The following is a 57,018-nucleotide window of genomic DNA, read 5'->3' on the forward strand; positions in this document are numbered from 1 at the left end:
GGAGCGGGAGACGAGTCTCGAACTCGCGACCTCAACCTTGGCAAGGTTGCGCTCTACCAACTGAGCTACTCCCGCATGACACCGAACACCAAGGATTCACTCACTCAATGTCCAGCGTGAAAACTGGAGCGGGAGACGAGTCTCGAACTCGCGACCTCAACCTTGGCAAGGTTGCGCTCTACCAACTGAGCTACTCCCGCATTGTCATGCGTACTACCAATCCAACCACTTCTTAAAACTTCGCTGCCGGGCTAGTGCCGTAGCAGCGAGAAGGAGATTATGTCCAAACCGCGATTCAGTGTCAAGCACCTGCACCGAAAATTTGTGAAGATTTTTCTCCCACACCGCGCAAATCCCGCATCTTCAGAGACTTGCGCTCACATCTTGACGCCACCACGCTCACGAATCTGCGGCCACGCGCGGCGCAGATAATACAGCATCGACCACAACGTGAGAACCGCCGCCACGTAAATCAACCACGTGCCCCAAAACCGCGTGTCGAAACGCAACCCGCCCCAGGCCAGCACACCGTTGAACAGTAACAACGGAATCGCCACCATCTGCGCCGCCGTCTTGATCTTGCCCAACTGGTGCACCGCCACGCTGCGGGACGCGCCAATCTGCGCCATCCATTCGCGCAACGCCGAAATCGTGATCTCGCGACCAATGATGATCAACGCCACCAACGCATTGATCCGCCCCATCTGCAACAGCATCAGCAGCGCCGCCGCCACCATCAGCTTGTCCGCCACCGGGTCCAGGAACGCCCCGAAGGCCGATGTCTGGTTCCAGCGCCGCGCCAGAAACCCGTCGAACCAATCGGTCAACGCCGCCAGCACGAAGATGGCGCACGCCACCCAGTTCATCTCGACCGACGACAGCCACGTCGTCGGCAAATAGTAGACGCCGACCACCAGCGGGATCAGCACGATCCGAAGCCAGGTCAGGAAGATGGGGACGTTGAAAGGCATGGCAGCATGAGTTCGGCACACAGCAGTCGACACACGGCGCACTCGGCAGCCGTACCAGACCCGCATTGTGCCGTGTATGCCCCGCAGCGACAAGGCCGGAGCGCCCGCGCGCCTGTTGACATGTGCGCCGGTGTGCCCCTATCTTGCTCGCAACCACCCGCCAATAGCGCCGATCTCGTGAAACTGCCCTGGCCCCTGTCCGCCCCGCGACGACTGCTGCTGTCGCCGCACGTCCTCATCGCGGCGCTCGTCGGGATCGACGGCCTGCTGCTCGTCGCCTCCGTGCTGCTGCGCGTGCCCGGCACCCTGCTCATCGACCTCTTCGTACGCGGCGACATGTCGGCGCTAGAGCGCATCGAAGCCACCCGCCTGCCCCGGTTGCTGTTCGGCCTGAACGCCATCGAGCGCATCGACTTCTCGCATCTGCCGCGAGCGCTCGTCGGCCTGGCGCTCATTGCCCTCGCCTGCGGACTCGCCATTCGCGCACGCACCGCCTGGGCCTTCACGCTCGTGATGCTTACGCTCGCCGCCGCGATCAACTTCCACCTGGACATCCGCTTCGATCTCACGTTCGTTCTCTCGATCGCCTGCTTCGCGCTGCTGCTTTGGTACTGGCGCGAATTCGACCGCGCCAGTTTCGCCGCCGCCACGCTCTACACTCTCGTGGCCGTGTTTGCCCTGCTCGTCTACTCGACCTTCGGCACGATGTACCTCGGCCGTGAATTCCAGCCCCCCGTCACCGATCTCGCCACAGCGTTCTACTTCGCCATCGTGACGATGACCACGGTAGGCTACGGCGACATCGTGCCGCATACGACCGACGCGCGATTGTTCACCGCATCCGTCATCCTGTTCGGCATCAGCGTGTTCGCAACCTCGTTGACGGTCGTGATCGGCCCGCTCGTCGGCGGCAATCTCAAGAAAATTCTCGCGGGGAGATTCACTCACGTGATCAGAAAGAACCACTTCATCGTGGCCGGTACGTCGCCGCTCGCCGTCAACGTCCACCACGAACTGACCAAGCGCGGCTGGCCCGTGACAGTCATCGTCGCCAACGGCTCCGACAACCCGTACCCGGAAGACGCCGACGTGATGCATGGCGACGCCAGCGACAACAACGTGCTGACGCATGCCGGCATCGAACACGCGAAAGCCATGCTCGCGCTGCGGGCCGACGACTCCGAAAATGCCTTCATCGTGCTCGCCGCCAAGGAAATCGCACCTTCGGTGCGCACCATCGCGTCGGTCAATGACAGCAAGCATCTGAGCAAGCTCAAGCGCGTGCAGCCGGACATGATCTTCGCGCCGCCCGTAGTCGGCGGCGAACTGCTCGCACGCACGCTCTCCGGCGAAACCGTCGACAACGAGACCGTCATGCGGCTGCTGTTCCATGGCGACACCTGAGACGCCACCGGGCCCCGGACCGGAACCTAACGTCGGTGGCAGTGGGCAGCGGGCGTCGCCGAGGTGAAGCGGCGGTCACACTAAACGGTTCGACTCAGCAGCCGGATTCAAGGCCGGATTCGCGGCCTGATTCACAGCCCGATTCATGCCCCGAATCATGGCCCGCCCCATGGCCCGACTCACCGCCCCGACTCGCCGGCTCGCGCAGCATCAGGCCAGTCAGTGCAACTGACGGTAAATCTGCTCGGCCAACGTTGTCGAGATGCCCTCCACGCTCGCCAGTTCGTCGACGCTCGCCGAAGCCACACCTTGCAGCCCGCCGAATCGCATCAGCAACCGCTGACGGCGCTTCGCGCCGATACCCTCGATCTCTTCGAGCCGCGACGTCTGGCGCGCCTTCGCACGCTTGGCCCGCATGCCGGTGATGGCAAAACGGTGCGCCTCGTCGCGAATCTGCGCGATCAGCATCAGCACGGCGCTCTCGCGCCCAAGCTCCAGCGGGGCGCGCCCGTCGGCGAAAATCAGCGTCTCGAGGCCCACCTTGCGGCCCTCGCCCTTGGCCACCCCCACGAGGCGTCCGATGTCGATGCCCAGCTCGACGAATACCTGTCGCGCCACTTCGACCTGCCCCTTGCCGCCGTCGATCAGCACCAGTTGCGGCAGATTGGCCTCCACGTCCGACGCGTCCGATGCAGCCGGCATTCCCGCCTCGCCATTCAACCGGGTCGCATCGCCCAGCGACGCAGCGGCGCTGTCGGGCATCACCTGCGTGCCGGCCTCGGCACGCGCGACATCGGCCGCCACGGACGACGGGTCCGCCGCGTCGCTCACGGTCGTGGCAGCCGCTTCCATCAAGCGGCCGTACCGGCGAGTGAGCACCTGACGCATCGCCGCGTAATCGTCGCCCGGCGTAATGCCGGTGATGTTGTAGCGACGGTATTCGCTCGTCTGCATCTTGTGATGATGGAACACCACGCACGACGCCTGCGTCGCTTCGCCCTGCGTGTGGCTGATGTCGAAGCATTCCACCCGCAGGAGCGCCGGGTCGTCGATGTCGAGCCCGATCGTCTGCACCAGCTCGCGCGTGCGCGCCTGCTGGCTGCCCTGCTCCGTCAACAACCGTGTCAGCGCCAGTTGCGCCCCCTGCAACGCCATGTCGAGCCACGCCCGGCGCTGACCCTGCGGTTGCCGCACCATCGCGATACGGCGGCCGGCCTGCTCCGACAACGCGGCAAGCAACTCGTCGCCCGGCAGTGCGTGACTCACGATCAGCACGGGCGGCACGGACTGGCCCAGATAGTGCTGCGCGACGAACGCCTCCAGCAACCTCGACTCCAGCGACGCCGACGGCGTATCCGACGGCATGTCGCCCGCGATGTCGCCATCGGTTCCGGCCTCGTGCAACGCATCACCGGTAGCCGGCGACGGAACGGCCGCGTCCTCGTCGAACTCGTCGGCAATGCCGCCCTCGACGCCACGCTCCACATGCGCCGGGAAGTACGCCTTGTCGCCCAGGTGACGCCCGCCCCGGACCATGGCGAGATTCACGCACGCGCGGCCGCCCGCATAGGCGACGGCGAGAATGTCGGCATCGACGTCGCCCGCAGTCTCCACCGACTGCTGCTGAAGCACACCGGAGAGCGCCTGCATCTGATTGCGCACGACCGCCGCCTGCTCGAACTGAAGCGCCTCGGCGTACGCCATCATCTTGCTCTCCAACGCGCCCAGCACTTCGTTCTGGCGCCCGGAGAGAAACGCTGCTGCATTTTTTACATCGCGCGCATAATCCTCGTCCTGAATCGCACCGACGCACGGCGCGCTGCATCGCTCGATCTGATGCAGCAGGCACGGCCGCGTGCGATTCGAAAAGACCGAGTCCTCGCAAGTCCGCAACTGGAAAACCTTCTGGAGGATCTGGATGCTCTCGCGCACGGCCCACGCGCTCGGGAACGGTCCGAAGTACTGCCCGCGACGATCCACCGATCCCCGGTAATACGCCATGCGCGGGTACTTGTGCTGCGTGAGCTTCAGAAACGGATATGACTTGTCGTCGCGGAACAGGATGTTGTATCGCGGATGCAGCGCCTTGATCAGGTTGTTCTCGAGCAGCAGCGCCTCGGTTTCCGATCGCGTGACGGTCGTCTCGAGTTTCGCGATGCGCGCGACCATCAACGCGATGCGCGGCGAGAGCTGCGTCTTGTTGAAGTAGCTCGACACGCGCTTCTTGAGATTGCGCGCCTTGCCGACGTACAGCACGTTGCCCGCCGCATCGTAGTAGCGGTAGACGCCCGGCAGATTGGGCAACTGCGCGAGCACCTTGCGGGCATCGAACTGCGGCGCGTCGTTCGCCGTCTGTGCCGAAGGGGCCGGCGGTTGCGCGGTATCCGTCGCCGTGGCGGCGTTCGCCTTGCGGGACTTGCGCGGAGGGACGACGTCGTTGGCGTCTTCTGTCATGGACTCTGGCGGTCGGGGCTTCACTGCGAGTGCCGCGCTGACGACTTGGCGCCGATGGCGAACGTCACGCGTCACAGGGACTAAAATCAGAAGTTTAGACCAATCCGCGTTGCCGCTTCTCAATGTCCCTGTCCACCCCCTCCCGCGCTGCGAACGCCTTTCCCCTGGTGCCCCGCTGCGATCTGTTCTGCACCGTCGTCGACAATTTCGGCGACATCGGCGTGTGCTGGCGACTCGCCCGGCAACTCGTGCGGGAGCATGGCTGGTCGGTGCGGCTGTGGGTCGACGACCTCGCAAGTTTCCGCCACCTGCGTCCGGACATCGATGCCTCGCGCGCCGCTCAGCGGTGCGACGGCGTTGACGTGAGGCGTTGGGATGCCGACTTCGGCCCGGTCACCGGCGACGATGCGCCAGGCGATATCGTCATCGAGGCGTTCGCCTGCCGAATTCCCGAGACTTACGTCCAGGCAATGCATGCGCGCAAGCTGGCCGGCAATGCGCCGGTCTGGATCAATCTCGACTATCTCAGTGCGGAAGACTGGGTGGAAGGCTGCCATCTGCAGAAATCGGTGCACCCACAACTGGGGCTCCTCAAGACGTTCTTTTTCCCCGGCTTCACCGAGCGAACGGGCGGCCTCGCACGCGAACGCGAACTGCTTTCGCGCCGAGACGCCTTCCTTGCGTCGCGCGAGTTGCAGGACGCGTGGTGGCAACGCCTGCCCGGACTCGCCGAGGCGCCGCGAGAAGCCCTCGTGATTTCGCTCTTCGCCTACGAAAACGCCGCGCTGCCGGCGCTGCTCGACCAATGGGCCAGCAGCACGACGCCGATCGTCTGCCTCGTCCCGCAAGGGCGCATCGCGCCTGCCGTGGGCGCCTGGTTCGGCCGCGACGCCCTTGCCCCACGCGAGTCGGCGTCGCGCGGCGCGCTGACGGTCCTTGGGCTGCCGTTCGTTCCGCAGTCCGAATTCGACACGTTGCTGTGGGCCTGCGACCTGAATTTCGTGCGCGGGGAAGATTCGTTCGTACGGGCGCAATGGGCGGCCAAACCGTTCGTCTGGCACATTTATCCGCAGAGCGAAAACGCCCACCATGAAAAGCTGGACGCCTTCCTCGCCCGCTATCTGAGCGACTGGGCCGTTCGCAAGGCCGGTGCCGACACCAATGCAGCGCCATTGAGCCACGGCGCCTGTGAGGCGCTGCGCACCTTCTGGCATCTCTGGAACGGTTACGCCAGCACGGCGCCGGACTGGCCGGCGCTGGCCGCCGCCCTGCCCGAATTGCAGCGATACGCGCGGGTGTGGGCCGACGCGCAGGCGACGCTCCCCGACCTCGCGCGACAACTGGCAAGCTTTGCGGAAAATCAGGTAAAATAGCTGGTTTTTCAACGCTTTGCTGCTGAACCGCTGTCCCGGATCGTTCCGGGCGGATGCGGGAATCAAGCGGCGAATGAGCGTATGGAAGCGCTCAACAAGCGGCAAATCGCTTATTTCGTCACAGGATCTCGTTTTTATGAAAACCGCTCAAGAACTCCGCGTCGGCAACGTCGTCATGATCGACGGCGAGCCCAATGTCGTGCTCAAGACCGAATACGTCAAGTCGGGCCGTAACTCCAGCGTCGTCAAGATGAAGTACAAGAAGCTGCTGAGCGAAGGCCGCGGCGAATTCGCGTACAAGGCCGACGACAAGTTCGACGTCGTCGTGCTCGACAAGAAGGAAGTGACCTACTCGTACTTCGCCGACCCGATGTACGTGTTCATGGACGCCGACTACAACCAGTACGAAGTCGAAGCCGAGAACATGGACAACGCCATCAAGTACCTGGAAGACGGTATGCCCTGCGAAGTCGTGTTCTACAACGACAAGGCCATCTCGGTCGAGCTCCCGACGTCGCTCGTGCGCACTGTCGAATACACCGAACCGGCCGTCAAGGGCGACACGTCGTCGGGCCGCGTGCTGAAGAATGCCAAGATCAACGATCTGCTGGAAATCCAGGTGCCGCTGTTCGTCAACACCGGCGACAAGATCGAAATCGACACGCGCGACGACTCGTATCGCAGCCGCGTCTAAGCGTTAGCGGACCGCCGCCGCGCCCTCGGGCAACGCGGGCGTCACGTAACGAAAAAAGCGCTCGTCCCTCCGGGATCGAGCGCTTTTTGTTTGCGCGCCGCGGTTGGCGACCAGGGCGTCCGGCGCTCGGCCCTCCGCCCGGTCACCCAATCGGCTTATGCGCCGAACGTCTGCGCGATGAGGCGCTTCGCCGCCTGGTACTCCGGCTGGGTCTGCATCTTCTCCCAGCCGTGCGCCTTGCCGCGACCCTTCAAATGCTTGATGCGACGTTGCGACACCGGATCGGGCGTCGACTTCATCTCGCGCAGCAGGCGATCGGCCTTCTCCGGGCTATTGCAGATGAGCACCATGTCGCAACCGGCCGACATCGCCGCATGCGCGGCGCTCACGACGTCGCCTGCCGCGCTGGCGCCCTGCATCGACAGATCATCGCTGAAGATCACGCCATCGAAGCCGTATCGCCCGCGCAGGATGTCCTTGAGCCACTTCGACGAAAAGCCCGCGGGATTCGGATCGACCTGCGGGTAGATCACATGCGCCGGCATGACCGCCGAGAGCGACATGCCGAGCCAGTCGTACGGCTGCGCGTCGACGGACAGGATTTCGTCGAGCGAGCGCTCGTCGACCGGAATCTCGTGGTGCGAATCGGCCGCGACAAAACCATGCCCCGGGAAGTGCTTGCCGCAGTTCGCCATGCCGGCGAGCAGCAGGCCGTGATTCAGACTCTTGGCCAGCATGGCCACCACGCGCGGGTCGGCGTCGAACGCGCGATCGCCGATGACCGTCGACGTGCCATAGTCCAGGTCCAGCACCGGCGTGAAGCTCAGATCGATGTCGCAGGCACGCAGTTCGGACGCCAGCACGTAGCCCACCGCCGTCGCCGCACGCGTGGCCGTGAACACGTCCTCGTGCCAGAGCTTGCCCAACTTGCCCATCGCGGGCAGATGCGTGAAGCCGTCGGTACGAAAGCGCTGCACGCGTCCGCCCTCGTGGTCCACCGCGATCAGGATGTCGTCGCGCACCTCACGAATCTGCTTCGTGAGCGAACACAATTGCGCGCGGTCATCGAAATTGCGGGCAAACAGGATGACACCCCCGGTCAGCGGGTGATCGATGCGGCGGATGTCGTCCTCACTGAGGGTCAGCCCGACGACGTCCAGCATCACCGGGCCCGGCCTGCGCTTCGTCATTGCGTATTCTCCGATGCAATATTGCCAATGTTGCCTAAGTTACGTGACGCGATCGCGAATGCGACCGCATATTCCTTCTCGTCCGTGATCGAGATTTCGATCGTCAACTGGCGCTCGGCCAGCCACTGCACCAAGGCGCCCGACGCGACCACCACGGGCTTGCCGGACGGCGCATTGAGCGTTTGCACGGCACGCCACGTCATGGGCGAGCGCATGCCGAGCCCGATGGCCTTCGACACGGCTTCCTTCGCCGCGAAACGGGTACACAGATAGGCCAGCCCGCGCGCTTCGGAGCGATTCCGACGCGCGTGATACACCTTGAGTTCCTCCGGACCCAGCACGCGCTCGGCGAAACGCCCACGGGTGCGCTCCATCACGCCGATCACGCGGCTGATCTGAAGAATGTCGGTGCCAACGCCGTAGAGCGTCGTGGCCAGCGGGGCCGCCGGCGTCGATACCGGCGTCGGCGACTGGGGCTGCGACTGAGATGGCGACGGGGTCGGCGCCTGGGACGACGGTGGGGGCACCGGGGACGGCGGAGTGGATTCGCTCATGGGCAGTCGTGGGCCGTGTTACCGCGGTTCAGCCGCGCGCCGCGATACGGCTGGCGACCATGATGGCCTTCATCTCGCGAACGGCGTTTTCCCAGCCGACAAAAATAGCGTGGGCCACGATCGCATGGCCGATGTTCAGCTCGGAAATGCCCTCGATCGCGGCGATCGGCTGCACATTTTCATAGTGCAACCCGTGCCCCGCGTTCACGCGAAGGCCCAGCGACAGACCCAGCGCCACGGCACGCTCAATACGCGCAAACTCCGCCTCGCGCGTGGCTTCGTCGTGGGCTTCGGCATATCGCCCGGTATGCAGCTCGACCACGGGCGCCCCCATGCGGGCGGCGGCGCGAATCGGCGCCTCGTCCGGGTCAATGAACAACGACACGCGACTGCCCGCATCGGCAAGCTGCTGCGTGGCCGCGGCCACCCGATCATAGAGGCCGACGACATCGAGCCCACCCTCGGTCGTCAGTTCCTGGCGACGCTCCGGCACGAGGCAGACGTCATGCGGCTTCACGCGGCACGCGATCGCCAGCATTTCTTCCGTCACGGCGCACTCGAGGTTCATACGCGTCATCAGCTTGTCGCGCAGGTTCGTCACGTCGTCATCGCGAATGTGACGACGGTCTTCACGAAGATGCAGCGTGATGACGTCCGCGCCCGCTTCTTCGGCCAGCAACGCCGCCTTGATCGGATCGGGGTACGAGGTGCCGCGCGCATTACGCACGGTCGCGACGTGATCGATGTTGACCCCCAGATCGATGGGGTTGCCTTGGAAGAAGAGGCTCATAGTTTTTGCAGGTCGAGCAGGATCTGCCGGGTATTGAGCGGCACGCCGCCCAAATGGTGGTTGAGAAGAAAGCGCATGAGCAGCTTGCTTTGCTGCACGGTCTGCGCCCGCGAGTAATCGTCCTGCTCCATGTCGAGCAAGGTCTGCCCGCTGATGACGGGCCAGTCGGACGGCTCATCGCCGCGCGCCGGCCGCACGCCCCAGTCGGGATGGAACACGTAGCGTCGCTCGGGCACGACCTTGCCGCGGGTTTGCGTGCAACGATCGAATGCCACGGCGTAGCCGGTCTCGCGCAACAGCACACGCTCGAACGCCCGCAGGATGATGCCCGCCGGCTCGCCGTGCGCGAGATGATGCAGGGTCGTGAGATAGTGCTGGAACAACTTGTCGTGCGGGTCGTCGCGCGCGCAGAACTTCACCAGCAATTCATTGAGGTAGAAGCCGGAGAGCAAGGCGTCGCCCTCGAGCGGCCGCAGGCCGCCGACCCATTCCGCCCGGGTCAATGTCCTTAGCTCGCCTTTGCCAAGCCAGGCGAGCGAGAGCGGCTGGAATGTCTGGAGCACACCGCGCAGTGCCGAATGCGGACGCTTCGCGCCTTTCGCAACCAGCGCGATCCGGCCATGGTCGCGCGTGAGCACATCGATGATCAGGCTGGTCTCGCGATAGGGATAGCTGTGGAGCACGAAGCCAGGCTGCTCCGTCACCCGGCTTTGCTCGCGTTCGGCCGCCTTCGCGGGCGACGTCACGCGACGTACCCGCTTCGTCTCGCGTTTCGCCGTGTCGGCGTTTGCTTCGGCTTGCTGGAAGGCCTCCGACGCGTCGTCGTCCACCGCACGGGTGCGCGCGCTGCGCGACTGACGCGGCCCTCGCGTGCCCAACGCGGTCGCGCTGCCTGTCGCGGCTTCGCTTCGCGATGCGCGCGGCGCGGCCGCCGCAGCCGGCGTTACCGATTCCGGCGCGGCAATATCGTCACGGGTCGTGTCGAGTTCACTCGTAGCCATACGCCCGCAGGCCGGCCTCGTTGTCGGCCCAGCCGCCCTTGACCTTGATCCAGACCTCCAGATACACCGGCCCGTCGAAGAGCTTCACCATATCGAGGCGGGCGTCGGTCGAAATCTGTTTGAGCTTGGCCCCCTTGTTGCCGATGATCATCGCCTTGTGGCTGTCGCGATCGACCAGGATGGTGGCAAAGATACGGCGCAGATTGCCTTCCTGCTCGAACTTGTCGATGATGACCGTGCTCGTGTACGGCAGTTCGTCGCCCGTCCAGCGGAAGACCTTCTCGCGAAGGATTTCGGCGGCCATGAAGCGCTCGCTGCGATCGGTGAGATCGTCTTCTCCGTAGATCGGATCTCCTTCGAGCAGGTATGGACGCAGCACGCCCAGCAGGCGCTTGATATCGTCCGGACGCTTTGCCGAAAGCGGCACGATCTCACGGAAGTCGCGCGCCTCTCCCACCTTGCGCAGGAAAGGCAGCATTTCCGCCTTGTCTGCAATCCGATCAAGCTTGTTGACGATCAGCAGCACCGGCGTGGTCTCCGGCAGGAGCTTGAGCACCTTTTCGTCGTCCGGGCCGAAATTGCCCGCTTCGATGACGAACAGCACGACATCGACGCTCGACAGCGTGGAGGTCACGGCACGATTGAGAGAACGGTTAAGCGCCGTTGCATGGCGCGTCTGGAAGCCCGGTGTATCGACGAAGATGTACTGCGCGTCGTCCGTGGTGCAAATGCCGGTAATGCGATGTCGCGTCGTCTGCGCCTTGCGCGACGTAATACTGATCTTCTGACCGACGAGGGCGTTGAGCAACGTCGATTTGCCGACGTTCGGACGCCCGACGATCGCCACGGTCCCGCAGCGAAAATCCGTCTTATCGTTCATGGTGGGTAACTCTCTCGAAAGGGGCTGGCGCGGTGCGCTCCCCTTGAATGGGACTCAGGCGGCTGCCGGGGGTTGCTTGGCGGCGTCGATCTTGTCGGACGCCTTTTCCGATGTCTTTTCCTGTGCTTTCTCGGGCGTTCGCTCCGCCGCCTTTTCGGACGTCGTCGTGCGCGAAGCGACGTTGCCGCCCGATGCCGTCATGGCGGGCGCGCTGGACGCGCCGACGGCGCCGTCTTTCGACTCTCTGCTGCCGTCCTTCACGTCCTTTTCCTTCGGTTCGCGAATCTCCGCCGAGGCCACAACGCTCATTTGCCCCGCCTTTTCCGCTTTCTTGGCCTCGGAGGCTGCGGCCTTCGCGGCGCGTTTTTTCGCCGCCTTGGCACTCTTCTCGGCCTTCGGCTTCGCAAGCGCCGGCATCTTCTGCACTTCCTCCAACGCCTTTTTCGCCGCCGCCTGCTCCGCGGCGCGGCGGCTGGCACCGGATCCGCCCACCTTGATGTCCAGCTTCGGCACCGTGCACTCCACCTCGAACTGCTGGTTGTGCGCGGCGCCGTGCGTCGCAATCACCGTGTACTGCGGCAGCGCGATCTTGTGACCTTGCAGATACTCCTGCAACAACGTCTTCGCATCCTTGCCGAGGGTCTTCGGGTCGACGTGCTCCAGTACCGGCGTATAAAGACGCTCGATCACCGCATAAGCCGCTTCGAAACCGCCGTCGAGATACATCGCCCCGAACAGCGCCTCCAGCGTATCGGCCAGAATCGACGGGCGACGGAATCCACCGCTCTTGAGCTCACCTTCGCCCAGACGCAGGAAATCCGACACGCCGAGCGTCTGTGCAATTTCGTACAGGGACTGCTGCTTGACGAGATTGGCGCGCACACGCGAGAGGTCGCCTTCGTCGAGCTTGCCATAGCGACGGAACAGAATGGCCGCGACGGAACAGTTCAGGATGGAATCGCCGAGAAACTCCAACCGCTCATTGTTGGCGGCACTGTGGCTACGATGCGTCAATGCTTGGCAAAGCAATTCCGCATCGTGGAAGCGATACTGGAGACGTTCTTCCAGTTGGTTCAGAGATTGAGGCATGGCGCAAGTATAGCGCGACGCTCCCGCCCCGGCGCGCGTCGTCGCCAAGAAACGACGGGCTTAACCGCCGCCGGACGGGCTTTTCGGACTCACTCGGGCGTGATGGATCGGAGATTTCCGAAGTGCGCGTGACGTCACCTCCCCCGCTGCCACTGCCCGTTGCGTCATTATCGTCAAATTAAAAAACAATAATGCGGAAATTAGCGAATTAACGCCAATTTCCGCATCAATCAAACCTCATCTCGGAAGGATGATTTCCCCAGGGCGCGCGAGCGGCTTACTGGAACCCGCCGAGGCGCTTGAGATTCGAGAAGTTCATCCAGATGAAGAATGCCCGGCCCACGATGTTCTGCTCGGGCACGAAGCCCCAGTAGCGGCTGTCCGCACTGTTGTCGCGGTTGTCGCCCATCATGAAATAGTTGCCCGGCGGCACCTTGCAGATCACGCCCTGGCTGTTGTACTGGCAGTTCTGCTTGTTCGGGAAGTCGTCGGCGCCCATGATGTACGGCGGCACGTTCGGATCGTTCAGGATCCGGTGCTTCACACCCCCCACGGTCTCTTCGAACTGCTTGAAGTAGGCGATATGTTCGTCGTCGAAATAATCCGGCATGGCGCTTTCCGGCACCGGCACGCCGTTGACTGTCAGCTTCTTGTTCTGGTACGCCACCACGTCGCCCGGCACGCCGATCACACGCTTGATGTAGTCCATGGACTCATCCTTCGGGTAGCGGAACACGACCACGTCGCCGCGCTTGGGCTCGCCCACGTCGATGATCTTCTTATTGATCACCGGCAGGCGAATGCCGTAGTCGAACTTGTTCACGAGGATGAAGTCTCCCACGAGCAGCGTCGGGATCATGGACCCCGACGGAATCTTGAACGGCTCCACCACGAACGAACGCAGCACGAAGACCGCCAGAATCACCGGGAAGAAGCTCGCCGAATACTCGAGCCACCACGGCTGGCGCAGCTTCTCGTCGCGAAGCTTCGCGCGGGCGCTGGCCACCGCGCCGCCTTCCTGGATGCCGGAGCCCTGAATGCCGGAACCCTGCAACGAGAGCTGCTGCTGATCGAACTGCGCCACGGCCTCCTGTGCGGCCCGGCGGCGCGCCGGTTGAAACACCAACTTGTCGGCCACCCAGGCCACCCCGGTCACCAGCACCAGGATCAAAAGAATCAGGGCGAAATTCATGCGGGACCTGTCGCTACGTTATTTGTCTTCGACTTGCAAAATGGCAAGGAACGCTTCCTGAGGAATTTCAACGCTCCCCACCTGCTTCATGCGCTTCTTGCCTTCCTTCTGTTTCTCGAGCAGCTTCTTCTTGCGCGTGATGTCGCCACCATAGCACTTCGCCAGCACGTTCTTGCGCAGTGCCTTGATATTTTCACGCGCGATGATATTCGCGCCGATGGCCGCCTGGATCGCAACATCGTACATCTGGCGCGGAATGATCTCGCGCATCTTCGCCGCCACCTGCGCACCACGGCGACGGCTCTCCGAACGGTGCACGATGATCGACAGCGCATCGACCTTGTCACTGTTGATGAGCATGTCAACCTTGACCACGTCCGACGCGCGGTACTCCTTGAATTCGTAATCCATCGAGGCATAGCCGCGCGACACCGACTTCAGACGGTCGAAGAAGTCGAGCACGATTTCGGCCATCGGAATTTCATAGATCAGGCGCACCTGGCGGCCGTGATACTGCATGTCGATCTGCACACCACGCTTTTGCTGGCACAGCGTGACGACCGGGCCGACGTATTCCTGCGGCATGTACAGATTGACCGTGACGATGGGCTCGCGAATTTCTTCGATGCGGCCCGGGTCCGGCATCTTCGACGGGTTTTCGACCGACACCACCGTGCCGTCGCGCTCGGTTACCTCATAGATCACGGTCGGCGCCGTGGTGATGAGGTCCATGTCGAACTCGCGCTCGAGACGTTCCTGCACGATTTCCATGTGCAGCAGGCCGAGGAAGCCGCAGCGGAAGCCGAAGCCCAGCGCCTGCGACACTTCCGGTTCGTATTGCAGCGATGCGTCGTTGAGCTTGAGCTTCTCGAGCGATTCGCGCAGTGCGTCGTACTGGTTCGCCTCGACCGGGTACAGGCCTGCGAACACCTGCGGCTTGACTTCCTTGAAGCCCGGCAGCGGTTCCGGCGCGGGCTTGGTCGTGGTCGTCAACGCGTGCGTGACGGTATCGCCCACCTTCGCGGCGCCCAGTTCCTTGATCCCCGAGATGATGAAGCCCACCTGGCCGGCCGACAGCGACGTGCGTTGCTGCGACTTCGGGGTGAATACGCCGACCTGCTCGACCAGATGGGTCGAACCGGTGGCCATCAGAAGAATCTTATCCTTGGGCTTGAGCGTGCCGTTCACGACACGCACGAGCATCACCACGCCTACGTAGCTGTCGAACCACGAGTCGATGATCAACGCCTGAAGCGGCGCGTTGGCATCGCCCTTGGGCGGCGGCACCTTGGCGATCAGCGCCTCGAGCACGTCTTCCACACCGAAACCGGTCTTTGCCGAGCAGCGCACGGCGTCGGTCGCCTCGATACCGATGACGTCCTCGATCTCCTGGATCGCGTTCTCGGGCTCGGCCGAGGGCAGATCGATCTTGTTGAGCACCGGCACGACTTCCACGCCCAGTTCGATGGCCGTATAGCAGTTCGCCACGGTCTGGGCTTCCACCCCCTGCGATGCGTCGACCACGAGCAGCGCGCCTTCGCATGCGGACAGCGAGCGGCTCACTTCGTACGAGAAGTCGACGTGTCCGGGCGTGTCGATGAGATTCAGGTTGTAGATCTTGCCGTCGCGCGCCTTGTACTGAAGCGCGGCGGTCTGCGCCTTGATGGTGATGCCGCGCTCGCGCTCGAGATCCATCGAGTCGAGCACCCGCGATTCCATTTCACGATCGGACAAACCGCCGCTCAGCTGGATGATGCGATCGGCCAGGGTCGATTTCCCGTGGTCGATGTGGGCGATGATCGAAAAATTGCGAATATGGTCCATGAGGCGGGCTGTAGAAAAGTCGGTGCCATCGGATTCGGCTCGGCAGCGGCTTTCGAGAGAATCGGCAAACACGACATTTTAGCCGAAAGCGCACCGGTTCCGTCCGGAATCGGATGCCTCGCGGCGTTTTACCGGTAATGACGGGAAGGTTTCGTGGAGGTTCGTGGAGTACGCTCGCGGCGTGGCGTGGATCCGCCTCACTCGGCGGGGAAAACCGCGGCAACGGCATCCGCGTCGAATCGGTACCGGCACAACTCGCGATCGCCGAGCGCAAGCACCGGCACGATTTCATCGTACTTCGCTTCGAGCGCCGGGTCGCTGTCGACATCGACGACCGTGACAGAGAAATCGCGCGCCGGACGCCACGCCTCAAGGGCCGCCAGCATGTCATCGCACAGATGACACCACTTGCGACCGTAGAGCGTGAACGCCGGCGCACTCATGCGTCTGCGGCGGCCTTACTTGCCCTGCGCGCGCGGGCGCAACGGCACGAATTGCGTGGCATCGCCGCGCCGCACGAGGATCGGGACGAGACGCTTGGGATCGAGCGCCTTGACCACTTCCTCGAATTGCTTCGCGCTGGTGATGTCCGCATCGCCCACCCGGAGGATGATGTCGCCCTGCTGCAACCCCGCGCGGCCCGCCGGACCTTCGGCCAGCTCGACAGCCACACCGCCGCGCAGCTTCAGATCCTTCTTCTGCGCGTCGGTGAGATCCGAGACGACCAGACCCAGCGCGTTCGGATGCGGCGTATCGGCGCTGCCGCCCTGCGCCTTCGACGCCTTCGGCGCGTCGGCGTCGGCCTCGGCGATCGTGATACGCAGATCCTGGTTCTTGCCCTTGCGCAGCACCTGCAGCGTGGCGGTCGAGCCCGGCTTCGTCTCCCCGACCATGCGTGGCAGATCGGTGGCATGATCCACCGGGCGTCCCTCGAACTTCATGATGATGTCGCCCGGCTGCACGCCCGCCTTCTCGGCCGGACTGCCCGGCTCGATGCTGCGCACCAGTGCGCCTTGCGCACGCGGCAGACCGAGCGAATCAGCCACGTCCTTGCTGACTTCGCTGATCGCCACGCCGATACGGCCGCGCACGACCTTGCCCGTCTTCTTGAGCTGGTCGACCACGCGCATGACCTCGTCGATCGGAATCGCGAACGAAATGCCCATGAAGCCGCCGGTCTGGCTGTAGATCATCGAATTGATGCCCACCACTTCGCCGCGCATATTGATGAGCGGACCGCCGGAGTTACCGGGGTTCACCGCAACGTCGGTCTGGATGAACGGCAGGTAATCGCCCGTATCGCGCCCCTTGGCAGACACGATACCCGCGGTTACCGTATTTTCGAGGCCGAACGGCGAGCCGATGGCCACCACCCACTCGCCGACGCGCAGCTTGTTCGAATCGCCGACCGGCACGGTCGGCAGGTCTTTCGCTTCGACCTTCACCACGGCGACGTCGGTTCGCTTGTCCGCGCCCACGAGCTTCGCCTTGAACTCGCGCTTGTCGGTAAGGGTGACGTAGATGCTGTCCGCGCCGTCCACCACGTGGGCGTTGGTCAGGATATACCCGTCGCTCGACATGATGAAGCCCGACCCCACGCCGCTGTTCTGCTCTTCGTCAGGCTGTGGCTGGCTACGCTTGGGCGTACCGCCCTTGGGCCCCGGCTGCGGCATGGGCACGCCGAAGAAGCGCCGGAACAGTTCGGCCATGTCGTCGTCCATGCCCGGCGGCAAGCCCCGTTGGGAACGACTTACGCGCTCGGTCGTGCGGATGTTCACCACTGCCGGGCCGACGCGGTCGACAAGCTGGGTGAAATCGGGAAGATTGGTGACGAGCGGGGGGTTCGACGCCGTCGATCCGCTGCCCGGCGCCGAAGCCGGAGCGGCGAATGCGGCGGGAACTCCCGCCAACTGTGCGGCGATGGCGCCGCCAAGGATGACACGAAGCAGGAGAGTCTTCTTCATTGGAAGATCGTAGTGCGCGAAAGTCTCGGAATTCCTGAGAGCAGCCCGGCGCCTGACACGGCATTGCGTCTCTTGTGCGCCTCGCTGCCCGGGCCGCGTCGTTACCGGCGGCGGCCCACCCGACAACCGGTCACTTCGCCGGCTGTTTGTACTCGATGCTGGAAGCGAACTGCTGCAGCGTGGCCTGCGGCACTTCGCCGAGCAAGGTCAGCCAGAAATCGCCGTGGCGCTTGATGAGAATGTTCGTCGCACCGGCGCTGCCATGACCTTCCTTGCGCTCGCGCGTGGCAGGCTCGATGAATACCGAAAGCCCGGCCATGCCGTCGGAATATACCACCTGCTGCACTTCCAACGGCTTCCCGTCAGCCGTGGAGCGCATCGTGCGGCGCACTTCGCGAACGGCCTTGAAACCCGGCACCTTCTTTTGGGCATCGATGGTCCATCCGGCATCGGACAGACGTATGGGCACGATCTGTGGCTTGACGACATGCCAGCCATGCGTGGCCTGAATCGCGTGAACGATGCGCGTGCGTTCGCTCGGCACGCCGATGGCGATCTGCGAGAACGCCGCCTGCTCGAGCAGGTGCCCGTCAGCATCGATCGTCTGGGCGCGCAGCAACAGGCCGGTGTTGCGATCGGCCCACAAACGATAGCCGAAGCGGTATTCGTCCTTCGGCGTGAGCTCGATCACCATGCAGTCGAAACCTGCCATCCGTTCGTTCGGCAGCAGCTTCGGCGCGTAATAGTCGAGAACGTCGCGGTTGGGCGTTGCAAGCAGCGCCGGGAACGAATCCTTGCTCTCGCGCTTTTCCTGGAAGACGGTCTTCTGCTCCGGAATGAGCGTGTAGACGTCCTCATTCTGACGAAGAATGCGGCGCTGACGACCGTCGAGGGTCTCAAGCTCTTCGTACTCGTTGCCCTTTTCGGCGAAGTGGCTGATCTTCGACGAACGCATGGTCGAACCACGCTGATAGACGAAGGTGCCGATGTAGTTTTGCGTCTGTGCCGCGCGGTGGATCTTGTTGAGCCACGCCGCGACTTCGCGCCGCTCGACCAGCGGGTCGGCGGACGGCGCGGACGCCTGGGCCCATGCCTGCGATTGCAGCGTAGTCGCCAGCAGGAACGCGAACAGTAAGAAAGTGCGCCCGAGGGGCGCACGCGGCAAGGATTCGGTACTCAGGCGCTGCATTTATTCGTCCGCTTGCGCCGAGGCTCGCATGTAAGGGGAAACGCTCTGGCCGATGGGGGCCGGCGCATATTGCTGGTGTGCCGCCAGATACTGATCCAGCCGCGCATCGCGCAGCACGATCACATCGTTGGTGGCCGCGTTGGCCGCCACGGGGGCCTGAGGCTGCTGGGCGAGCGCCACACGCGTAACGTTGGATCCGGCAGACGTCGGCGCCGCGGCCTGGGCCAGCACCTGCGGCTGAGCACCGCTCGCCGGATGATCCTGCAGACGCGGCACCACCACCCACGACAAGGCGGCCACGGCAGCGGCGGCGGCGGCCGTCGGCAGCACGCGGCGCACGCGCAGGAAGGGATTGATGCGCGTCACGCGCGATCCCGCGGCCTTCACCGCCTGGGCGGCACCGGCCTGAGCGTCGGCCAGGGCGGCCGGCGCGAGCAGGTGAGGCTCGGCTTCGAGGCGTGCCGCGAAGGCCGCCATGAAGGCCGACTCCGAACGCGGCAGCGTCAACTCATCGGAACGCAGCGCGTCGCCGATCAGGTGGTAGTCGCCCCAAAGCGGACGGCCAGAGGTGTCGGCCTCATCCAGCAGGGCAGCCAGTTCGTCCGGATCGAATTCCCCGTCCACCAACGCGGAAATCCGCTCGGCTTGCAGCCCCCGCTGCGTTTGCACCGTCGCTGATCCCATGATATCCCCCAACGAAAATAACTTTCCCGGCGGCGCGCTCACCAGCGCTTGCCGTCAGGCGTGTCCAGCAGCGGCCGCAGCCGGCTGGCAATCGCTTCACGCGCCCGGAAAATTCGCGAACGGACCGTTCCGATCGGGCACCCCATGGCTTCGGCGATCTCTTCGTAGCTCAACCCCTCGATTTCCCGCAGGGTGATGGCCGTTCGAAGTTCATCGGGCAAAGCCTCCATCGCCAGATTGACCGTTTGAGCAATCTGCTTGCTCATGAGCATCGACTCAGGCGTGTTGATATCCCTTAGTTGATCGGCCTCGGCAAAAGTTTCCGCTTCTTCAGCGTTCGCTTCAGTCGAGGTCGGGGCACGGCGCCCTTGCGTCGCCAGGTGGTTCTTCGCCGTGTTCACAGCAATACGATACAACCAGGTATAGAACGCCGACTCGCCGCGAAACTGCGGCAAGGCACGGTAGGCTTTGATAAAAGCCTCCTGCGTCACATCCTCGACCTCGGCGGCGTCGCGCACGAGCCGCGATACGAGGCGGATGATCTTGCGGTGATATTTCGCGACCAACAGCTCGAAGGCGGCTTTGTCGCCCTTTTGCACGCGCTCGACGAGCGCCTGGTCGATTTCTCGTTCACTCACCTGATATGGATCCGTATTGTCTCTGGCTGCCGGACCCGGTCGGGCCCGATGGCGCCACGCCGGCGCCTGGCCGCCGTGGCTGGAAGTGTCTTGAACGCCGCACGCCCGGGCACACTCACCGGAGCGTGGGTCAGCGGGACGGGACGCCTGCAAGGCGCCCCTCGAACATCAGACGCGCTGGAAGACCAGCGTGCCGTTAGTCCCGCCAAATCCGAAAGAGTTCTTCAATGCGACGTCAATTTTCATGTCGCGGGCCACATTTGCGCAGTAGTCCAGGTCGCAAGCGGGGTCCTGATTGAAGATGTTGATCGTCGGCGGCGACTTCTGATGATGCACGGCCAGCACGGTAAACACCGACTCCAGGCCGCCCGCGCCCCCCAACAGGTGGCCCGTCATCGACTTGGTCGAGTTCACCACGACCTGCTTCGCGGCGTCGCCCATCAGGCGCTTGATCGCAACCGTCTCGGCGATGTCGCCCAGCGGGGTCGAGGTACCGTGGGCATTCACGTAATTCACGGTGTCGGCGTTCAGACCGGCGTCGCGCAGGGCGTTCTTCATCGAGCGCAGCGCGCCATCGCCGTCTTCGCACGGTGCCGTCATGTGATACGCGTCGGCACTCATGCCGAAACCGGTGAGTTCAGCGTAGATCTTCGCGCCGCGCGCCTTGGCGTGTTCGTACTCTTCTACCATCATCACGCCGGCGCCTTCGCCCAGCACGAAACCGTCGCGATCCTTGTCCCACGGACGGCTGGCCGTTGCCGGGTCGTCATTGCGGGTCGACAGCGCCGTCATGGCGGCGAAACCGCCGATGCCGAGCGGCGAAACCGTCGATTCCGCGCCGCCGGCGAGCACCGCATCGGCGTCGCCGTACTGGATCATGCGCGCGGCCTGACCGATACAGTGCAGGCCGGTCGTGCAGGCCGTGACGATCGCCAGGTTCGGGCCCTTCAATCCATACTTGATCGACAGGTGGCCCGAAATCATGTTGATGATCGAGCCCGGCACGAAGAAGGGGGAGATCTTGCGCGGACCGCCATTGAGCAGGTCGGTCTGCGTGTCTTCGATCATCGGCAGGCCGCCAATGCCCGAGCCGACCAGCACGCCAATGCGCTCCGCGTTCTCTGCGGTGACCTGCAGGCCGCTATCCTCAAACGCCTGAATACCGGCTGCGAGACCGAAATGGATAAACGTATCCATACGGCGCGCTTCCTTGGGCGACAGGTACTTGTCGGTATCGAAGTTTTTGACTTCGCCTGCGAAGCGCACCTTGTGCGCGCTCGCATCGAACTTCGTGATGTTGGCGATGCCCGAACGGCCCGCGACCAGATTTTCCCAACCCTCGGCAACGGTGTTGCCGACCGGCGAGATCAGGCCCAGACCGGTAATGACGACGCGACGACGACTCACGATACTCCCCTTCTTCTGCTGGGTCATACAAAACAAAAGCCACAGAGGCAGCAGGGTTCGACCCCGCGCTCCCTGCGGCTCACAGGCATGCCTGGCGCCAGGAACCGGTCGGCACCCCGGCCAGCCAGGCGAACCATGATGATTACTTGGCCGAGTTAGCCGTCACGTAATCGATAGCCTGTTGCACGGTGGTGATCTTCTCGGCTTCTTCGTCCGGAATTTCCGTTTCGAATTCTTCTTCGAGGGCCATCACCAGCTCAACCGTGTCGAGCGAATCGGCGCCAAGATCGGTCACAAAGTTCGAATCGTTCTTGACGTCGGCTTCCGCCACGCCAAGTTGTTCCGCGACGATCTTCTTGACGCGTTCTTCAAAGTTAGCCATGCAAACCCTCCGGGGTAGTTAGTTCAGACAAGTGCGCGCATTTTAACAGGTTTGCCAAGCAAAGTTAGCCTGCGCCAAATAATGTTCAACGTCGCGCAAATTAATCGATTTCTCTAATAAATTGCGCGATTTTCATTCAACTCATGAACATGCCGCCGTTCACGTGGAGCGTCGTGCCGGTGATGTAGCCGGCTTGCGGCGACGCGAGAAACGCGACGGCGTTGGCAATGTCCTCGGGTGCACCGAGGCGCCCCAGCGGAATACGCGCCTTGAGCGCCTCCTGCTGGGCTTCGGGCAACGCCTTCGTCATGTCGGTATCGATGAATCCCGGCGCGACGCAGTTGACAGTGATGTTCCGGCTGCCAATCTCGGCGGCCAGAGAGCGCGACATGCCGGCCACGCCAGCCTTGGCCGCGGCGTAGTTCGCCTGCCCGGGGTTGCCGGCCGAACCCACCACCGACGTCACATTGATGATGCGGCCATTACGCGCCTTCATCATCGGCTTGATCACCGCCCGCGACAGACGGAAGATCGCCTTGAGATTGGTGTCGATGACGTCGTCCCACTCGTCATCCTTCATTCGCATGGCGAGGTTATCTCGCGTGATGCCTGCGTTATTGACGAGGATGTCGAGTTTGCCGTACTGCTTCAGAATGTCGTCGAGCGCGGCGGAAACGCCGTTGGCGTCGGTTACATTCAGGACAATGCCCTTGCCGCCGGCCAGACCGGCTTCGGCGAAGTAGGCGTCGATGCCTTGCGCACCGGCTTCGCTAGTGGCGGTGCCGATGACCGTCGCGCCCTGACGGGCCAGTTCCAGGGCGATCGCGCGACCGATGCCGCGCGAGGCGCCGGTCACCAGTGCCACATGGTTGTCGAGTTGCTTGCTCATAAGAGAATTTCCCTGGCTGTTGCTTACGAGAGTTGGGCGCGCACGTCGGCGAGCGACGTCGGATCCGTGATCGCCAACCCCGTGAGATTGCCGTCGATACGCTTGGTCAGACCGGTCAGCACCTTGCCCGGGCCGCACTCGATCACTTGCGTCACGCCTTGCGATGCGAGCCATTTCACCGACTCGACCCACCGCACGGGGGCTGCGGCCTGGCGCACCAAGGCGTCCTTGATGCGGGCCACGTCCGTCTCGACCGCAACGTCGACATTGTTGACCAGCGGGATTTGCGGCGCATTGAACGTCACGTTTGCCAGATATTCGCGCAGGCGGTCCGACGCCGGCTTGAGCAGCGACGAATGGAACGGTGCGGAGACCGGCAGCACCAGCGCGCGCTTGGCGCCGGCGGCCTTGGCCAGCTCGCAAGCCTTCTCCACGCCCGCCTTGGCGCCCGCGATCACGACTTGCGCCGGTGCGTTGAAGTTGACGGCTTCGACCACGCCAGCGGCCGACGCCTCGGCGCAGACCTGACGCACCGTGTCATCGTCGAGGCCAAGAATGGCGGCCATGCCACCCTGGCCGACCGGCACGGCTTCCTGCATGGCTTGCGCGCGGAAGCGAACGAGCGGCACGGCGTCCTTGAACGCGATCACGCCCGCGGCGACCAGTGCCGAATACTCACCCAGGCTATGGCCGGCCACGAACGCCGGCGTGGCGCCGCCCTCGGCCAGCCATGCGCGGTACATCGCGTAAGCGGCCGTGAGCATGACCGGCTGGGTGTTGGTGGTGAGGTTGAGTTCCTCGGCGGGACCGGCGGCGATCAGTTTGGCCATATCCAGTCCGAGGGCATCCGAGGCTTCGGCAACGGTCTCGCGCACGACCGCGTTATCCGCGAATGCATCGAGCATGCCCACCGATTGGGACCCTTGTCCCGGGAAAACGAAAGCGAATGTCATAGCGCCTGGTTTTGCAGTCAGATTCAGAAATAAGGCAGCGTCCTGTCGCGTGCCAAAATGAAGACGACGAGACAGGAAGCGGCACGATCGCACTTGGCGCGCACTTCCGTGCGCCCGCGTCGGTCACCGTGCCGCAGCGCCGGGGCAATTACATGCGGAACAGTACCGCGCCCCACGTGAAGCCACCGCCAACGCCTTCGATCATGACGTTCTGGCCCGGCTTGATGCGCCCATCGCGCACGGCCACGTCGAGGGCCAACGGAATCGAAGCGGCAGATGTGTTGCCATGCTGGTCGACGGTCACGACCATCTTCTCGTCCGGCAGGCCCAGCTTGCGTGCCGTGCTCGACATGATGCGCAGGTTGGCCTGGTGCGGAATCAGCCAGTCGAGCGCCGACGGCGCCATCCCGGCCTTTTCGAGGGCCTCGTGGGCCACTTTGTCCAGTACCTTGACGGCAAGCTTGAACACCGCCTGGCCGTCCATGTGAAGGAACGCCGCGCCCTGTACGGCACCGGCGTTCACGTTGCCCGGCACGCACAGGATGTTCGAATGGCTGCCGTCCGCATGCAGCGCGCTCGACAGGATGCCCGGCTCGCTCGATGCCTGAAGCACCACGGCACCCGCACCATCGCCGAACAGCACGCACGTCGTGCGGTCATTGAAATCGAGGATTCGGGAAAACGCCTCGGCGCCGATCACCAGCGCGTTGCGATACGTACCGGAACGGATGAAGTTGTCGGCCGTGGCCATCGCGTAAGCGAAACCCGAGCATACCGCCTGGATGTCGAATGCCGCGCAGCCGTTGGTCACGCCAAGCTTGCTCTGTACGAGACATGCCGTGCTCGGGAACACGAAGTCGGGCGTCGACGTAGCCACCATGATCAGGTCGATCTGATCGGGGCTGAGTCCGGCCATGTCGAGTGCGTGCTTTGCCGCCTCCACCGCCATGTCGCTGGTCGTCTGGTCGGGCGCGGCGAAATGGCGGGCCTTGATACCGGTACGCGCGACAATCCACTCGTCGCTCGTCTCGACGCCGCGGGCCGCAAGCTCGTCGGCCAACTGCTGATTGGTCACGCGTCGTGCCGGCAGGTAGCTGCCGGTACCGACGACACGGGAATAAATCGCGGACTGGGTCATCTTATGATCGATTAGCGCGCCGGGGGAGCCGCCGGCTTCAAAGCGCCGGAATGGCGCTCACCGGCTTGTTGTCCTGGAGCTGGGTCTGGTTCTCTTGCATGGCGTGCGACAAACGGTCGAGCACGCCATTGCGAACTGCATCATAGCCGCGTTTGATAGCCCATTCAAACGAGTAGGCATCGGCGGAACCGTGACTCTTGATGACGAGCGCACGCAATCCGAGCAACGCCGCACCGTTGTAACGGCGATGATCGACGCGGTTCTTGAAGCGGGTAAGCACCGGCAGCGCAACGACAGCGATCACCTTGGTCCACCACGTGCGGGTGAATTCCTCGCGGATCATGTCGCCGAACATCTGTGCCAGGCCTTCGGAGGTCTTGAGTGCAACGTTGCCCACGAACCCGTCGCACACCACGATGTCCGTCGTGCCGCGATAGATGTCGTTGCCTTCCACGTTGCCGTAGAAATTCAGCGTGGAGCCGCGCAGCAGCTCGCCGGCCTGCTTGATGACGTCGTTGCCCTTGATGACTTCTTCGCCGATGTTGAGCAAACCGATCGACGGGCGGTCCTTGCCATCGACGGCCGCGACGAGCGCATGGCCCATTTCGGCGAATTGCAGCAAGTGCGTCGGCTCGCAATCCACGTTGGCACCCAGATCGAGCATCGTGGTGTAGCCGCCCTTCTGGTTCGGCAACACCGTGGCGATCGCAGGTCGCTCGATCCCGGGGAATGTCTTGAGCACGTAACGCGAGACGGCCATCAGCGCGCCGGTATTGCCGGCGGACACGCAAGCCTGCGCGCGCGCTTCCTTGACCAGATTGAGCGCCACGCGCATCGAGGAGTCTTTCTTCCTGCGCAGGGCGGTCTCGACGGAGTCGTCCATGGCGACGACTTCGGTCGCATTGACCACGGACAGGCGCGGGTGATCCGTCACACGCAGCTTCGCGAGCTGCGCGTTGATGATCTCCTGCTGTCCGACCAGCACAAGTTCGACATCGTCGGTAGATTGCACGAAGCGAACCGCGGCCGGCACCGTCACCGATGGGCCGTGATCTCCGCCCATACAATCGATCGTCAGGGTGACTGTCATGTCGACGTGATTGGCTTGCGGTACAGGTAACAAAAAAAGCGGCAGGATAAGTGCCGCTTTTGCCACATCAAACGATCAAACAGCGCCATGATGGGCGCGTATCGCCTGGAGGGCCGAGTTAGTCGTTCTTGGTCTTGATGACCTTGCGACCACGGTAGAAACCGTTCGGCGAGATGTGGTGACGCAGGTGCGTCTCACCCGACGTCGGCTCGACGGCGGTCGACGGTGCGGTCAGGAAATCGTGCGAACGGTGCATGCCGCGCTTCGACGGCGACTTCTTGTTCTGTTGAACGGCCATGATAACTCCTCAAAATATCGCGAAATTTTAACACAGTTCGAGCGCCGCCTTACGGTGTCGGCCTGTCGGCCCGACCTGTGCGACTAACGCAAACATGTACTTTGGTGAGCCGGAAACCCGGCCGCACATTACTTTCCGTCCTTGTCCGGCGAGCGCTTGAGCGCTGCCAGCGCCGCGAACGGAGACGGCTTATCCTCTTCCTCAGGCGGGGGCGGCGGCTCCGCCAACCCGTCGTCACCCGTGGCCAGACTCTCGTGCACAGTCGGACAAACCTCATGTTTCGGCACGATCGGCAAAGCCAACAGCAATTCTTCCTCGATCAGCTCGCGCAGATCGAAATGCCGGGAGCCGACCAGCGCCTCGAGTTCATCCTCATCGAGCGGGCGCGCTTCCGCGGCTGCTTCGTCCCGCACGATCTCGAAGGTCGTCTCCGAGTCGAGCGGCTCCTGGTACGGCGTCAGGCAGCGCTGGCATTCGAGCCACATCGGTCCGCTGACAGACAGCGTCAGAAACTGCGCCACCGTGGGCTTGCCGTCCGCCCGCAACACCGGCTTCTCGACGCCTTCGGCGCGCCAGTGGAAAACGCCCTGCGCGCGCCCGGACGCCGAGACTTCGGCAGGCACTTCGGTTACCATGCGCGGCAACGCCGCAAGTTGCACGTCACCTTCCGCCACCCGGCCGGTACGCGCGAATTCGAACAGATCGACGATGTATTCGCTCATCACGCTCATCCTTGCCTTGGCGCATCCGAGCGCGTCTTTCATGCCCCGTGCCAGTCGCAGCGCCTTGATTCGACACCACTTCCGGGCATTCGAACAGGGATCGCGCGGACTGGCGGGACCGAGCGCCAGATTGCAAAAGCCGTGAATTCTAAATAGTTTTTCGTTTCTCGTCAAACACTTAAACCCGATGACCGCACAGCCCCATCCCCCGCTGATCCTGGCCTCCGGATCGCGCTATCGACGCGAACTGCTCGAGCGCCTGCGCCTGCCGTTCTCGGTCGACGTCCCGGACATCGACGAAACGCCCGCCCCGGGCGAAACGCCGCGCGACACATCGCTTCGCCTGGCCCGCCAGAAGGCCGGCGCCGTGGCCGCGCGACGCCCCGGGGCCATCATCATCGGCTCGGATCAGGTCGCCACCTTCGAAGGCCGTCAGATCGGCAAACCCGGCAACTTCGAGAACGCCATGGCGCAACTGCGCGACATGCGCGGCAAGATGGTCGAATTCCACTCCGCTCTTTGCGTCCACGACGCACGCAACGGCGAGACCCAGGCCACGGACGTCGTGACGCGAGTGAAGTTCCGCGACCTGCCTGACACGGTACTGGCCGCGTATCTCCACGCGGAGACCCCCTACGATTGCGCCGGCAGCGCCAAGTCCGAGGGACTCGGCATCATGCTGCTCGAGTCGATCGAGAACGACGACCCGACCGCGCTGATCGGTCTGCCACTCATTGCGCTGACGTCGATGCTCATGCGCGCGGGAATCGCGCTCCCGGGCGCAGCCCCGGCCCCTGCGGAGAACGCGGCATGAGCGGCACGCTGTATCTGATTCCCAACACACTCGGAGCCAGCACGCGCGGTGGCCTGCCGGCGGTACTCCCGGAAGACGTGCGAGCGGTCGCGGCACATCTGAAGTACTTCGTCGGCGAACAGGCCAAGAGCACACGCGCATTCCTGAAGCTGGTGGGGGTGAGCACACCGATCCAGGAAATCGATATCCGCGAGCTGAATGTCAACACGCCGGCCGCTGCCATCGATGCCCTTCTCGCCCCGATTCTCGCCGGCGCGGACGGCGGCCTGGTATCCGAAGCCGGATGCCCGGCCGTCGCCGACCCGGGCGCATTGCTGGTTCGACGCGCCCATGAAAAAGGCGTGCGCGTCGTGCCGTTCGTCGGCCCGAGCTCGATTCTTCTGGCGCTGATGGCCAGCGGCCTGAACGGCCAGAGTTTCGCCTTCCACGGTTACCTGCCGACGGACGCCGGCGAGCGCGCCAGGCGGCTGCGCGAACTCGAGCAACGCTCGCGCAAGGAAAAGCAGACGCAGATCTTCATCGAGACGCCCTACCGCAACAAGGCCATGCTCGATGCCCTGCTACAGCATTGCGACGCGGCCACCCTGCTCTGCGTTGCGGTCGATGTCACGCAAGAGGCCGAGCAGATCGTCACGCACCAGGTCAAGGGCTGGCCTCAGGCGAGCGTCGAGCTCCACAAACGCCCCGCGATTTTCCTGTTCCTCAGCCAGTAACATCCGAAAGATCGAAAATCCCGGCATTCGCGACAGCAACGAAAAACCCCACGGAAATCGGAATCTCCGTGGGGTTTTGTGCTTTTTACGTACGGACGGATTACTTCATCGACAACGCAGAGCCCATCATCATCGTCTTCATCGCCGCCGCGCCAACAGCAGCGCCGAAGCGACGCGCCACCCGCTCCGGCAGATTCTCCTTGACGGTGTAGTCGACGAGATCCGGCGCCTTGAGCACGTCGCGCGCGACCGAATCGACCGTGCCCAGCCCGTCGGCGAGCCCCAGCTCGATCGAGCGCTGCCCCGTCCAGAACAGGCCGCTGAACAGATCCGGATCGTCTTTCAGGCGGTTGCCGCGCCCTTTCTTGACCGCCCCGATGAACTGCTGATGGACTTGCTCGAGCATATCGAGCGCATACGTCTTCTGCTGGTCGGTTTGCGGCGAGAACGGGTCAAGAAATCCCTTGTTGCGGCCCGCGGTCAGCAAACGCCGCTCGATACCGAGCTTGTCCATCAGACCGGTAAAACCGAAGCCGTCCATCAACACACCGATGGAGCCGACGATGCTCGCCTTGTCGACGTAGATCTTGTCGGCCGCCGCCGCGACGTAGTACCCGCCCGAGGCGCAGATTTCCTCGACGACGACATATAGCGGCTTCTTCGGATATTTCGCCCGCAAGCGCGCGATGTCGTCGTAGATCATGCCAGCCTGCACAGGGCTGCCGCCGGGGCTGTTGATGCGCAGGATCACGCCGGCGGCCGAGCTGTCATCGAAGGCGGACTCCAGCGCCGAATTGATCTTTTGCGCACTCGCCTGAGAGTCGGGCGCAATTTCGCCACTGAGCGTGACGAGCGCGGTGTGCTTGCCGGATGTCGCGCCAACGGTCGTCGAACCGCCGTCAAAGTCGGAGATCGACCAGACAATCAATGCGACGATCGCGAGCACCAGCAGCCGGAAGAATATCTTCCACCGGCGAGCAGCGCGCTGCTCGCGGATACCGGCCATCAGCACCTTTTCCAGCATCTCGCGCTCCCACGGCTTCACTTCCTGGGAGTCGCGACCGGTGCCGCCGGCCCCGGCGGGCGGCCGGGCGCCCTGCGCAGTAAAACCGGGTTCGGAGCGGGATGAGTCGGGCGGCAAGGTGTCGGCCATACGTTATCCAGAGAGCTTGGGGGAAATAGACGAAAGTGTCGAGGCGTACACGATTGCCGCGCGATCAGCTCGCCGCCGCATCGGGCGCCTCGATATAGGCATCGGGCCACCAGACGACAGTCGTCCCGGGCGACGCGACGAGACCTGCGGCATTCGGTGCGTCGGACGAGGCCAGTGCGCTGTTCGCGCTGTTCGCGCGGCTCGGTTGATCCGCGTCGACCCGACGCTCCTCAACCCGCACGGGATGCAACGCGCCGCCCTGACACGGGCCACCCACGCAGTGACCGGTGTCGGGCTCGTACACCGCGCCATGCGTCGCGCACATCAAGTATAAGCCGGACGTCTCGAAAAACTGGCCTTCCGACCAGTCCAGCTCCATGGGGACGTGCGCACACTGGTTGAGATAACCATAGACGCGCCCTTCGTAGCGAATCACGAACGCCGGCGTACGGCGGCCGGCGACGCACACTTCGAAACGCACGCCGCGCCCGCCATCCTCGAGCGCGTCTCCTCGACAGATCGGCAATGGCCCGGCGGGCGGCGGCAGATCCGTCACACGCGCTCCAACAGCCAATCGCGCAACTCGGTCACGCTGCCGGCGCAGTACGCCGGCTCGAGCGCCACCAGTTGCTCGCGCGGATGCGCACCCCCATAGGCCACCGCCACGCCCGCCGTGCCGGCGCTGCGCGCCATCTGCAAATCGTGCGTGGTGTCGCCGATCATGACCGTGCGACGCAGGTCCTGACCGAGCTCGCGCGTGAGCTCCTGCAGCATGGCCGGATGCGGCTTCGAAAATGTCTCGTCGGCGCAACGGGTCGCATCGAACATGCGCATCAAACCGGCGGATTCGAGCGCGCGATTGAGCCCCACGCGCGACTTGCCCGTCGCCACCGCCAGAAAGCGTCCCCGCGAACGCAGCTCCTCGAGCAGTTCGCGAACGCCCGTGAACAGCACGGTCTCCTTGTCACCTATCAGATAATGAAAGCGATAGCGCTCGGACAGGCGCGGGTAGTGCGCGGGATCGAGTGACGGCACCGCCATCTGGAGCGCATCGCGCAGGCCGAGGCCGATCACGTGGTTGGCCACCTCGTCGGACGGCACGGGCAACCCCAGGTCGCGGCAGGCGGCCTGGATGCAGCGGGTAATGGTGGGCGTTGAGTCCATCAACGTCCCGTCCCAGTCGAACACGACCAGGTCGAATTCAGGGCTTGGCATCGGCGGAAGCGCCTCGAAGTTGATTCAGGAATTGCTCACATTCTGGCGGTAACGCGGCTTCCAGTGCAATCGGCGTGTCAAGCACCGGATGGGTGAATTTCAATCGCCACGCATGCAGGAACATCCGCTTGATGCCCGGCCGGCTCCCCGGGCGCGCCAGCGTCTTGTTCAGCGTGAAGTCGCCATACTTGTCGTCCCCGACAATGGGCGTGCCGCAATGCGCGAGGTGAACGCGAATCTGATGGGTGCGTCCCGTTTTCAGTTCCGCTTCGAGCAACGTATACGGCGGCAGGGATTCCACCATGCGAAATACCGTGTGCGACGCCTGGCCATCTTCCTGCACCCGGACACGGCGCTCTCCATCCGCCGTCACGTATTTATATAGCGGCGCCTTGACCGCCCGCTGCCGATCGTGCCATTCGCCGGTCACGCAAGCCAGGTAGCGCTTATCCATCCGGTTGTGGCGAATCTGCTCGTGCATGCCGACCAGCGCCGCGCGCTTTTTCGCAAGCAGCAGAATGCCGGATGTCTCTCGATCCAGACGATGCACCAGTTCGAGGAATTTCAGATGCGGGAGGGCGCGACGCAATTGCTCGATCACACCGAACGAGACCCCGCTGCCGCCGTGCACGGCCACGCCGGCGGGCTTGTCGATCGCCAGCAGGTAGTCGTCTTCGAACAATACGGGGAACGTGGCGGCCGGGACGTGGGCGGGCGCGTCGGCAGCCGGCGTCGCGACCCGGACCGGCGGAATCCGCACGATATCGCCTAGGACGAGTCGATAGGCAGCGTCTACCCGCCCTTTGTTGACGCGGACTTCGCCGCTACGCAGGATGCGGTAGACGTGGCTTTTCGGGACTCCTTTGCACTCGCGCAAGAGGAAATTATCGATACGCTGCCCGGCCGAGCCGTCGTCGACTTCGACGAGGCGGACCTGCGGTGCGGACGCCGGCGAAACCATTTTCTGCCGACTTTTGCCTAACTCATTCATTATGAATATAATTTGCCCAACAGGGGTGGTGGTAGCGGGAATCATGCCAAATCCCCACGTCTGTCGGTGCATACCCCAAAACGGTATTTTACTTGCACCCCGGACCGGCTGCTCGTTCGGTGAACCTGGAGCAGCGAGCGCACGCACGTCACGCAGCGTCGGCAGGAAGTGGGCCCATAGGCCGCTTCGGTCGCAGCGCGCGGGACGCGGATAGAGTTGGTGGTTATAGAATTTTTTGGCGATCAGACCGGGCTCCATTGTCAGGGCTGATCGCTTTGTGAATATCGTTCGCGCAATAGTCGATGTGAGGCGCCGTCACAAGAAGAATAAGTGTCGGCAGGCGCCCCGAGAAAACGCTGATGAAGTTTCTCGTCCAGTTTCTCTTGGTATGGACTGCAAGCCCGAAGTGACTCGCGCCGGGCCGGAATTTTCCGGTGCCTGGGCGGATCCGGGTGAGCGCGAAAACGTATTCCTGGCGCCATAGCGTCCGTCGGCCTCATCGCCCGGACCCCCCGGCAATTCTTCCACTCCCGGCTCGAACCTCGCGTGTTGGATAACTCGAGTGATACGTACCCGACGCACTGCACATTGGCATCTGCGGCGGGTGGGAGTCGTTTTCATGAAACGCATGTTGTTCAACGCCACGCAGCAGGAAGAACTGCGCGTGGCAATCGTCGATGGGCAGAAACTCATCGACATCGATATCGAGACGGCCGGGCGCGAACAGCGTAAAGGCAATATCTACAAGGGCATCATCACCCGTATCGAACCCTCCCTGGAAGCCTGCTTCGTCAACTACGGCGAAGGGCGCCACGGCTTCCTTCCGTTCAAGGAAGTGGCTCGCGCATACTTCCGCGAGGGCGCCGATGTGCGCAATGCGCGCATCCAGGACGCCCTCTCCGAAGGTCAGGAACTGATCGTCCAGGTCGAAAAGGAGGAGCGCGGCAACAAGGGCGCGGCCCTCACCACGTTCATCTCGCTGGCCGGCCGCTACCTCGTGCTGATGCCGAACAACCCGCGCGGCGGTGGCGTATCGCGCCGCATCGAGGGCGAAGACCGCCAGGAACTGCGCGAGACGATGGGCCAGCTCGAGTTGCCGGAAGGCATGAGCATCATCGCCCGCACCGCAGGCATCGGTCGCTCGGCCGAAGAACTGCAGTGGGATCTGAACTACCTGCTGCAACTCTGGAACGCCATCGAAGGCGCCGCCAAGAATATCGAACTTCCGCGCGACTCCGCACTGATCTATCTCGAATCGAGCCTGGTCATCCGCGCCATCCGCGACTACTTCCAGCCGGACATCGGTGAAATCCTCATCGATACCGAAGAGATCTCCGAACAGGCACGCAATTTCATGCAGGTGGTCATGCCCGATCACCTCAATCGCGTGAAGCAATACCGCGATGACGTGCCGCTGTTCTCGCGCTTCCAGATCGAACACCAGATCGAGACGGCATACTCGCGTCAGGTGCCGCTGCCCTCGGGCGGCGCCATCGTGATCGACCACACCGAAGCCCTGGTCTCGATCGACGTGAACTCGGCGCGCGCGACGAAGGGCGCCGACATCGAGGAAACGGCCCTGCGCACCAACCTGGAAGCGGCCGACGAAGTCGCACGCCAGTTGCGTCTGCGCGATCTCGGCGGCCTGATCGTGATCGACTTCATCGACATGGAGTCGGCCAAGAGCCAGCGTGAGGTCGAACAACGTGTGAAGGATGCGCTCAAGCATGACCGTGCGCGCGTCCAGATGGGCAAGATCTCGCGTTTCGGCCTGATGGAGCTCTCGCGCCAGCGCCTGCGTCCGTCGCTGTCGGAAGGCACGCACGTGACCTGCCCGCGCTGCAACGGCACCGGCCATATCCGCGACGCCGAATCGTCCGCGCTTCAGGTCCTGCGCATCATCCAGGAAGAGGCAATGAAAGAGCACACGGCGGCCATTCACTGCCAGGTGCCGGTCGAGGTCGCCGCATTCCTGCTCAATGAAAAGCGTCAGGAAATCAACAAGATCGAAGCACGCTTCAAGGTCGGCGTGTTGCTGATCCCGAACAAGCATCTCGAAACGCCGCACTACAAGCTCGAACGCCTGCGCTTCGACGATCCGCGTCTGGACGCCCCGAAGGCCAGCTACTCGCTCGCCGAGGAAGCGGCCCGTTCGCTGGAAGACGATCCGGCCGGCTACAGCAAGAAGAAGGAAGACGTGCGCCCGCGTCAGGAAGCCGCCGTCAAGGGTATTACGCCCGAGCAGCCGGCGCCGACGGCACAACCGCGTCCGGAACCGGTTGCTGCGGCAGCACCCGCTGCCGCCGCCCCGGCCCGCAGCGGTGGTTTCATCGGTTTTGTGAAGCGTCTGCTGGGCCTCGAGCCCGCCGCGGCACCCGCGCCGGCCGCGGCCGAAGCGCCGGCCAAGCCGACAACTCGTGCACCGCGCGAGCGCCACGAGCGCCCGCATCAGCAGAACCGCAACCGCCGCGGCAACGCACGCGACGACAAGGCAGTCAAAGACAACGCCGGTCAGCCCGCACGTGAGGGTCGCGAAAGTCGCGAGGGACGTGAAGGTCGCGAGGGACGTGGCGCCCGTCCGGAGCGTGCCGAGCGTGGCGAGCGCGCCGACCGTAATGAGCGTAACGAGCGTAACGAGCGTGCTGAACGTGGCGAGCGTGGCGAGCGTCAGGAGGGCCGTGACAAGCGTGAGCGCGACGACGCTCAACGTCAGCCGGCCCAGGACGTCCGCGCGGATGAGGCCCGCGAGCCGCGGGAAGGCCGTGAGCGCGGCAGCCGCCGTGACCGCAACGAGCGTCGCGAGCGCCGTCAGACCGAAGGCGCGGAAGACCAGCAGGTCGCACCGCAACGCGCAGTGGCGGCCGCAGCGCCGCTCGTCGCCGATCAGGACGCGCTCGAACAGGATCACCTGACCACACAGGTCGAAGGCGCGCCGGTCAACACCGAGGAAGGCGAGCAAGCGGGTGAGGAACGCCGCCGCAGCCGTCGCCGTGGTCGCCGTGGCGGCCGCCGCGAGCGCGAAGCCGGCGAGCAGCAACTGAGCGCCGAAGGCGAGCACGCAGAGGGCGCAACGTCCGAAGCCGTGGAAAGCGCCGCCGCAAGCACCCCGCTGCCGACGCACGAAGGTGGGGAAAAGGCGGCTGACGAAGCGCTGGAGCGCACCGAACAAGCTCCGGCCGCCCCCGCCGCGGTGGCACCCCGTACCGAACCGACGCCCGCCCCGGCCCACGCCGAGCGCGCTGAAGTCCCGGCAGTCCCGGCAGCCCCGGCAGCCCCGGTTGCAACGCTGACCGAAGCCGCACCGGTGGCGGTGCCTGCGGTGCAGGCACCTGTGATCTCGGAGCCGGTCGCACCGGTGAACGCGACGCCGCTGCCGGTGGAGCAGGCCGCCGCCGTGCCGGTCGTACCGCCGGTCAGCACGCCGCTGCCCCTGGCAACGCCGGCCCCGGCCCAGGCGGAAGTCCCGGCGCAAGCGCTGACGGAAATCGCGGCGACTGCAGCGACCGCCAGCGCTCCGTCGGCCAGTCCCGCCACGGAAGCGACCGGAGTCACCGAAGTCACCCGGAGCGCAACGGAGACCGTGCAGGCCCCGATCGAGATGGAGGCGCCCCGAGCTGCCTACGCAGGCAAGGTGGTCGAAGCCGCCGAGGCGGTTGAGGCTGTGCAAGCCGCGCAAGCCGTGGAAGCGCCCGCCGCAGCGGTTCCGGCGGTGACGGCAGCACCGGAAGCGGCGGCCGCCGCGACGGAAGTCGTCACGCAACGCGCTGCTCCGGTAGCCGCTGCGCCGACGCTCAAGCGTAGCGAGCTGGAATCGACGCTTGCAAACGTGGGTCTCGTCTGGGTGCATACGGATGCCGACAAGCATCGCGCGGCGCAGGAAGCCGCGGCGCAGGTTGTCCCGGCCCCGCGCGTAAAGCGTGAGCGCCGCGCTCCCGCGCCGCTCAACAGTGGCCCGATGGAGCAAGTAGAAACGCGCAGCACGTCGCATCACGCGGCCTGAGGCCGATCGCATGACGCTCGGGCGGCAATGCCGTCCGGACGTCAGGCGACGCGCCCCGCCACCCTGAGCGTGACGCCAGAAAAGGAGGCTTCGGCCTCCTTTTTTGTTGACGGTGGCGCATGCGCTCTCGCCGCGACCCCGCGTTGTCCCGACTTGTGTCCGACTCCGCCTGTCCGTATCGTTTGCCGACACACGGGTTTGACGTCCTGCAACGAATGTCCCGGTACCGATATCCGATGTCCGCGATGCCAATTTCGGGCACTTTAGGGCGTCACCGGCGGCCGTCAGGCCAATTCGTTAGAATGGAGACGCAAGCCTGGACCCCACCATGACCGAAACGATCATCCGACTCACCGATTTGCGAAGCGATGCGCGCTATACGACGCATTCGCCGCAGTTGCCCGCACAAGTGCGTGCCGCGACCGGCCATCTCGAAGATGCGCTGGCCCGACCGCTGCACGACCTGCGGATCTCGGTGACCGATCGTTGCAACTTCCGCTGTGTGTACTGCATGCCGAAGGACGTGTTCGACAAGGACTACGCCTTCCTGCCGCAATCGTCGCTGCTGTCGTTCGAGGAAATCGAGCGCGCCGCACGCCTGTTCATCGAGCACGGCGTGGAAAAGCTCCGGCTCACGGGCGGCGAGCCGCTGCTGCGCAAGCACATCGAACGCCTGATCGAGATGCTGGCCCGGTTGCGCACGCCGTCGGGCAAACCGGTGGACATCACGCTCACCACCAACGGCTCGCTGCTCGCGCGGCGGGCGCAGTCGCTCAAGGACGCCGGCCTCACCCGCGTGACCGTCAGCCTGGACAGTCTCGACGACGCGATCTTCCGCCGGATGAACGACGTCGACTTCCCGGTCGCCAAGGTGCTCGAAGGGATTGCCGAGGCGCAGCACGTCGGTCTGGGCCCGGTGAAGGTCAACATGGTGGTCAAGCGCGGCACGAACGACGCCGATATCGTGCCCATGGCGCGCCATTTCCATGGCAGCGGCGTTGTCCTGCGCTTCATCGAATACATGGACGTCGGCACGTCGAATGGCTGGCGCATGGATGAAGTGCTGCCCTCGGCCGACGTCATCGCGCGAATCAACGACGCGTTGCCTGTCGAGCCGCTCGAGCCCAACTATCCCGGGGAAACGGCGCAGCGCTGGCGTTACCGCGACGGAGGTGGCGAAGTCGGTGTCATTTCCTCTGTCACGCGTGCTTTTTGCGGCACTTGTTCGCGGGCGCGGCTGTCTACGGAAGGCAAGCTGTACCTGTGCCTGTTCGCGAGCGCCGGTCACGATCTGCGCACGCTGCTGCGCAACGGCGCGAGCGACGCACAGATCTCGACCGTCATCGGCGACATCTGGCACGCACGCACCGACCGGTATTCCGCCCTGCGCACGGCGGCCACCGGCCTGCCCGAAGACGCCCCACCGAAAGTGGAGATGTCCTACATCGGCGGATGAGCGCGACGGGCATCGCCCGTCCGTTCGTCGGCGCACTTTCGACTTACCGAATTCTTTTTCTCAACTCATGATCCCTGTTGCCCCGGACGGTAGTGGCGTCCGAGACTCTCTGACCATTACTCGTCGCACCCGCCGTCTCGTTGCCGCCAGTGTGAGCGCACTGGCGTTCTCCTTCGCTGCGCTCTCACCGGTCGCCGCACATGCCGATTGCGACCCCGCCGGGCGCGACGTCGCAAATCGTCTGATGACATACAGCGGTCAGCTCGGCGATCGCAATCCGCTGCGCCTCGTGCTGCGTCCGTCGTCGGGCGGCAAGCTCGAGGGTCGCTACGCCAACGCGTCGTCGCAAAGCGACACGCACCTGACCGGCAGGATCGAGAACAAGACCCGCCTGCAACTGACCGAGTTCGACGCCGGCGGCATGCCGCGCGGCACCTTCGAAGGCGAGTTCGTCGCCAACGCCGATATCGATCGCCAGCGCGGCGCGTCGTCGAGTTGCGAGGTCATCTCCGGACAATGGAAGGATCTGCGCAGCGGCCGCTCGGTCCCGTTCGAGCTGGCGCTCTCCAGCATCCAGACAGGCAAGATCGACCACTTGTACGGTGCGGCCGGCGTGAGCGACGACGAGACCGTCAACCGCGCCGCCACGCAGTTCCGCAAAGGCGTACTCGACGATCGTCGCGATGTGGTCGCCCAATCCATTCGGTATCCGCTGCACGTGTCGCTGCGCGGCAAGACATTGATCCTTCGCAACCCGAAATCACTGCTGGCGCGCTACAACGAGATTTTCACTGACGGTTACGTTCGCACGATCGGTGCCGCGGTGCCGCGCCTCATGTTCGCGCGCGATCAGGGCGTGATGCTCGGCGACGGTGCCGTCTGGTTCGACGCCAACGGCCGCGTCATCGCGCTGAACCGCTCCTGACGCCGTCCGGGAAGCCACCGCTCATGCCCCCCGCCCTCTCCCGTCACGCCATCACCGGCCTGGTGCTCGCGGGCGGGCGTGGTCAGCGCATGGGCGGACGCGACAAGGGGTTGCAGTCCTTTGCCGGACGCCCGCTTGCCGCACACGTCATCGAACGCTTGCGCCCCCAGGTCTCGGCGCTGATCATCAGCGCCAATCGGAATGGCGATGCCTATGCCGCGCTCGGCGCCCCGGTGGTCAGCGATGAGACCCAGGATTTCGCCGGCCCGCTTGCGGGCATGCTGGCGGGCTTGCGTGCCGCACGAACGGACTATGTTCTCACCGTGCCGTGCGACGCCCCCTATCTGCCACAGGACCTGGCCACGCGGCTGGCGGGCGCGCTGATCGACGCCGTCCACACCATCGGGGGCGACGCCACACCGCCTTTGGCCGCCTATGCCGCAACGGCGCACGGCCCGCATCCAGTATTCGCGCTTTTGCACCGATCGCTGGCCGACGACCTTGCTGCGACGCTCGCGGCGGGCGAGCACCGGGTCCGGGCGTGGCTGGCGCGCCACAAGGCCGTACAAGTTCACTTCGGCGACGAGCGTCCGTTTTACAATGTCAACACGCTGGACGACCTCCATACCGATACGCCGCGCGCGCCCTGACGCTCCGGGTTCCGACGCAGCCCGTTCCGTCGCCACCGCTTTTACGGGATTCATGCCGGACTCAAGCCGAAAGCGAGCCGGATGACGACGCCACACCGATGACAACACTAGACGAAGCCCTGGCCGGCTTGCCGGACTACGACCCCAACCACATGACGGTCGAATTGGCGCGCACGATTATCGTGCGCACCGCGTGTCCGGTGTCCGCCATCGAGCAGGTTGCCATTCGCGGCGCATTGGGCCGGGTGCTCGGCCGCGACGTGATTTCGCCGCTCGACGTCCCCGCCTTCGAGAACGCCGCGATGGACGGCTACGCCTTTCACAGTCGTGCCCTTGCCGCAGGCGGCAACGTGCGCCTGCACGTGGCGGGCCGCTCGTTCGCCGGCCATCCGTTCGAGGGCGACGTGGGCGCCGGCGAATGCATACGCATCATGACCGGCGCCTTGCTGCCGGCAGGCTGCGACACGGTCGTCCCGCAAGAGCAGGTGCAGCGCGAAGGCGACACGGAAATCGTCACCTTTGCCGCGAATGCGGTCACCCCCGGCCGCCATGTGCGCCATGTCGGCGAGGATTTGGCGGCCGGTCATCCTGCGCTGCATGCGGGCAAACGCCTGCGTCCGGCCGCGCTCGGGCTGCTCGCCTCGCTCGGCGTGGCCGAGGTGCCGGTGCGCCGACGCATTCGCGTGGCGTTCTTCTCGACCGGCGACGAACTTCGCTCGGTGGGCGAGTCTCTCGCCCCGGGCAATCTGTACGACAGCAACCGTTACACCCTTTTTGGCATGCTGACGCGTCTGGGCGTCGAGGTGCTCGACCTCGGCGTGGTGCGCGACGATCCGCAAGCCATTGAAAACACATTGCGCACCGCGTGCCGCGATGCCGACGCCGTCATCACCTCGGGCGGCGTGTCCGTTGGCGAAGCCGATTTCACGCGCGAGATGATGACGCGCCTGGGCAACGTCGTGTTCTGGAAGATGGCGATGCGCCCGGGCCGGCCGTTTGCGTTCGGTGAACTCGAGAGTGACGGTCACCGCGCCTTGTTGTTCGGACTGCCGGGTAATCCGGCGGCCGTGATGGCTTCGTTCTACCATCTGGTTCGCGACGGCCTGTTCGCGTTGATGGGTGCCGAGCCGCAAATCACGCCGAGCTTGCCGGTGCCGTCGGCCACGGCCATCGCGAAGCGTCCCGGGCGCACCGAATTCCTGCGCGGCATGCTCGCCCCCGACGATCACGGACGCTGGCAGGTCACCGTGGCCGATGCGCAAAGCGCCGGCATTCTGCGCACGATGAGCGAAGCCAACTGCTTCGTCACGTTGGGGACTGCGCGCGGCGACGTCGCGGCCGGCGAGCTGGTCGACGTCGTCGCGTTTGACGGACTGGTGTGACGCGAGCGGCGGACGACCTTCGGATTTTTTTCCAAAAGCGAAGCAACGAAATAACGACAAATCGCCGGCGTCGGCGCTTCGACGATGACGGCAACACAGAAAGCACACGTCAATGACCACGACAACGACAACGACAACGAAAAAGCAGATCACGTACATCAGCCCGGGCCAGACGGCCAAGGCGCTGGTGCTGGTCTATCTCACGTTCAGTATTCCGCTGGTGTTGCTCGCCTTCCTGGCGGCATTCCTGCGCTATGGCGAACTGCCGGGCCTGGCCTTCATTTCCGCGCTGGTGCTCAATGCCATCGTCGGCTTCGTGCTGCTCTGGATCGCCTGCCACGCCTATAACTGGGTTGCGGAGCGCTTCGGCGGCATCGAAATCGCCTTGAGCGACGCACCGGAAGACGAGTACTGACGCCCGCAGCGGCGGCCGACGGCGTTCCGATCGACAACCGGATCGCCAAGGCCGCCTGCCACTTGTGTCCGCGCGCACTTGCGCATTCCTGCACTCCTGCATTTCCTCATTTGCCCCTGCCCCATGTCCCTTACCCTGCGTGCTGCCACGGCCGACGACGTCGGCGCCATTCATGGTCTGATGCGAGAACTGGCTGTCTTTGAAAAGCTGCTGGATATATTCGAAGCGACGCCCGAAAGCGTGCATGAAGCGCTATTCGGCAAAGCGCCCGCGGCGGAGTGCCTGATTGCGCAATGGGACGGCCAGGTGGTCGGCTACGCGCTGTACTTCCACAACTTCTCCACGTTCCTCGGACGACGCGGCCTGTATCTCGAGGACGTCTATGTTCAGCCGTCGATGCGTGGCAAAGGGGTTGGACAGGCCCTGTTGCGCGCGCTGGCCCGAATTGCCGTCGAACGCAACTGTGCCCGCTTCGAATGGACTGTGCTCGACTGGAATCAGCCGGCCATCGACTTCTACGCGTCGCAGGGGGCGAGCGTGCTGCCCGACTGGCGTGTGGTGCGCATGACGGGTGAGGCGCTCGAGCGCTTTGCCAGGGGTGGCAACGCCTGAGGCCCCGCCGGGACCAATCGGAGCCAATCCGAGCCAATCGGACGATCAGGCGTCCTCGTCGGTATCGAGTTCGACGCCGAGCACCTCGACAGCCTGCTCGCCCGGCAACGCCTCCACCGCCTTGAGCTGACGCGCCATCGCGCGCGTGCGAACCTCGGCCTTGTCGATGGAGCGGGTGACGGTCTCGAGTTGCGACTTGGTCTTGGCGAGCACGTCGCCGAACTTGGTGAATTCCGTCTTCACGGCGCCCAGCACCTGCCACACCTCGCTGGAGCGACGCTCGATCGCGAGCGTGCGGAACCCCATCTGCAAGCTGTTGAGCAACGCGGTCAGCGTCGTCGGCCCAGCTACGGTCACGCGATATTCCCGCTGCAGGAGATCCGAGAGCCCTGGTCGCCGCAGCACCTCGGCGTAAAGCCCCTCCGTGGGCAGGAACAACAAGGCGAAGTCGGTGGTGTGCGGTGGTGCGAGATACTTCTCCGCAATGGTTTTCGCTTCGAGACGGATGCGTGTCTCGAGCGCCTTCGACGCCTCTTCGACCGCGACCGGGTCGGCGCGCTCCTGTGCGTCGAGCAAACGCTCGTAGTCCTCGCGCGGGAACTTGGCATCGATGGGCAGCCAGACCGGCGTGCTGCTGTCGCCGTTCTGTCCTGGCAATGCAATGGCGAATTCCACGCGTTCGGCGCTTCCCGGCCGGGTCGCGACGTTCTTCGCGAACTGATCGGGCGTGAGCAACTGTTCGAGCAACGCCTGCAATTGCACTTCGCCCCAAATGCCTCGCGTCTTCACATTGGTCAGCACGCGCTTGAGGTCGCCGACCCCGGCCGCGAGCGTCTGCATTTCGCCAAGCCCGCGATGCACCTGCTCCAGGCGGTCGGAGACGAGCTTGAAAGATTCACCCAGCCGCTGCTCGAGCGTTGCGTGGAGCTTCTCGTCGACAGTGCGGCGCATTTCTTCGAGCTTCGTCGCGTTGTTGACCTCGATGTCCTTGAGCTTCTGTTCGAGCGTGGCACGCACCTCAGCCAGACGCCGCTCGTTGCCCTCCGCCAGTTGCGTCAACTGCTGATGCTGCGCCTCGCCGAACCGGCGTAGTGTGGACGCCTGTTCCTCGCGCATCTGTTGCCCACTGAGCACAAGGCTTTGACGCACCGCCTCGATCTGGGCCGCATTCGACTCGGTGAGCTTCGCCAACTGCTGGGCGAAGCCGTCGATCTGATTGTTCTGCACCGTGGCCACGCTCGTCATCTGGGCGGCGAGCGTCTGCTGGAACTGCGCCATTTGGGCGCTCTGTTCTCCTCGGCCGGCACGGGCCGTTTCCGCGAACTCCTGACGCAAACCGCGCTCGCTGCGATCCGCCGCCCGCAGCAAATCGTCACGCACACTCGCAAGCGAATCGACGAGCGCTGCGCGAAGCGACGCGTCGCCTCCGCGCTGCCAGACCTTCACCGCGATTGCGATCATCACCAACAGATTCAGCGCTGCCAGCGCCACCAACACCATCTCCACCATCGCGTTGCGACTCCCGTTGAACCTTCCTGTCCTGCCCAATAGACGCGTCGGGCGTGCCCGGCGCGATTACGCCTTGCGCGCGGCCGGATTGAGCAGGCACGGCGGCTTGCCTGCGGCCGCACCGAAACCAAGCGCTGCGATCAGATTGTCGGCCGCCAGACTTGCCATGCCGCGGCGTGTCGCCGCGGACGCACTGGCGATATGCGGCGTCAGCACGACGTTGGGCACCTGCAGTAACGCCGGATGCACCTTGGGCTCCCCCTCGAAAACGTCGAGCCCGGCCGCCGCGATTTGGCGCTTCTCGAGCGCGGCGGCGAGTGCCGCGTCGTCGACGATGCCGCCGCGAGCCAGGTTCACCAGCGTTGCGGTCGGCTTCATCATGGCCAGCTCCTCGGCGCCGATCGTATGATGCGTTGCCGCCGAATACGGCAACACCAGAATCACGTGATCGGCAGTGCGCAGCAGCGTGTCCTTGTCCACGTAGCTCGCCTTGCAGGCGGCTTCCGTCGCCGCGTCGAGATGCGATCGGTTGTGATAAACGACGCGCATGTTGAAGCCCATGGCGCGACGGGCGATCGCCTGCCCGATGCGCCCCATGCCGATGATGCCCAGCGTGCTGCCGTGAATGTCCGCGCCGAGGAACATGTCATAGGCCCATTTGTCCCAGTGCCCTTCGCGAAGCCATCGCTCCGACTCCGTCACGCGGCGCGCGGTCGCCATCAGCAGTGCCCAGCCGAAGTCCGCGGTCGTCTCGTTGAGCACGTCTGGCGTGTTCGTCGCCATGACGCCTGCCGCAGTCATCGCATCGATATCGAAGTTGTTGTAGCCCACCGCCATGTTCGCCACCACGCGCAACTGCGGCGCACCGGCCAGCACCGACGCGTCGATGCGCTCGCTCGCCGTGGTGATCGCACCAACCTTGTCGGCCAGTCGCGCACGCAGCTCGTCGCTCGAATACACGGTATCGGCGTCGTTGCGCTCCACATCGAAATACTGCGCCAAACGCGCGATCACGTCGGGAAAAATGGCTCGGGCTACCAGGATCTTCGGTTTCACCAGGAGTCTCGCAAAGAAGGTCGCGGGGTCAGAAGAATATCAGGGTCGTCAGGACGAACAACGGCAGCAGGATCGACCCCGACCACAGCATATAGCCAAAAAAGCTCGGCATGCGAATACCGCGCTGCTCGGCGATGGCTTTGACCATGAAGTTCGGTGCATTGCCGATGTACGTGTTCGCCCCCATGAACACGGCCCCCGCCGAGATCGCGGCGAGCGTGGCGGCTCCGGAGGTCATCAGCGTGGCGGCGTCGCCGCCGGCAGTATTGAAAAACACCAGATAGGTCGGCGCGTTGTCGAGGAACGACGACAATAACCCCGTCGCCCAGAAATACATGTCGTTGTCCGGCGCGCCGTTCGCGCCGGTAACCAGACGCACGACCCAGCCCAGCGCGCCGGCGTCGCCCGCGCGCAGAATCGCGACCACCGGGATGATCGTGAGGAAAATGCCGGCAAACAGTTTCGCGACCTCCTTCATCGGCTCCCAGTTGAATCCGTTGCCTTCGCGAGCGGTACGCGGCGTGATCGCAAGCGAGATGAGCGTCACCGCGATCAACCCGGCGTCACGGACGATGTTCTGAAGCTCCACGGGCGTGCCGAAGACGTCGAACGTCACCCCCGGCTTCCAGAGGCCGCTCATGAGCACCAACCCGACGGCGGCCGCGAGCAACACGAAATTGCGTTTGCCTTCAAGACGCAGCGGCGCGGCGTGCGGCGTCGGATCGAGTTCCTCGATTAGACGCTCGCCCTTCTGGCGGAAGTGATACGCATCGATCAGGAAGAACAGCAGCAGCAGTGTCACGCAGATGAACAGCGTTTCAGGCCAGATGTGGACCGTCGTCCAGAAGAAGTCGACCCCCTGCAGAAAGCCGAGGAACAGCGGCGGATCGCCCAGCGGCGTGAGCGAGCCCCCGGCGTTTGCCACGAGGAAGATGAAGAACACGACCACGTGCACGTTGTGCTTGCGGTTGTCGTTGGCGCGAATCAGCGGGCGAATCAGCAGCATGGCCGCCCCCGTGGTGCCCATGATGCTCGCCAGGATCGTGCCGAGCGTAAGCAATCCGGTATTGAGCCAGGGACCGCCGCGCAGGTTGCCGTGCACACAGATGCCGCCCGCCGTGGTGAACAGTGCCGTGAGCAGCACGACGAATGGAATGTATTCGGCGACCACGGCGTGCACCGCGCCATACCACGCGGCGCCGAGGCCGAACGCCGCGGCGAACGGCACGAAAAACGCCGCGCCCCAGAACGCCGCGATCTTGCCAAAGTGGTGATGCCAGAAGGCGGGCGCGAGCAGCGGCCCGAGTGCGATCGAGAGCAGCAGGCCGGCGAACGGCAGCCCCCACCACGCAACGAGTTGCGCGCCGTCCGGTCCGGCGGCGCGCGCCACCGGGCTCGCCAACATCAGCGCCGTTGCCGCCGACGCACCCCAAATCCCCTTGTGCATTTCTGGTTCCTGTTCATTGAAGGTCGACTCGATACGAGTCGACGTCGGCCCCGGAGTGCCCGAAGTCGCACGAGCTTGGGAAATATCCCAAACTTAGGCGCAACATCGCTGGCTGCGCCGATTCCGACAGCCCCGGAGTGTTCACGTTAGTCGGCTCGCGCGCCCGCGCAGGCCATCGTGCGCCCGTTCGGCTTCGGCTCGTGGCGCCCTCGCGACCGCCCCCGGCCACCGGGACAACGAAGCCGTCGATCCGGCGTCGCGCTTGCGACGCCGCGCGTCAGGCGCCGTCGACGATGATGAGATGAACGCGGTATGGGCCATGGGCGCCCAGCACCAGCGTCTGTTCGATGTCGGCCGTTCGCGACGGGCCGGCGATGAAATTGGTCGCACGCGAGAGCTGTCCGCGCTCGCTTCGCATCAGCGCAAAGCCGTCTTCATGACCGGCCACGATGCGCGAGGCCGGCACGATCGCGATGTGGGTTTCCGGCAGCAGCGTTGCCGACGCGAACGTCTCCGGCCCCGACATCATCATCAGCGCGCCGGTCTCGGCGATGGCACAGAAGCATCCGGTGACGCCGACCAGGTCGTCGCCGTGCGGCTTGCGGAATTCCAACTGGCAGCCTGCGCCGGCCCAGTCGAGATCGCGCAGCGTCGGCCACGCTACCGCCCGAGTCGCGAGGCCATTCGCTTGCAGGTAAGTCGCGGCGGCGGCGGGAACGTCCTGCATGGCAGGCACCCGCGCAATCGTGGTGGAGAGCGCTTCGGCCTTGGCGATGAAGGTGGCGACGAGGTCGGCCGCCATGGTCGGGCGCGGTCCTTGCGGATGCCGCGCGAGATAGTCTTCGGCGGCCGCCTGCTCGTTCGCACGAGCGACATCGGGACGATGCTGAGCGTTGCGAATGCGGGCAAAGATGCGATTGCGGGCGTCGGAGGTATCCATGGTTTGTCCTGTGAAGCCGACGCGTCGGACTGCTGCCGACGCCGTCGCCTGTCGTCTCTTGTCGTGTCTCTTATCAGCGCAAGGCCGCTGGCATCGAAGCCGGCGGGCGATGCGCAATTATAGCGGTTGCCCTCGGGGGAACGACCGGCCTTCGCGCACATTCGGAATGGTCTGCAGCCAACGTCGGAACCGGCGAGGCCGGCCGACCCGCTCCGATGTCACATCCGCCGCCATGTCGCCGTCGCCCCCTTCGGCGCCGCGGGCGTATCCGCTGCGCCGTCAGACGCCGGCTTCCGTCACGGGCGCGATCTCGAAGACCTGACGCAGATAGGCAAGATAGGCGTCGTCCTCGCACATGTTCTTGCCCGGCGAGTCCGACAGTTTCGCTACGGGCTGGCCATTGCAGCGCACCATCTTGATGACGATCTGCAGCGGCTGATAGCCGAGATCGTTGGTCAGGTTCGTGCCCACACCGAACGCGAGCTTGCAGCGATCGCGAAAACGCTCGAAGAGCTGCAGGACCTTCGGAATGTCGAGACCGTCCGAGAAGATCATCGTCTTGGTGCGCGCGTCGACACGGTTCTGCGCATAGTGCTCGAGCAGGCGCTCGCCCCACGCGAACGGATCGCCGGAATCGTGCCGCGCCCCGTCGAAAAGCTTGCAGAAATACATGTCGAAATCGCGCAGGAACGCCGACATGCCGTAGACGTCCGAGAGCGCGATCCCCAGGTCGCCGCGATACTCCTTCGCCCAGGTCTCGAAGCCGAAGATCTGCGAGTCGCGCAGCCGCGGCCCCAGGGCCTGGCATGCTTGCAGATACTCGTGCGCCATGGTGCCCAGCGGCGTAAGCCCGTGCTTGAGCGCGTAGTACACGTTGCTCGTTCCCGCGAACTGCTCGCCCAGTTCGTCTCGCAACCTGAGAATCACCTCTTCGTGCCACTCCTTCGAGAAGCGGCGGCGCGTGCCGTAGTCGGCGATCTTGCAGTCGCGATAGTCCACGCGCCCGGCGAGCATGCAGATCTTGTCCCTGAGACGCTGACGCCCCTCCTGATAGGCCGGTGTGCGCTGCGTATTGCGGAAATACACCTCGTTGACGATGGCCAGCACCGGAATCTCGAACAGGATCGTGTGCAGCCAGGGCCCCCGGATCGCGATGTCGATCTCGCCGTTGCCCTTCGGCGACGGCTGCACCGTGATGTACTTCTCGTTGAGATGAAACAAGTCGAGAAAGTCGATGAAGTCGCTCTTGATGAAGCGCATGCCGGCGAGGTAGCGCAGCTCGGACTCGGTGAAGCGCAGACCGCAAAGCAATCGGATCTCGTCGCGGATCTCGTCGACGTACGGCGTGAGGTCGACGCCTTCGGTGCGGCACTTGAAGCGGTATTCCACCTGCGCGGCGGGGAAGTGATGCAGGACGACCTGCATCATCGTGAACTTGTAGAGATCGGTATCGAGCAGCGACGTGATGATCATGACGACAGGCCCCGGAAGGAGCACGCACGTGAGAGCAGCGAGTGCCGGCGCTCGGGCGAGCGACGGCGCGCGGGGAAACAGCGGACATCGTACCGCAAAGCGGCGCCGCGCATGACGTTGCGCCGTTGCGGGACTGCCCGCCGCGCCGCGCACGAGGCGCCATTTCGGTCTCGCACCCGCGACGTCGGGCTGCGTTACAATACGCGCTTTAACGGCCAATCGAAGCCGTTTCGCGCCCTACTCTGGAGTTGGCATGACGCACGTTGTCACCGAAAACTGCATCAAATGTAAATACACCGACTGTGTGGACGTTTGCCCCGTGGATTGCTTCCGCGAAGGCCCGAACTTCCTCGCCATCGATCCGGACGAGTGCATCGACTGCGCCGTTTGCGTGGCCGAGTGCCCGGTGAATGCCATTTATGCTGAAGAGGACGTGCCGGGCGATCAACAGGCGTTCATCGCGCTGAACGCCGAACTCTCGCCGAACTGGCCCAGCATTACCAAGACGAAGCCTTCGCTGCCCGATGCGGACAACTGGAAGGACGTTACCGACAAGCTTCATCTGCTCGAGCGGTAAGCCGCGAGCGATACGGGCGAATGTCGCATGGCGGATGCAGAAAAAATGCGTCCTGAGTGTTGACAGTGTACGAAAGCCGCCTCTATAATCGCTTTCTCTTTTGATCCCCGATAGCTCAGTCGGTAGAGCGCCGGACTGTTAATCCGTAGGTCCCTGGTTCGAGCCCAGGTCGGGGAGCCAAGAATACCGAAGCGATGGCCTCGCGCACGCGGGGCCTTTGTTTTAGTCGATGCGTTGTGACAGCGATGCGCGACACCCAGTTTGATCCTCGATAGCTCAGTCGGTAGAGCGCCGGACTGTTAATCCGTAGGTCCCTGGTTCGAGCCCAGGTCGAGGAGCCAAAACGCAGAAAGGCCCGTCTTTGACGGGCCTTTTTTGTTGCTCGCTGCCGATATCCGGCCAGCGCTTCCTCACCGCCCCACCCCATGCCCCCTTCCGGCGACACGCGGCATGCGACGCTCGGCGGCGCCAAACAAAACGGGGCACCGTCACCGGCGCCCCGCTCCGTCTGCATTTTTCGACGCTCACCGCGTCATGCCGCGAACTTACTCGCTGGCCGGCGCTCCGATCGCCACCGACGGGCTTGCCACGTTCTGCGTCTCGTTGTTCACGCTTTCGATCCAGCGGCGACGCATCGGTGCGAGCACGAACTTCGCCGCCACCGCCGCCGAGATGCTGATCACGGCCGCCGCGATGAACACACGATCCCAGTGACCGCCCACCGCCAGCACCGAAGCCAGCGGCACCAGCAGTGCGGCCGTGCCCTTGGCGGTATAAAGCGTACCTGCGTTGGACGCCGCGTTCTTGCTACCGAACGTGTCCGCGCACAGTGCCGGGAAGATCGAGAAGATTTCGCCCCAGCAAAGGAAGGTCATCGCTGCGAAGAACACAAACATGTACGGGTTCTGACCGAAGTGCATCAGGCCGAGCATCGCCACGCCTTCACCGAGGAAGATGATGAACATGGCGTTCTCACGACCGATCTTATCCGACACGAAGCCGCACAGCGGACGCGTAAAGCCGTTGCACAGGTTGTCGATCGACAGCGTCATCGTGAGCAGCGGCAGCGTTGCACCGAAGAGCGTCATCGGCATCGACGCAATGCCATAGTCCTTCGCGATCGGACCGATCTGTGCCGTAGCCATCAGGCCACCGGCGGCGACCGCCACGAAGCACACGTAGATCACCCAGAAGACCGGCGTTCGAATCATCTGCCCCGAGGTGTAGTCCACCTTCGTCGCCAGATTGCGGCGCGACGCCGTCAGACCCTTCGGCACACGCGGCTTGACCAGCAGCAGCGCGAGGATGAAGATCGCCACGCCCTGGATAATGCCGAAGTTGAAGAACGCGGCCTCGTAGCCCGATTGACGAATCATGTTCGCGATCGGAATCACCGTGATCGCCGCGCCGGCTCCGAAGCCGGCGGCCGTCAGACCGGCAGCCAGGCCGCGCTTGTCCGGGAACCACTTCAGCGCGTTACCTACGCACGTACCGTATACGCAACCCGCACCGATACCGGCGATGACGGCTGCCGTGTAAAGCACCGTCAACGTTTGCGCATAGGAGTAGAGGATCCACGACAGCGCCACGCAGATCGCGCCGCCCGCTACCACGGGCCGCGGGCCGAAGCGGTCGACCAGCCAGCCCTCGATCGGCACGAGCCACGTTTCAACGACGATGAAGATCGAGAAGGCCACCTGGATGGCTGCGATGCCCCAATGATGCTTTGCCTGCATCGGCTCGACGAACAACGTCCACGAATACTGCAAATTGGCCACAAGGCCCATACAGATGATGCCGATCACCAGTTGTGACCAGCGCCCTCCCAGAAAAGAGGTCTTCTCCTCCGGTTGCGCAGTTGCTTGCATGACTTGCCTCCTGTTCCTGTCAGACGATTGACGACGGCCCGCGATTCGTAGTGCGGTGCCCGACGTCATCGCGCGCCCCGTGCATCGGCACGTATGGCACGCCTCCTGGCGTTACTTGCGGCTCATGCTTGGCCGCTTGATCGCGGAACGCAGCCTGGCGGCGCGCTCGCGGGGCTGAGGCCCCGGCTGACTGACTCTCGGAAGCGCCAAAGGACACTTCCGGCCACCGCTCCGGCGCGGCGACGCAGGCTTTTCGAGCCCGCGCCGGCAAGTTGCCGGCTGCCGAAGGGTGACAAATGAAACGACTTCGAGTGCGGACCGGCTTGTGATGCCGGAAGGTCATGGTCGACGCCTTCCGTCCCATCGCAAGCCGCGCCCCTCACTCAGGCGAGCGCGCCTCGCGGACGCGTAATCGCCAGATCGCCTGCCCGCGACCGGCGGCAGGGAGATGAGACACACCGCGAGTCCCGGGCGACTTCCCCGGAGGATCGCGGCGTATGCGTCAGGGCAGTCCGTGCCGATAAAGTCATCCACACACACTGCCCAAAAAGAAAGACTGGTTTACCCAATTGCCGTCTCCGATGAACCTGCCGATCGAGCCGCCGCCCCGAGGTTTTCAAGGGACGGTTTTGGGCCGCTTCGGCACTTTGAATCTGATATACAAGATTCAATATATCGAATTAAGTATTTTTTATGGTTCCAAAATTAGTCGATGGCCGGATGACTGTCAACCCGAGAGCGCCCGGACGCGGCGCATGCGCTGCCCCCGTCGATGTGCCCGACGAGCCGCCGAAGCTCGGCGGCGGAATGGCGATAAACGTACGGAATTCAAGCGTTTGCGTCGCTCGGCACTCGCATGCGAGGGGCTGGTGAATCGTCAGACCGTGCCCCTGGAAGCTCATCATGCTCAGGGAAAACGATGACATTTTCGACGTTCGCCGATTACCCCCGAACGAGGAGACGAGCGAGATCGGAAGGACGGAGCGGCGCAGGGGTGAGACGTGAATGTCGCGGAGATCCGGGAGGTCCGGGGAAGCCGCACGGACCGCAACGCGCCAGCCCGCCTGGCGCAGGAGAACGCGAGAGGACTGGCCCTCGGCATCCGGCTGTCGCCTGCCCTCGGGCAGGGCAGGCGACATCGACGGGTCGGCCCAGACCGCGGACCTTGTGCGGACTGGCGCGAAATCGCGTGGACTCGCGCGGACTCAATCCGGCGTCACGTCGCCCGAATTGGTGCGGATGAAGGCGAGGTGTTCGCGAAGCGATCGTTGCGCGCTGTCGGCGTCGTGCGAAGCCACGGCACTGAAGATGCGGCGATGCTGGTCGATCAGTTCGGCCAGATCGGCCCCGTGACCGACGATCGCACGGTAATTGTCGACGACGGAACCGCGCAACAGCTCGAAAATCGCGTGCATCAGATGAACCAGCACGAGGTTGTGCGTCGCTTCGGCCAGTGCGAGATGGAAATGCGCATCGAGTTCCGGCACACGGGTGAGCAGCGTTTGGCCGCGCGCGTCGCCCTCGCCGTCGAGGCCGTCGCGGCCCGCCGCATACGCTGCCTCGAGTGCTTCGAGCGCCTGTGCGAGCCGTGCGATGTCCTCGGGCGTCGCACGCTGAGCCGCCAGCTCAACGGCCTTGGCCTCGAGCACCTCGCGCATCTCCAGCACGTCGTCGACCGTCTTGGCGTGGCGTGACATCAACTGCGAGAGCGGCTCGGCAAGCAGCGGCTGGCTGGCGTTCGCCACCAGATACCCGCCACCGGCCCGTCCGACGATCAACCCACGGGACTCCAGCCGCAGCAGCGCCTCCCGCAACGAGGGGCGCGACACGCCCATCTGTTGCGCCAGGTCGCGCTCGGACGGCAAGGCCGAGCCCGGCGCAAGCCGGCCTTCGACCACCATCGTCTCGAGTTGCTCGTAGACCATGTCGGAGAGCCGCAGGCGCGGCGGCGGCGTCACCGGGGCGAATCCCGCGGCGGTGCCCGGCGATTCACTGGCGGAAAGAGATGACATAGACGTGGAAGGCTCGTTGGACGGCATGTCGGCTTCGGTTCTCGACAAAATTCACAGACGCCACGATACAGGATGCCGACGCGCCGGGGGCGCCCGTCCGGCCGGGGAAACGACCCGACCGGAGGAATTTCCTTTCAGTGGGGGTTAACCCTGTAGTCGGAATCAGATCATTCCCTATACGATGACATCATCAGATCACTGGTCTACCAGTCTACCAGTAGACCATATAAAGTTCATCTCACATCCACGATCGTCCGAGAGCAAGCCTGATGGCATCGAATGCGTCGCCCTTTTCTCCTCACCCGTCGACGGCTACGGGTGCCGAACCACAGGGTTCCCCGGGTTCTGTCGTGACGGCTGTGCCGCCTCTGGGCCCGAACGAACCCGTATTCGCGCCGGTAGACGAACTCACGCGTGCCAGGCGGCTCGCCGCATTGCGTGCGGCCGCACCCGACGCCCTGTGGCTGACCGATCGCGAACAGATCACCCCCTACGAGTGCGACGGGCTGGCCGCCTATCGCAAGCTGCCCCTGGCCGTGGTGCTGCCCGCCGATGAAGATCAGGTATGCCGCATCCTGCGGGCATGCCACGAACACAAGGTGCCGGTCGTGCCGCGCGGCGCCGGCACGGGCCTGTCGGGCGGCGCGATGCCGATCACGGACGGCATCGTGCTGTCGCTGGCGAAGTTCAAGCGCATTCTCGAAGTGGACGCCTACGCTCGCACCGCGACCGTTCAGCCCGGCGTGCGCAATCTCGCCGTCTCTGAAGCGGCAGCCCCGTACGGTCTGTACTACGCACCGGATCCGTCCTCGCAGATCGCCTGCACCATCGGTGGCAACGTGTCGGAAAATTCCGGCGGGGTGCATTGCCTGAAATACGGCCTGACGGTTCACAACGTGCTGCGTGTGCGAGCCGTGACGATGGATGGCGAGGTCGTCGAATTCGGCTCGCACGCGCTCGACGCCCCGGGCCTGGACCTGTTGTCCGTGTTCATCGGCAGCGAGGGCATGTTCTGCGTCGTCACGGAAATCACGGTGAAACTCGTGCCGAAGCCGCAGGTGCAGCAAGTCATCATGGCGAGTTTCGACGATGTCGAGGCGGGCGGAAATGCCGTGGCCGCGATCATCGCCGCGGGCATCATCCCGGCGGGTCTCGAGATGATGGACAAGCCCGCGACGCAGGCCGTGGAAGAATTCGTTCACGCGGGTTACGACCTCGACGCCGCCGCCATCCTGCTGTGCGAGTCGGACGGGACGCCTGAAGAGGTCGCGGAAGAAATTGCGCGCGTCTCGGCCGTGCTGCGCGCCTCGGGCGCCACGCGCATCCAGGTCTCGACTTCCGAGGCCGAGCGTTTGCGTTTCTGGTCCGGGCGTAAGAACGCCTTTCCCGCCGCCGGCCGCATCTCGCCTGACTACTACTGCATGGACGGCACCATTCCGCGCCGCACGATCGGCACGTTGCTCAAGCGCATCGAGGCCATGGAAGTGCAATACGGTCTGCGCTGCATCAACGTCTTTCATGCCGGCGACGGCAACATGCATCCGCTGATTCTCTTCAACGGCAACGATCTCGACGAGTGGCATCGCGCCGAAGCGTTCGGCAGCGACATTCTCGAAGCGTGCGTCGAGCTCGGGGGCACGGTGACCGGCGAGCACGGCGTGGGCATCGAGAAGATCAATTCGATGTGCGTACAGTTCTCGCCGGAAGAGCGCGACGCGTTCTTCGCCGTGAAGCGCGCCTTCGATCCGGCCGGCCTGCTCAACGCCGACAAGGCCATTCCCACACGCGCACGCTGTGCCGAGTACGGCAAGATGCACGTGCGCGGCGGCCTGTTGCCTCACCCCGATCTGCCGAGGTTCTGATGTCGCAAGTCCCTCACGTCCCTCACGCCTCTCAAGCCCCCCAAGTCACCCCGTTGCCCGCACCGCGCAACGCGGATCCTCTGCCGATGCAAGCTGCCGCGCAGGTGCTCGCGGTCATCCGCGAGCGGGTCCTGACGGCCACATCGAGCGGCACGCCGCTCGACATTCGCGGCGGCAGTACCAAGCGTTGGTACGGCCAGGCTCCGTCGGGCGAGGCGCTCGACATACGCGCCTATCGCGGCATCGTCTCGTACGATCCGGCCGAGCTGGTCATCACCGCGCGCGCCGGCACACCGCTCGCCGAGATCGAGGCGGCGCTGGCCGAGCGCGGCCAGATATTGCCGTTCGAGCCACCGCACTTCGGCCCGCACGCCACGCTGGGCGGCTGCATCGCCGCCGGCCTGGCCGGCCCGCGGCGCCCGCACGTGGGGGCGCCGCGCGATTTCGTCCTTGGCGCCGTGGTGATGAATGGCCGGGGCGAAGTGCTGCATTTCGGCGGACAAGTGATGAAGAACGTGGCGGGTTACGACGTCTCGCGCGTGCTCGCCGGATCCCTCGGCACCCTGGGCGTCCTCCTCGAACTGTCCATTAAGGTCCTGCCCTGCCCCGTGGCCGAGGCCACGTTGCGCTTCGCGATGACGCAGGCACAGGCGATCGAACAACTCAATCGCTGGGGCGGACAGCCATTACCGCTCATGGGCTCGGCGTGGCACGACGGGGCGCTGAGCGTGCGCCTGGGCGGTGCCGCGGCCGCGGTTACCGCGGCGCGCGCGGCGATGGGCGGCACGCCGGTCGACGCCATCGCGGCGCATGGCTTCTGGCAGTCGCTGCGCGAGCAGACACATCCTTTCTTCTCGGCGGCGCCGGTCGCGGGAGACGGCCAGCCGCTGTGGCGACTGTCGGTGCCGCCGACCACGCCGCCGCTGGTGCATGGCGACGAGCACCTGATCGAATGGGGCGGCGCGCAACGGTGGTGGATCACGCCGCGCGACGCCGCCGAAGTCCGCGCAATTGCCGCAGCCGCGGGCGGTCATGCTACGCTGTTTCGCCATGGCGACAAGTCGGCAGGGGTTTTCACCCCGCAGCCGGCCGCGTTGCACGCTATCGGCGAACGATTGCAGCAAGCTTTCGACCCGAGCCGCATCTTCAACCGCCATCGGCTGTATTGCTAAAGAAGACGATGCAAACGAACCTCGCAGAATTCCTCCGTCAGACGCCTGACGGCGACGAAGCCGAAGCCATTCTCCGCAAGTGTGTGCATTGCGGATTCTGTACCGCGACCTGCCCGACATACCAATTGCTGGGCGATGAACTGGACGGCCCGCGCGGTCGCATCTACCTCATCAAGCAAATGGTCGAAGGCCAGAGCGTGACGCGCGAGACCCAGCGTCACCTGGACCGATGCCTGACCTGCCGCAGTTGCGAATCGACGTGTCCGTCAGGGGTGCAATACGGACGCCTGGCCGACATCGGCCGTCGTCATGTCGACGCGCAGGTGGGCCGCCCGGCCGGCGAACGCGCCCTGCGCTGGACGCTCGCCCGCGTGCTGCCCAACCGCGCCCTGTTCACGCCCGCACTGCGTCTGGGCCAGCAGTTCCGCACGTTGCTGCCGCGCTCGCTGCGCGAGAAGGTCCCCCATCGCCAGCGCTCGGGCAGTTGGCCGCAGGGCAAGCACGCCCGACGCATGCTGATGCTCGAAGGCTGCGTGCAGCCGGCCATGCTGCCCAACGTCAACAAGGCCACCGCGCGGGTAATGGACGCACTCGGCATCGAGATGATCCGTCCCGCGTCGGCCGGCTGCTGTGGCGCAATCCGCCTGCACCTGAACTATCACGACGACGGTCTCGACGACGTGCGCCGTAACATCGACGCCTGGTGGCCCGACATCGAAGCCGGCGCCGAGGCGATCGTGATCAATGCGTCCGGCTGTGGCGCGACCGTCAAGGAATACGGCCATCTGCTCCGGCACGATCCGACGTATGCGGGCAAGGCGCAACGCGTCGCCGAACTCGCGCGCGACCTGTCCGAAGTGCTCCTCGACAACCTCGAGGCGCTGCAGCGCCGCGTGCCGAATCGCAAGCTCGGCAAGATCGCGTACCACCCGCCGTGCACGCTGCAACACGGTCAGCAACTCAAGGGCGTGGTGGAAAAGGTGCTCGCGGGCGTGGGCGTGAACGTGGTGCTGCCGCAGGACAGTCATATCTGCTGCGGCTCGGCAGGCACGTATTCCGTCACGCAGCCCGCCTTGTCTCATCAGTTGCGCGATGCCAAGTGGAAGTCGCTCGACGCCCTGGCGCCTGAGCTGGTGGTGTCGGCCAACGTCGGATGCATCTGTCACCTGCAGGCGACCGCCAAGGGCGAGCATGCGCGCGATCACGCGCCGGTCCAGCATTGGATCGAACTGCTCGACCGCATGATCGCGACGGCATAGGCGCCGGCACCGCAAGCCGCCCTCGCCTCGAACGCGAGCGCCTTTCCGGGCGTTTGCGTTCGCCGTGGAAATTGTCCCGACAAACGGGATAATCAATCCCTTGGCCGCTCATTTATCTGAACGATGACGCTCCCTAGAATCGGGGTTGTGTCGGCGATCCGCCGGATTGCCGAGCGCACGCTTCCCCCGATTTCCCTTCCGGAGCCTGTCATGATCGATTCGAAAACCGCCCCGTACGCCGCGCTGCTGCTGCGCGTCTCGCTGGGTATCCTGTTCCTCGCGCACCTCTCGCTCAAGGTGTTCGTGTTTACCGTTCCCGGCTTCGTCGGCTTCATGGGCTCGCTGGGTCTGCCGCCGGTCGTCGCCTATGCGACCATGGCGCTGGAGTTCGTCGGCGGGCTGATGCTGATCACGGGGTTTTACGCTCGCTGGGCTGCCCTGCCGCTGGCCGCATTGATGCTCGGCACCATCGTCTCGGTGCACGGGCACAATGGCTGGATGTTCGCCAACAAGGGCGGTGGCTGGGAGTTCCCCGCCTTCTGGCTCGTCGCATTGCTCGTCGTGGCCCTGCTGGGTGACGGCGCCTTCGCGATCCGTCGCGCGCGCACTGCCTGAACGACGGCGGCGGCGGCGAAGACATCTTCGCCGCCCGTATTGCCGTGAATGCTGTTATTGCCGTACTTGCCGGAGTGATTGCCATGTCTGCCCTTCCCACCCTCTTCGTCTCTCACGGCTCGCCGCTGCTCG

General features: G+C 64.4%; 51 protein-coding genes, 4 tRNA genes and 1 pseudogene (1 of these 56 only partly in view). 20 read left to right on the plus strand and 36 right to left on the minus strand.

Annotation, left to right across the window (positions count from 1 at the left end):
- Positions 1-2 precede the first annotated feature (2 nt).
- The 3 genes from PMO31116_RS08170 to pgsA all read right to left on the minus strand — a co-directional run bounded on the left by PMO31116_RS08170 (position 3) and on the right by pgsA (position 971).
- Positions 3-75 (minus strand) — tRNA-Gly (locus PMO31116_RS08170).
- Between the two features lie 49 nt (positions 76-124).
- Positions 125-200 (minus strand) — tRNA-Gly (locus tag PMO31116_RS08175).
- A 177-nt stretch (positions 201-377) separates the two neighbouring features.
- On the minus strand, positions 378-971 hold the full coding sequence (pgsA, locus tag PMO31116_RS08180; protein ID WP_023594433.1) for a CDP-diacylglycerol--glycerol-3-phosphate 3-phosphatidyltransferase: 594 nt from the start codon (positions 969-971) through the stop codon (positions 378-380).
- 177 nt (positions 972-1,148) lie between these two features.
- Between pgsA and kch the strand changes: the two genes are divergently transcribed.
- Complete coding sequence (gene kch, locus PMO31116_RS08185; RefSeq protein ID WP_246185200.1) at positions 1,149-2,375, plus strand: voltage-gated potassium channel protein; 1,227 nt, start codon at positions 1,149-1,151, stop codon at positions 2,373-2,375.
- A gap of 219 nt (positions 2,376-2,594) precedes the next feature.
- Here kch and uvrC read toward each other — a convergent pair whose 3' ends face one another.
- Positions 2,595-4,829 (minus strand): excinuclease ABC subunit UvrC, encoded by a 2,235-nt coding sequence (uvrC, locus tag PMO31116_RS08190; RefSeq protein WP_246185201.1) that lies wholly within the window; start codon positions 4,827-4,829, stop codon positions 2,595-2,597.
- A 122-nt stretch (positions 4,830-4,951) separates the two neighbouring features.
- On the opposite strand from uvrC, the gene earP reads away from it, so the two are divergent.
- Complete coding sequence (gene earP, locus PMO31116_RS08195) at positions 4,952-6,202, plus strand: elongation factor P maturation arginine rhamnosyltransferase EarP (protein WP_150566302.1); 1,251 nt, start codon at positions 4,952-4,954, stop codon at positions 6,200-6,202.
- 136 nt (positions 6,203-6,338) lie between these two features.
- Positions 6,339-6,896, plus strand: a complete 558-nt coding sequence (gene efp, locus PMO31116_RS08200) for an elongation factor P (RefSeq protein WP_023594429.1) — start codon at positions 6,339-6,341, stop codon at positions 6,894-6,896.
- Positions 6,897-7,051: 155 nt separating this feature from the next.
- Here efp and nagZ read toward each other — a convergent pair whose 3' ends face one another.
- The 21 genes from nagZ to PMO31116_RS08305 form a co-directional block, all read right to left on the minus strand.
- The gene (gene nagZ, locus PMO31116_RS08205) at positions 7,052-8,086 is read right to left on the minus strand and encodes a beta-N-acetylhexosaminidase (protein ID WP_150566303.1); all 1,035 of its coding nucleotides are present in this window, start codon (positions 8,084-8,086) and stop codon (positions 7,052-7,054) included.
- Entirely contained in the window at positions 8,083-8,523 is a 441-nt protein-coding gene (gene acpS / locus PMO31116_RS08210; protein ID WP_024788601.1) for a holo-ACP synthase, read from the minus strand. Before acpS ends, nagZ begins: the two co-directional genes overlap by 4 nt.
- 145 nt (positions 8,524-8,668) lie before the next feature.
- Positions 8,669-9,430 (minus strand): pyridoxine 5'-phosphate synthase, encoded by a 762-nt coding sequence (pdxJ, locus tag PMO31116_RS08215; protein WP_150566305.1) that lies wholly within the window; start codon positions 9,428-9,430, stop codon positions 8,669-8,671.
- Positions 9,427-10,431: a DNA repair protein RecO gene (gene recO / locus PMO31116_RS08220; RefSeq protein ID WP_246185202.1), complete on the minus strand. Its 1,005-nt coding sequence runs from the start codon at positions 10,429-10,431 to the stop codon at positions 9,427-9,429. Before recO ends, pdxJ begins: the two co-directional genes overlap by 4 nt.
- Positions 10,418-11,311: a GTPase Era gene (era, locus tag PMO31116_RS08225; RefSeq protein WP_023594424.1), complete on the minus strand. Its 894-nt coding sequence runs from the start codon at positions 11,309-11,311 to the stop codon at positions 10,418-10,420. The genes recO and era overlap by 14 nt, the downstream gene beginning before the upstream one ends.
- A 54-nt stretch (positions 11,312-11,365) precedes the next feature.
- Positions 11,366-12,400 carry a ribonuclease III gene (gene rnc / locus PMO31116_RS08230; protein ID WP_150566306.1) on the minus strand — a complete coding sequence of 345 codons (1,035 nt, stop codon included), beginning with the start codon at positions 12,398-12,400 and terminating at the stop codon, positions 11,366-11,368.
- Between the two features lie 277 nt (positions 12,401-12,677).
- The gene (gene lepB, locus PMO31116_RS08235) at positions 12,678-13,592 is read right to left on the minus strand and encodes a signal peptidase I (protein WP_150566307.1); all 915 of its coding nucleotides are present in this window, start codon (positions 13,590-13,592) and stop codon (positions 12,678-12,680) included.
- 18 nt (positions 13,593-13,610) lie between these two features.
- Positions 13,611-15,416 (minus strand): translation elongation factor 4, encoded by a 1,806-nt coding sequence (gene lepA, locus PMO31116_RS08240; RefSeq protein ID WP_150566308.1) that lies wholly within the window; start codon positions 15,414-15,416, stop codon positions 13,611-13,613.
- Between the two features lie 197 nt (positions 15,417-15,613).
- Positions 15,614-15,859, minus strand: coding sequence for a glutaredoxin family protein (locus PMO31116_RS08245; protein WP_150566309.1), 246 nt, complete (start codon positions 15,857-15,859; stop codon positions 15,614-15,616).
- 15 nt (positions 15,860-15,874) lie between these two features.
- Positions 15,875-17,380: a DegQ family serine endoprotease gene (locus PMO31116_RS08250; protein ID WP_150566310.1), complete on the minus strand. Its 1,506-nt coding sequence runs from the start codon at positions 17,378-17,380 to the stop codon at positions 15,875-15,877.
- 130 nt (positions 17,381-17,510) lie between these two features.
- The gene (locus PMO31116_RS08255; protein ID WP_150566311.1) at positions 17,511-18,569 is read right to left on the minus strand and encodes a MucB/RseB C-terminal domain-containing protein; all 1,059 of its coding nucleotides are present in this window, start codon (positions 18,567-18,569) and stop codon (positions 17,511-17,513) included.
- On the minus strand, positions 18,570-19,253 hold the full coding sequence (locus tag PMO31116_RS08260) for a sigma-E factor negative regulatory protein (RefSeq protein WP_150566312.1): 684 nt from the start codon (positions 19,251-19,253) through the stop codon (positions 18,570-18,572). It abuts the gene before it with no gap.
- A gap of 38 nt (positions 19,254-19,291) precedes the next feature.
- Positions 19,292-19,891, minus strand: coding sequence for an RNA polymerase sigma factor RpoE (rpoE, locus tag PMO31116_RS08265; protein ID WP_023872206.1), 600 nt, complete (start codon positions 19,889-19,891; stop codon positions 19,292-19,294).
- Between the two features lie 168 nt (positions 19,892-20,059).
- Positions 20,060-21,298, minus strand: a complete 1,239-nt coding sequence (gene fabF, locus PMO31116_RS08270; RefSeq protein ID WP_150566313.1) for a beta-ketoacyl-ACP synthase II — start codon at positions 21,296-21,298, stop codon at positions 20,060-20,062.
- A gap of 142 nt (positions 21,299-21,440) precedes the next feature.
- Positions 21,441-21,680: an acyl carrier protein gene (gene acpP / locus PMO31116_RS08275; protein WP_023594414.1), complete on the minus strand. Its 240-nt coding sequence runs from the start codon at positions 21,678-21,680 to the stop codon at positions 21,441-21,443.
- A gap of 136 nt (positions 21,681-21,816) precedes the next feature.
- Complete coding sequence (gene fabG, locus PMO31116_RS08280) at positions 21,817-22,569, minus strand: 3-oxoacyl-ACP reductase FabG (RefSeq protein WP_150566314.1); 753 nt, start codon at positions 22,567-22,569, stop codon at positions 21,817-21,819.
- A 23-nt stretch (positions 22,570-22,592) separates the two neighbouring features.
- On the minus strand, positions 22,593-23,522 hold the full coding sequence (gene fabD, locus PMO31116_RS08285; RefSeq protein WP_150566315.1) for an ACP S-malonyltransferase: 930 nt from the start codon (positions 23,520-23,522) through the stop codon (positions 22,593-22,595).
- A 148-nt stretch (positions 23,523-23,670) separates the two neighbouring features.
- Positions 23,671-24,660, minus strand: coding sequence for a beta-ketoacyl-ACP synthase III (locus PMO31116_RS08290; RefSeq protein ID WP_023594411.1), 990 nt, complete (start codon positions 24,658-24,660; stop codon positions 23,671-23,673).
- A 37-nt stretch (positions 24,661-24,697) separates the two neighbouring features.
- The gene (gene plsX, locus PMO31116_RS08295; RefSeq protein ID WP_150566316.1) at positions 24,698-25,750 is read right to left on the minus strand and encodes a phosphate acyltransferase PlsX; all 1,053 of its coding nucleotides are present in this window, start codon (positions 25,748-25,750) and stop codon (positions 24,698-24,700) included.
- Positions 25,751-25,868: 118 nt separating this feature from the next.
- Positions 25,869-26,048: a 50S ribosomal protein L32 gene (rpmF, locus tag PMO31116_RS08300; protein WP_023594409.1), complete on the minus strand. Its 180-nt coding sequence runs from the start codon at positions 26,046-26,048 to the stop codon at positions 25,869-25,871.
- Positions 26,049-26,176: 128 nt separating this feature from the next.
- On the minus strand, positions 26,177-26,812 hold the full coding sequence (locus PMO31116_RS08305; RefSeq protein WP_246185203.1) for a YceD family protein: 636 nt from the start codon (positions 26,810-26,812) through the stop codon (positions 26,177-26,179).
- Between the two features lie 145 nt (positions 26,813-26,957).
- Between PMO31116_RS08305 and PMO31116_RS08310 the strand changes: the two genes are divergently transcribed.
- Together PMO31116_RS08310 and PMO31116_RS08315 are read left to right on the plus strand one after the other, a co-directional pair.
- Positions 26,958-27,584: a Maf-like protein gene (locus PMO31116_RS08310; protein ID WP_150566317.1), complete on the plus strand. Its 627-nt coding sequence runs from the start codon at positions 26,958-26,960 to the stop codon at positions 27,582-27,584.
- Positions 27,581-28,297, plus strand: a complete 717-nt coding sequence (locus PMO31116_RS08315) for an SAM-dependent methyltransferase (RefSeq protein WP_150566318.1) — start codon at positions 27,581-27,583, stop codon at positions 28,295-28,297. The genes PMO31116_RS08310 and PMO31116_RS08315 overlap by 4 nt, the downstream gene beginning before the upstream one ends.
- 100 nt (positions 28,298-28,397) lie before the next feature.
- Here the strand turns inward: PMO31116_RS08315 and PMO31116_RS08320 are convergent, their stop codons facing one another.
- The 4 genes and pseudogenes from PMO31116_RS08320 to PMO31116_RS08335 form a co-directional block, all read right to left on the minus strand.
- Positions 28,398-29,450, minus strand: coding sequence for a S49 family peptidase (locus PMO31116_RS08320; RefSeq protein WP_150566319.1), 1,053 nt, complete (start codon positions 29,448-29,450; stop codon positions 28,398-28,400).
- A gap of 223 nt (positions 29,451-29,673) precedes the next feature.
- Positions 29,674-29,997: pseudogene (locus tag PMO31116_RS08325) on the minus strand (Rieske (2Fe-2S) protein); the annotation flags it as partial.
- Positions 29,998-30,002: 5 nt separating this feature from the next.
- Positions 30,003-30,665: an HAD family hydrolase gene (locus PMO31116_RS08330; protein WP_150566320.1), complete on the minus strand. Its 663-nt coding sequence runs from the start codon at positions 30,663-30,665 to the stop codon at positions 30,003-30,005.
- The gene (locus PMO31116_RS08335) at positions 30,652-31,656 is read right to left on the minus strand and encodes an RluA family pseudouridine synthase (RefSeq protein ID WP_150566538.1); all 1,005 of its coding nucleotides are present in this window, start codon (positions 31,654-31,656) and stop codon (positions 30,652-30,654) included. The genes PMO31116_RS08330 and PMO31116_RS08335 overlap by 14 nt, the downstream gene beginning before the upstream one ends.
- A gap of 619 nt (positions 31,657-32,275) precedes the next feature.
- On the opposite strand from PMO31116_RS08335, the gene PMO31116_RS08340 reads away from it, so the two are divergent.
- The 7 genes from PMO31116_RS08340 to PMO31116_RS08370 all read left to right on the plus strand — a co-directional run bounded on the left by PMO31116_RS08340 (position 32,276) and on the right by PMO31116_RS08370 (position 41,096).
- Positions 32,276-35,656, plus strand: a complete 3,381-nt coding sequence (locus tag PMO31116_RS08340) for an Rne/Rng family ribonuclease (protein ID WP_150566321.1) — start codon at positions 32,276-32,278, stop codon at positions 35,654-35,656.
- Between the two features lie 328 nt (positions 35,657-35,984).
- Positions 35,985-37,112 carry a GTP 3',8-cyclase MoaA gene (gene moaA, locus PMO31116_RS08345; RefSeq protein WP_150566322.1) on the plus strand — a complete coding sequence of 376 codons (1,128 nt, stop codon included), beginning with the start codon at positions 35,985-35,987 and terminating at the stop codon, positions 37,110-37,112.
- A 244-nt stretch (positions 37,113-37,356) separates the two neighbouring features.
- On the plus strand, positions 37,357-38,037 hold the full coding sequence (locus PMO31116_RS08350; protein WP_150566323.1) for a hypothetical protein: 681 nt from the start codon (positions 37,357-37,359) through the stop codon (positions 38,035-38,037).
- Positions 38,038-38,060: 23 nt separating this feature from the next.
- Positions 38,061-38,687, plus strand: a complete 627-nt coding sequence (gene mobA / locus PMO31116_RS08355) for a molybdenum cofactor guanylyltransferase MobA (RefSeq protein ID WP_150566324.1) — start codon at positions 38,061-38,063, stop codon at positions 38,685-38,687.
- Positions 38,688-38,785: 98 nt separating this feature from the next.
- A complete protein-coding gene (moeA, locus tag PMO31116_RS08360; RefSeq protein ID WP_150566325.1) occupies positions 38,786-40,069 on the plus strand; it encodes a molybdopterin molybdotransferase MoeA in 1,284 nt (427 codons plus the stop codon).
- A gap of 112 nt (positions 40,070-40,181) precedes the next feature.
- Positions 40,182-40,484 (plus strand): hypothetical protein, encoded by a 303-nt coding sequence (locus PMO31116_RS08365; protein ID WP_023872213.1) that lies wholly within the window; start codon positions 40,182-40,184, stop codon positions 40,482-40,484.
- 123 nt (positions 40,485-40,607) lie between these two features.
- Positions 40,608-41,096: a GNAT family N-acetyltransferase gene (locus PMO31116_RS08370; protein ID WP_150566326.1), complete on the plus strand. Its 489-nt coding sequence runs from the start codon at positions 40,608-40,610 to the stop codon at positions 41,094-41,096.
- A gap of 45 nt (positions 41,097-41,141) precedes the next feature.
- Here the strand turns inward: PMO31116_RS08370 and PMO31116_RS08375 are convergent, their stop codons facing one another.
- From PMO31116_RS08375 to pncB, 5 genes are all read right to left on the minus strand, one after another.
- Positions 41,142-42,605: a DNA recombination protein RmuC gene (locus tag PMO31116_RS08375; protein WP_425494781.1), complete on the minus strand. Its 1,464-nt coding sequence runs from the start codon at positions 42,603-42,605 to the stop codon at positions 41,142-41,144.
- Positions 42,606-42,671: 66 nt separating this feature from the next.
- Entirely contained in the window at positions 42,672-43,664 is a 993-nt protein-coding gene (locus tag PMO31116_RS08380; RefSeq protein WP_246185226.1) for a 2-hydroxyacid dehydrogenase, read from the minus strand.
- Between the two features lie 25 nt (positions 43,665-43,689).
- Positions 43,690-45,108 carry a sodium:proton antiporter gene (locus PMO31116_RS08385; RefSeq protein ID WP_150566328.1) on the minus strand — a complete coding sequence of 473 codons (1,419 nt, stop codon included), beginning with the start codon at positions 45,106-45,108 and terminating at the stop codon, positions 43,690-43,692.
- 277 nt (positions 45,109-45,385) lie between these two features.
- On the minus strand, positions 45,386-46,048 hold the full coding sequence (locus PMO31116_RS08390; RefSeq protein WP_150566329.1) for a LutC/YkgG family protein: 663 nt from the start codon (positions 46,046-46,048) through the stop codon (positions 45,386-45,388).
- Between the two features lie 279 nt (positions 46,049-46,327).
- The gene (gene pncB, locus PMO31116_RS08395) at positions 46,328-47,521 is read right to left on the minus strand and encodes a nicotinate phosphoribosyltransferase (RefSeq protein ID WP_150566330.1); all 1,194 of its coding nucleotides are present in this window, start codon (positions 47,519-47,521) and stop codon (positions 46,328-46,330) included.
- A gap of 253 nt (positions 47,522-47,774) precedes the next feature.
- On the opposite strand from pncB, the gene fdxA reads away from it, so the two are divergent.
- The 3 genes from fdxA to PMO31116_RS08410 all read left to right on the plus strand — a co-directional run bounded on the left by fdxA (position 47,775) and on the right by PMO31116_RS08410 (position 48,439).
- Positions 47,775-48,098: a ferredoxin FdxA gene (fdxA, locus tag PMO31116_RS08400; protein WP_023594391.1), complete on the plus strand. Its 324-nt coding sequence runs from the start codon at positions 47,775-47,777 to the stop codon at positions 48,096-48,098.
- Between the two features lie 104 nt (positions 48,099-48,202).
- A tRNA-Asn gene (locus tag PMO31116_RS08405) sits at positions 48,203-48,278 on the plus strand.
- 85 nt (positions 48,279-48,363) lie between these two features.
- Positions 48,364-48,439 (plus strand) — tRNA-Asn (locus tag PMO31116_RS08410).
- A gap of 204 nt (positions 48,440-48,643) precedes the next feature.
- Here PMO31116_RS08410 and oxlT read toward each other — a convergent pair.
- The gene (gene oxlT / locus PMO31116_RS08415) at positions 48,644-49,966 is read right to left on the minus strand and encodes an oxalate/formate MFS antiporter (protein WP_150566331.1); all 1,323 of its coding nucleotides are present in this window, start codon (positions 49,964-49,966) and stop codon (positions 48,644-48,646) included.
- A 1,205-nt stretch (positions 49,967-51,171) separates the two neighbouring features.
- Positions 51,172-51,978 (minus strand): FadR/GntR family transcriptional regulator, encoded by an 807-nt coding sequence (locus tag PMO31116_RS08420; RefSeq protein ID WP_174970993.1) that lies wholly within the window; start codon positions 51,976-51,978, stop codon positions 51,172-51,174.
- Between the two features lie 269 nt (positions 51,979-52,247).
- Between PMO31116_RS08420 and PMO31116_RS08425 the strand changes: the two genes are divergently transcribed.
- The 5 genes from PMO31116_RS08425 to PMO31116_RS08445 all read left to right on the plus strand — a co-directional run.
- Positions 52,248-53,840: an FAD-linked oxidase C-terminal domain-containing protein gene (locus tag PMO31116_RS08425; RefSeq protein ID WP_425494782.1), complete on the plus strand. Its 1,593-nt coding sequence runs from the start codon at positions 52,248-52,250 to the stop codon at positions 53,838-53,840.
- An 86-nt stretch (positions 53,841-53,926) separates the two neighbouring features.
- Positions 53,927-55,012 (plus strand): glycolate oxidase subunit GlcE, encoded by a 1,086-nt coding sequence (gene glcE / locus PMO31116_RS08430; RefSeq protein WP_150566333.1) that lies wholly within the window; start codon positions 53,927-53,929, stop codon positions 55,010-55,012.
- Positions 55,013-55,020: 8 nt separating this feature from the next.
- Positions 55,021-56,271 carry a glycolate oxidase subunit GlcF gene (glcF, locus tag PMO31116_RS08435; protein ID WP_150566334.1) on the plus strand — a complete coding sequence of 417 codons (1,251 nt, stop codon included), beginning with the start codon at positions 55,021-55,023 and terminating at the stop codon, positions 56,269-56,271.
- A 210-nt stretch (positions 56,272-56,481) separates the two neighbouring features.
- Positions 56,482-56,886 (plus strand): DoxX family protein, encoded by a 405-nt coding sequence (locus PMO31116_RS08440; protein WP_150566335.1) that lies wholly within the window; start codon positions 56,482-56,484, stop codon positions 56,884-56,886.
- Positions 56,887-56,969: 83 nt separating this feature from the next.
- A protein-coding gene (locus PMO31116_RS08445; protein ID WP_150566336.1) for a dioxygenase family protein crosses the window boundary here: on the plus strand, positions 56,970-57,018 show its beginning. 779 nt of this gene lie beyond the right edge of the window; 49 of the gene's 828 nt are visible here — the first part of the coding sequence; its start codon is at positions 56,970-56,972; its stop codon lies off the right edge, out of view.

The organism is Pandoraea morbifera, from assembly GCF_902459575.1.
In the GTDB taxonomy this organism is placed as follows: Bacteria; Pseudomonadota; Gammaproteobacteria; order Burkholderiales; family Burkholderiaceae; genus Pandoraea; species Pandoraea morbifera.

What these genes read in the sequence shown, in the direction of transcription:
- PMO31116_RS08305 (WP_246185203.1), bottom strand. Translation starts at nt 26,812, where the DNA reads ATGAAAGACGCGCTCGGATGCGCCAAGGCAAGGATGAGCGTGATGAGC.
- PMO31116_RS08250 (WP_150566310.1), bottom strand. Translation starts at nt 17,380, where the DNA reads ATGAAGAAGACTCTCCTGCTTCGTGTCATCCTTGGCGGCGCCATCGCC.
- PMO31116_RS08315 (WP_150566318.1), top strand. Translation starts at nt 27,581, where the DNA reads ATGAGCGGCACGCTGTATCTGATTCCCAACACACTCGGAGCCAGCACG.
- uvrC (WP_246185201.1), bottom strand. Translation starts at nt 4,829, where the DNA reads ATGACAGAAGACGCCAACGACGTCGTCCCTCCGCGCAAGTCCCGCAAG.
- PMO31116_RS08245 (WP_150566309.1), bottom strand. Translation starts at nt 15,859, where the DNA reads ATGAGTGCGCCGGCGTTCACGCTCTACGGTCGCAAGTGGTGTCATCTG.
- lepB (WP_150566307.1), bottom strand. Translation starts at nt 13,592, where the DNA reads ATGAATTTCGCCCTGATTCTTTTGATCCTGGTGCTGGTGACCGGGGTG.
- PMO31116_RS08255 (WP_150566311.1), bottom strand. Translation starts at nt 18,569, where the DNA reads ATGCAGCGCCTGAGTACCGAATCCTTGCCGCGTGCGCCCCTCGGGCGC.
- recO (WP_246185202.1), bottom strand. Translation starts at nt 10,431, where the DNA reads ATGGCTACGAGTGAACTCGACACGACCCGTGACGATATTGCCGCGCCG.
- moaA (WP_150566322.1), top strand. Translation starts at nt 35,985, where the DNA reads ATGACCGAAACGATCATCCGACTCACCGATTTGCGAAGCGATGCGCGC.
- pncB (WP_150566330.1), bottom strand. Translation starts at nt 47,521, where the DNA reads ATGATCATCACGTCGCTGCTCGATACCGATCTCTACAAGTTCACGATG.
- nagZ (WP_150566303.1), bottom strand. Translation starts at nt 8,086, where the DNA reads ATGACGAAGCGCAGGCCGGGCCCGGTGATGCTGGACGTCGTCGGGCTG.
- PMO31116_RS08350 (WP_150566323.1), top strand. Translation starts at nt 37,357, where the DNA reads ATGACATACAGCGGTCAGCTCGGCGATCGCAATCCGCTGCGCCTCGTG.
- era (WP_023594424.1), bottom strand. Translation starts at nt 11,311, where the DNA reads ATGAACGATAAGACGGATTTTCGCTGCGGGACCGTGGCGATCGTCGGG.
- plsX (WP_150566316.1), bottom strand. Translation starts at nt 25,750, where the DNA reads ATGACAGTCACCCTGACGATCGATTGTATGGGCGGAGATCACGGCCCA.
- oxlT (WP_150566331.1), bottom strand. Translation starts at nt 49,966, where the DNA reads ATGCAAGCAACTGCGCAACCGGAGGAGAAGACCTCTTTTCTGGGAGGG.
- PMO31116_RS08320 (WP_150566319.1), bottom strand. Translation starts at nt 29,450, where the DNA reads ATGGCCGACACCTTGCCGCCCGACTCATCCCGCTCCGAACCCGGTTTT.
- pgsA (WP_023594433.1), bottom strand. Translation starts at nt 971, where the DNA reads ATGCCTTTCAACGTCCCCATCTTCCTGACCTGGCTTCGGATCGTGCTG.
- PMO31116_RS08385 (WP_150566328.1), bottom strand. Translation starts at nt 45,108, where the DNA reads ATGCACAAGGGGATTTGGGGTGCGTCGGCGGCAACGGCGCTGATGTTG.
- PMO31116_RS08365 (WP_023872213.1), top strand. Translation starts at nt 40,182, where the DNA reads ATGACCACGACAACGACAACGACAACGAAAAAGCAGATCACGTACATC.
- pdxJ (WP_150566305.1), bottom strand. Translation starts at nt 9,430, where the DNA reads ATGAGCCTCTTCTTCCAAGGCAACCCCATCGATCTGGGGGTCAACATC.
- earP (WP_150566302.1), top strand. Translation starts at nt 4,952, where the DNA reads ATGTCCCTGTCCACCCCCTCCCGCGCTGCGAACGCCTTTCCCCTGGTG.
- efp (WP_023594429.1), top strand. Translation starts at nt 6,339, where the DNA reads ATGAAAACCGCTCAAGAACTCCGCGTCGGCAACGTCGTCATGATCGAC.
- PMO31116_RS08375 (WP_425494781.1), bottom strand. Translation starts at nt 42,605, where the DNA reads ATGGTGGAGATGGTGTTGGTGGCGCTGGCAGCGCTGAATCTGTTGGTG.
- PMO31116_RS08390 (WP_150566329.1), bottom strand. Translation starts at nt 46,048, where the DNA reads ATGGATACCTCCGACGCCCGCAATCGCATCTTTGCCCGCATTCGCAAC.
- rpmF (WP_023594409.1), bottom strand. Translation starts at nt 26,048, where the DNA reads ATGGCCGTTCAACAGAACAAGAAGTCGCCGTCGAAGCGCGGCATGCAC.
- PMO31116_RS08310 (WP_150566317.1), top strand. Translation starts at nt 26,958, where the DNA reads ATGACCGCACAGCCCCATCCCCCGCTGATCCTGGCCTCCGGATCGCGC.
- PMO31116_RS08440 (WP_150566335.1), top strand. Translation starts at nt 56,482, where the DNA reads ATGATCGATTCGAAAACCGCCCCGTACGCCGCGCTGCTGCTGCGCGTC.
- acpP (WP_023594414.1), bottom strand. Translation starts at nt 21,680, where the DNA reads ATGGCTAACTTTGAAGAACGCGTCAAGAAGATCGTCGCGGAACAACTT.
- lepA (WP_150566308.1), bottom strand. Translation starts at nt 15,416, where the DNA reads ATGGACCATATTCGCAATTTTTCGATCATCGCCCACATCGACCACGGG.
- PMO31116_RS08420 (WP_174970993.1), bottom strand. Translation starts at nt 51,978, where the DNA reads ATGTCATCTCTTTCCGCCAGTGAATCGCCGGGCACCGCCGCGGGATTC.
- fabG (WP_150566314.1), bottom strand. Translation starts at nt 22,569, where the DNA reads ATGAGCAAGCAACTCGACAACCATGTGGCACTGGTGACCGGCGCCTCG.
- mobA (WP_150566324.1), top strand. Translation starts at nt 38,061, where the DNA reads ATGCCCCCCGCCCTCTCCCGTCACGCCATCACCGGCCTGGTGCTCGCG.
- glcF (WP_150566334.1), top strand. Translation starts at nt 55,021, where the DNA reads ATGCAAACGAACCTCGCAGAATTCCTCCGTCAGACGCCTGACGGCGAC.
- rnc (WP_150566306.1), bottom strand. Translation starts at nt 12,400, where the DNA reads ATGCCTCAATCTCTGAACCAACTGGAAGAACGTCTCCAGTATCGCTTC.
- PMO31116_RS08340 (WP_150566321.1), top strand. Translation starts at nt 32,276, where the DNA reads ATGAAACGCATGTTGTTCAACGCCACGCAGCAGGAAGAACTGCGCGTG.
- PMO31116_RS08260 (WP_150566312.1), bottom strand. Translation starts at nt 19,253, where the DNA reads ATGGGATCAGCGACGGTGCAAACGCAGCGGGGGCTGCAAGCCGAGCGG.
- PMO31116_RS08425 (WP_425494782.1), top strand. Translation starts at nt 52,248, where the DNA reads ATGGCATCGAATGCGTCGCCCTTTTCTCCTCACCCGTCGACGGCTACG.
- PMO31116_RS08335 (WP_150566538.1), bottom strand. Translation starts at nt 31,656, where the DNA reads ATGAATGAGTTAGGCAAAAGTCGGCAGAAAATGGTTTCGCCGGCGTCC.
- PMO31116_RS08290 (WP_023594411.1), bottom strand. Translation starts at nt 24,660, where the DNA reads ATGACCCAGTCCGCGATTTATTCCCGTGTCGTCGGTACCGGCAGCTAC.
- moeA (WP_150566325.1), top strand. Translation starts at nt 38,786, where the DNA reads ATGACAACACTAGACGAAGCCCTGGCCGGCTTGCCGGACTACGACCCC.
- glcE (WP_150566333.1), top strand. Translation starts at nt 53,927, where the DNA reads ATGCAAGCTGCCGCGCAGGTGCTCGCGGTCATCCGCGAGCGGGTCCTG.
- PMO31116_RS08330 (WP_150566320.1), bottom strand. Translation starts at nt 30,665, where the DNA reads ATGCCAAGCCCTGAATTCGACCTGGTCGTGTTCGACTGGGACGGGACG.
- fdxA (WP_023594391.1), top strand. Translation starts at nt 47,775, where the DNA reads ATGACGCACGTTGTCACCGAAAACTGCATCAAATGTAAATACACCGAC.
- PMO31116_RS08370 (WP_150566326.1), top strand. Translation starts at nt 40,608, where the DNA reads ATGTCCCTTACCCTGCGTGCTGCCACGGCCGACGACGTCGGCGCCATT.
- fabD (WP_150566315.1), bottom strand. Translation starts at nt 23,522, where the DNA reads ATGACATTCGCTTTCGTTTTCCCGGGACAAGGGTCCCAATCGGTGGGC.